The sequence below is a fragment of the Acinetobacter sp. YH16032 genome (assembly GCF_013417345.1).
Taxonomy (GTDB): Bacteria; Pseudomonadota; Gammaproteobacteria; order Pseudomonadales; family Moraxellaceae; genus Acinetobacter.
Genome location: NZ_VPEE01000012.1, coordinates 57,672 through 99,919, shown reverse-complemented (window position 1 = coordinate 99,919; position 42,248 = coordinate 57,672). Strand labels below are relative to the sequence as shown.

Below are 42,248 nucleotides of genomic sequence, written 5' to 3'. Positions count from 1 at the left end.
TTAAGTTCTTTATCCGACATAGACACCAACATATCAAACCGTCCGCTAAGAAAATTGCAAAAGTGCATATTCTAAAAGCGGACATTTTTACTTTGGAGAAACCGGACATTTCTACTTTGGGCTTACATTTTGATTTCGCATAACGCCCATTATGTTAAATGAGGCGGATTTATTTAATCCGCTTACCATTTTTATCGATGATTATTTCACCATCTTCTTTAGTAAAAGCACCTATTTGAGGTGCAGATAAAATATCTAAAACGAGTTCAGATGGTCTACAAAGTTTTACACCGATCTCAGTTACTACGAATGGACGATTAATCAAAATTGGATACTCAAGCATAAAATTAATGAGCTGTTCATCTGTCCAGTGTGGCTGATCCAATTTATGAGTTTCAAAAGGTTCTACATTTTTACGAATAGCTTCATGTACAGAAAGACCTGATTTTTCAATTAAATTAATCAGTTCTCTCTTGCTCGGAGGGTTGAGAAGATACTCAATAATTTCAGGTTCCTCTCCGGTATTTCGAATTAAAGCCAGTGTATTTCTTGATGTTCCGCAAGCAGGGTTGTGATAGATCTTAACTTTTGATGACATTGGATTAACTCAAAGCTTAGTAATATTGCATTTATATATGGATATGCGTATATTCGCAATAGCATATATTGGAGTGTAGATGATGGATCAAGCAGATTTCTTTAAATGCCTATCTGACCCGACACGTCTAGATATTTTAAAAATTATTTTAGCAAGACAAAATGTATGTGTTTGTGAAATCACAGAGATATTACAACTGAGCCAACCCAAAATTTCTCGTCACTTGGCTTTACTCCGTAACCTCTCAATTTTGCTAGATGAGCGCAAGGGACAATGGGTGTATTACCGATTAAATCCTGATTTACCAGAATGGGTAAATGCAGTGCTCAATGTCTTAAATGATGAAGTACTGAATAAACCTGCAAGCAACTTATCTATCTCTATGCAATGCGAGTAATTCAATGTCCGGATCAAAGCTCTCATTCTTAGATCGAAATCTAACGCTATGGATTTTTATTGCCATGGCATTAGGAGTAGGTATTGGTGTATTTTTTCCTCAAGCATCTGTGGTACTCGATCAATTAAGCATTAATTCAGTGAATATCCCTATCGCAATAGGGCTTATTTTGATGATGTATCCACCACTTGCCAAAGTAGACTATGCGACTTTGCCTAAAGTCTTTGAGGACAAGCGAACCCTTACATTATCTCTCGTTCAAAACTGGCTAATAGCACCTTGCTTAATGTTTGGTTTGGCAATCATTTTTTTACATGCCTATCCTGAATACATGACTGGCCTAATTCTCATAGGCTTAGCCCGATGTATTGCGATGGTCCTCGTCTGGAACGATCTGGCATGTGGGGATAATCAATATGTCGCTGCCTTAGTCGCGTTTAACAGTATCTTCCAGATCTTATTCTTTAGTACTTATGCCTGGTTATTCTTAACCTTCTTACCACCATTCTTTGGGGTAGAAGCACAAATCATTAATGTGAGCTTTTGGACAATTACCCATGCTGTTCTTATTTATCTAGGTATTCCGTTCTTACTTGGGTGTTTAACCCGACTGATTTTGGTTAAAAAGAATGGTTTGGCTTGGTATCAGGATAAATTTATCCCAAAGATTAGCCCAATCAGCCTTATTGCCCTTTTATTCACGATTGTAGCCATGTTCAGTCTTAAAGGTGGTGAAGTGATTAGCCTTCCTCTAGACGTGCTTAGAATCGCTATTCCTTTGACAATTTACTTTGTTGCGATGTTCTTCATCAGCTTCTTTATGAGTAAGTGGATGGGCAATGATTACCCTAAAACGACTGCTATTTCCTTTACTGCGGCAGGCAACAATTTTGAATTAGCACTGGCTGTAGCGATTGCCACTTTTGGATTAGCTTCACCTGTAGCTTTCACAACCGTGATTGGTCCGCTTGTTGAAGTTCCTGTATTGATTGCTTTAGTGACAGTGTCGCTATGGCTTAGAAAAAAAGTGTTTAAAGAGGCATGAGTCGAATGAACCTACCAAATATTGATCCTAGTCTTTTAGAAAAACCGACTTTAGAAAAAGTTCAGGCAAAGAACCTTAAACATCCACCAAGAATACTGCTTTTGTATGGCTCAAATCGTGATAGATCATATAGCCGTTTAGCTGTTCAGGAAGCTGGTCGAATTCTTGAATATTTTGGTGCGGAAGTGAAAATCTTCCATCCAAAAGGGCTACCCCTCCCTGAAGATGGTGATATGCAACATACAAAGGTTAAGGAACTCCATGAACTCTTAGCATGGTCAGAAGGCATGGTGTGGTGCTCTCCTGAGCGTCATGGCTCAATGAGTTCGATATTGAAAGCTCAAATTGATTGGATTCCATTAGCAGCGGGTGCAATCCGTGCAACGCAAGGTAAAACCTTAGCTGTAATGCAAGTGTGTGGAGGTTCGCAATCCTTTAATGCTGTAAATCAATTACGTATTTTAGGGCGTTGGATGCGTATGATCACGATACCAAATCAGTCCTCAGTCCCTAAAGCATTTCTAGAGTTTGAAGAGGATGGTCGTATGAAGCCTTCTTCTTATTACATGAGGATTGTCGATGTGATGGAAGAACTTTATAAATTTACGCTTTTAACCAGGGGACAGTCCTCATATCTCACAGACCGTTACTCTGAACGTGTAGAAAGTGCAGAAGAGCTTTCAAAGCGTGTGAATCAAAAGAGTATCTAGATTTCCTAAAATTAACATAATACACCTTATGCGAAATGATTTTTTATTAAATACAAATCAATAACTTATATCAATATAAAAAACCCAGACCTATAGATCTGGGCTTTTTTATAGATTCTTCAAGTTCCACGCTTATTTATTAAGCAATGTTTCACATTAATATTAAGTAGAACTTTATAAGACTTAGATTCCGTACTTCACACGGTACGCTTCCATTTTCGCTAAAGCATCTTTGTCGCCTTTAGCATCTAAGTAATCCATTAAATCTTTCATTGTGATAAGCGCATGCACAGGAATTTCAAGCTCTTTTTGAACTTCTTGAATCGCAGACAATTCACCCTGACCTTTTTCTTGACGGTCAAGCGCAACCAATACACCCGCTATTTGCGCGCCTGCATTTTTTAAAATGGTCACAACTTCACGAATGGCTGTACCCGCAGTGATTACATCATCAATGATCCATACCTTTTTACCTTCAACTGAAGCACCAACTAAAACCCCCCCCTCACCGTGATCTTTAACTTCTTTACGGTTGAAGCCCCAAGGTACACTTACACCGTGGTTTTGTGACAATGCCACAGCCGTTGCAGCGACAAATGGAATACCTTTATACGCAGGGCCAAAAATCACTTCAACATTATCACATTCAGTTAATTTTGCTGCATAGCCAGAAGCCAAGCCAGTTAAGGCTTCACCGTCATTTAACAAACCGGCGTTGAAAAAATAAGGACTCACACGACCTGATTTTAAAGTAAACTCACCAAATTTAAGCACACCACGTGATAATGCCAGTTCGATAAAAGCTTGTGGATTAAATGCCGCTTGCGCTGTCATGAGGTGCTCCATTTATTAAATTGAGGTTAAACTCGAGCATGATACCAAAGAGTAGCTATCCTAGTGATCAAAAAATTTTACGTGTCGTATCAATCAACGTAAATGGTCTTCGTTCTGCAGAAAAAAAAGGAATTTTTGACTGGATGGCAACTTCAGATGCCGATGTCATTTGCATGCAAGAATCCCGTATTACACACGAACAATGGACAGATAAATTTAAGCCAGAAGGTTGGTATACACACCTATTCCCAGCTGAGCGTCCTGGCTATGCTGGTACCGCAATCTATAGTCGTTTGCCGTTTATCTCAGTTACCGATGGTCTGGGTTTTGAATTGGCTGATTCACAAGGTCGTTTTATCTCAGCAGAATTTGATCTAGGCTTAGAGAAAACAGCTCATATTTGCTCACTCTATTTACCATCAGGTTCTTCTGGTGAAGAAGCACAAGCACGTAAAGATCACTTCCTAAATGAATACAAGCAGATCTTGAAACAATGGCGTGATGAAGGTAAATCTGTGATTGTTTGCGGTGACTACAATATCGTACATAAACGCATTGATATTAAGAACTGGTCAGGCAATCAAAAAGCTTCAGGTTGTTTACCACATGAACGTGCATGGCTCGATCATATTTATGATGATTTAGGCTATGTCGATACCTTCCGTGAAGTGCGTAAAGAAGCAGAACTTTATTCATGGTGGTCAAACCGAGGACAAGCCCGTGCCAAGAACGTGGGTTGGCGGATTGACTATCAAGCTTGCTCACCAGATTGGAAAGATCGTACTGTGAATGCATGGGTATATAAAGAAACGTGGTTTAGCGATCATGCCCCTGTCATTATCGATTATAAAATTTAGTGCCGTGCAAACTGAGTGAACAACTGTTTACTAAATGTACGCTAATTGCTCACAAATCTTGTCGTGTTAACGTATTTTTATTCCGACTAATTCAGTGCATTATTGTCGCACGGCACAGGGACATGTCAGGATGACAATAGGGATTGGAAGCCGTAGGATGAAAAGAAAATAAATTTCGGTTTATTTTCCAAGGATGAAGACATTGGACGTTGAATTGAGACCCGCATGATCAGGATGATTTAATGCGGGTTTTCTCTATTTAAAAGATCAATACAAATTTTAAGATAAGAAATTTTCCACCATTTTATTGATAACCACCATGAAGCCACACTGTAGATTTCAAACCTATTTAAAATATTCTGATCACATTTATGTTTTTGCGTAAATTTTGCTAAGCTCTAGACTGATCACAATGAATAAGACTGTTAGAGATGATTAAAGTTTACGGCATTAAAAATTGCAACTCGATGAAAAAAGCATTCGATTTACTCAATGAGTTGGGGCTTAGTTATGAGTTCCACGATTATAAGAAACAAGGTATTGATGCTGAAACAGTACAAAAATGGCTAAAGGATCTTGGTGCTGAACTTGTCCTCAATAAAAAGGGAACGACTTGGCGTAAATTGTCTGAGGAAGATCAACAAATTGCCCTTGCATCTGAACAGGGTTTGATTGAAGCACTGACTACACATACGAGCCTTATTAAAAGACCAGTGATCACTACTGAATCAGGCTATGTAGTAGGTTTTGATGAGAATGCGATAAAAGCATTAAAGAAATAAGAAATAAAAAAAGCCGAGCAACTACTCGGCTTTTTTATGAATCTTAAATTAGTTCACGCGTACCCAAGTTTGGTTACGACCAAGCGCTGATACGCCGATGAAACCACGAAGTTCGAGCTTTTGACCACCGTCTTTCAATGAACCCTTCAATTTGTAAGTTTTTCCAGATTGTGGGTCTAAGATTGAACCACCATCGTAATTCGTTCCACCTACATTTTTAAGACCCTTCACAATGGTTAAACCTTTTAAAGATTTCTTGTGATAGGGACCTTCACAGTTCGTACATGAATTTTCTTGACCCGGTGTGACAACACTCTGAATCGTTGCATTCAATGTTCCGTTTGGCTGTTCAGTGAATTTTACAAAAGCTTTAGCTTTTTTAGTTTTCTCATCAATCGTATTCCACACGGTACCATTGAGTGGATCTGCAGCATTTGCAAATACTGCTGAAGCGAGTAATCCTAACGCTAGTGCAATTTTTTTCATTGTTTTTTGTTTCCCTTGCTGAATTGACTTTAATATTATTAAAAATTGATAACATTTAAGCAATTTTTGAATGTGACTATTTAGTGTACCATTGTAATGCTGTGTGCTGATAATAAACATAATTTCATTAATATGGAAAAACAATGAAGATCAATCCGGTTTTGAAACAATACATAACAGAGTCTTTTTTAAAAACGAGTCTTCGCTTTCCGAGTCGCTTTAATCTTCCCCCCACCGTACTTCGTGTTGCCTTAGAGCAGATGACGCGTGTTTTTCCACAGTCCAAAGATGTCAGTATTCGCAAACTAAGAATCGCAGGTATTCGTGCCGAAGAAATTTTGCCTCAACCTGAAACGACTCAGCTCATTTTTCACATTCATGGTGGCGCATTCTTTTTAGGATCGTTAAATACACATCGCGCATTGATGACTGAAATGGCACTTCGGACTCAAATGCAAGTGCTACATATCGATTACCCTCTTTCACCTGAACAACGTTTCCCCGATCTCGGAGAAGCAATCTATGATGTGTACCAATTATTGGTAGAGCAAGGTGCTCAACCGAAAGATATTATTTTATCTGGCGATTCTTGTGGTGCCAATTTAGCACTTGCACTGGCTTTACGTTTAAAAGAAGAAAATCCAAAACTTCTTCCAAGTGGCTTGATTTTAATGTCACCCTTTCTTGACTTAACTTTGACCAGTGAATCTCTACGCTACAATCAAAAGCATGATGCTTTATTGTCAATTGAAGCTTTAGAAGCAGGCATAAATCATTATGTTCCTAAAGGTGTAGATGTCTCAATTCCCGAAATTTCCCCAATTTTTGGAGATCTCAAAGGATTGCCACCGACATTGGTTCAGGTGGGTTCAAAAGAAATTTTGTTAGACGACTCTACGCGATTTGAAGAAAAGGCTAAAGCAGCTGGAGTAGATGTTGAGTTTAAGTTATACACCGGTATGTGGCATAACTTCCAAATGTTTAGCGCTTGGTTTGATGAAGCAAAGCAAGCTTTGACCGATATCGCAGAGTTTGCCCATCGTTTGGATAAAGACTGATTGAATCAAAACTGAAGTAAACATAAAAAAGAGTAGCGTAAGCTACTCCTTTTTTATTCATTTAGAATAAGTATGAGACACCAAATCCACCATGATAACTTCGATCGGATCCACTTAGGTCTAGACCGATGCTTGCATCTAACTGCGCACGATCATTCAAGGCATAGATTAAACCAGATGCCAGTCCATACTCTCGCTCTTGGCTTTCTTTCTTGGTAAATACTGCTTCAGAATAGCCCGATAAATTACCCACGATTTTATAGCCAATTGTCGGGACAGCAGTCACAGACCAATCACTATTTTGAGCTGAATAGAACATTCCTATTCCTGTCGTTACAGTATCGTTATATTGATACTCAACAGATGAGCCCAAGGTATAAATATCATCAACATAAGTAAAACGATCATTTCCTGTTGCGATTTTAGCTTGCGCCAAAATAGCCATTTTCAGTTGATCATCTTGTAAGTCAACGTGATGCTTAATCCCAACAGAAACATCACCTAAACCATCATGGTCATCAGTTCGATTTTGGATTCGGGTCCGCTCCCACGCTGGGCCATCCCAACCCAATTGAAGCTCAGTATTCTTACTCAATCCCGTACGCAACAGGACATCAGCATTGAGTCGCAATGATTTATTTTTAAAACCATTTTCAGTACTTTCAACATACTGTGCAGTTGGAAGTCCCTGCTCCCATGCCAATTGACCTACGGGCGTAATGCCTGTGCTGAAACTCGTACCAGGTCGATCGAAGGCAAAATCTGCAGCCATCGCACTTACACTCGCAGTTGAGCAAAGTATCAAGCTCAGTTGTTTTAATTTTGTCATGGGGCACCCAAATTAATTTAATTCTTTCGTCATTTTTGCGCCACGGCTACGTAATAACTCGAGTGTCTCACGTTCTTCCGGTAAAGCCTGTGACCAATCAATGGTATCAAAATCGCAGTCGAAAAATAAATCACTAATTGAACTCAGAATGGTATTCCCCTCTTCATCTTTGGTATTAGGATCAACTTGATGATCAAGTAAGCGTTGAACTGCAGGCACACATGCAGCACTCGCAGCATCCCAAAGTGGGCCGTAACATTCCTCTGCATCCCATAAATGGAAATTAGCTTTCGCTGCAATCAGTGCATCTAGAATATCAAGATGTACTTGTAATTTCTGTTGTTTTTCTTCTGTTGAAAGCGCATTTCCTTGCTCATACGCTTCACAAATTTCTTCCCACCATTGAAATAAAGTGTCTGACCACACAGAAACCGCAGGGCCTTTCTCTCCTGCGATAAAGTTTGGATCTAAACCTTCTGCTAACAGGCGCTGTACCTGTGCTAGGTCTAATTCTTCTAAGGCCTGTAAAAACACTTGTTGATGTGCTGTTAGCATTTACTTTCTCTACTATTTATCTATAACGACATTATGCCTAATAATGCAGATCATTATTCAATTAAATAAATCAAAACTGTTCATTCAAAATTTTATTCAAAAAAAAAAGCCCCGAAGGGCTTTTTGCTATTCCACATCCACTTCATCTTCTTTCAGTTGGATGGGCGCTCCACGAGGGTTCTCTTTTTTCTCGAATACATGTTCAAGACTACGCTTTAATCGGTCAATCGCACCATGAATCGCTGTGTCGATATTATGACCTCTGTGATTGACCACAACTGGTTTTAGTCCAGCTGGGCGAGCTTCGATCATACATTGAATATCGTCTGCACCGCCTTTATGGGCATTTTCATCACTTAAATGAACCGAAAAATGGGTAATTCTTTCACTATGGCGTTGAAACTCTGTATTTAGTTCTGCACGTACATAATCAATTAATCGCTCACTGTTTTGAATATTCTTATCTGTACGGATTTCTATGTTCATAAATATCATCCTCACTCTTCTTCTGAATCATTTTTGTGCAAAACTTTTTATCTTGGCACGTTTGTAGCTTGCAATCTAATTGCATCGAACATCTTCAATTACTGTTTGGAATACGTCCCTCCACATTGAATGATGAACACTTTTTGAGTCTGCAGAACCGTGTCCTTATACTTTGAATATCGGGCCTAACTCAAAAATATGCAAGTGGTATTTTAAAAAATTAATAAAAGGATTACTCATTGTGACAAGTACTTACTTACGCGGACAGGCGCTTATTGATTCGATTCAAAATGCACCTTATTCCAGAGACTTAAGAGGTTATGGGGCGAATCCACCTCATCCTCATTGGCCTAATCAAGCGCGTATCGCAGTGCAATTTGTCTTAAATTATGAAGAAGGTGGTGAAAACCACATTGAGCACGGTGATCAAGGTTCAGAGCAATTTTTATCTGAAATCGTTGGTGCTGCCAGTTTTAATGCTAAGCATATGTCAATGGATTCTATGTATGAGTATGGGTCAAGAGTCGGTTTTTGGCGTATTCATAATGAGTTCAAGAAACGTCAATTACCCATGACTATTTTTGGTGTGGGAATGGCTTTGGCACGTCATCCAGATGTGGTCGAAGCAATTAAATCTGCGGATTACGATGTGGTATCTCATGGTCAACGTTGGTTGCATTATCAGAATATGGATATTGAGACCGAAAGGCAGCATATGGATCAAGCCATTTGTGTACTTGAAACGCTATTCGGACAAGCCCCAATCGGTTGGTACACAGGTCGAGATAGTCCCAACACACGTCAACTTTTAACTGAATTTCCTCAAATCAAATACGACTGCGATTATTACGGCGATGATTTACCTTTTTGGACACAGCTCACCCATCCCAATGGCGAGCAGCATCCGCATTTAATTATTCCTTATACCCTGGACACCAACGACATGAAGTTTAGTTCAGCAGGTGGCTTCAATCATGGTGAACAGTTTTATCAATATCTAAAGGATGCCTTTGATGTCTTGTATGCCGAAGGGGAAACTGCACCAAAAATGATGTCTATTGGGATGCACTGCCGTCTTTTAGGACGCCCAGGACGCTTCAAGGCACTACAACAGTTCTTAGACTATGTTCAATCTCATGAACATGTTTGGATTTGTCGTCGTGGAGATATTGCGCAACATTGGATCGATCATTTCGCACCATAATTTCACATTCACGAGAAAAAGAGTGCTTTATAAGGTGCTCTTTTGATCTTTTTTCAGTCACTTTTTCCACCAAATCTACGTTGGCATTGTTATTGCAATTTAAGCCTAAAGTTTCAATGTATAGGTTTGAATTGTGTTGCTTTCAGAATTTAATCAAACATCTGTTGAACATCAGAAAGCATTTTTATTGCAATGTGTTCATATCCCACGATGGGGCGAGGAAATCATTCATTACGGTCCTTTTGACACACGAGAAGGACTATTAAAGTATGCTGAACAACATGCCATTACATGGACATGGGATGAAATTTTAGCAGCCCTAAATACACACCCAAGGATTGGCGAAAGAAAAGCAAAACTTGAATTATCAGAACAAGAACAAACTTTTTCAAGGCGTGAACAAGCACGCATCACACATGATCAAGAAATTCTAGATGCGTTATATAAAGGCAACTTGGCCTATGAAAAAAAATTCGGTTTTATTTTTCTGATTAAAGCTTCTGGTTTGAATAGTGAAGAGATTCTGACAGCATTGGAATACCGCTTGCTAAACGATTTTGAGACTGAAAAAAGAATCGTCCATCGCCAACTTTTAGAAATTGCTTTACTGCGCCTCTCACAGGAAATTCAAGCATGATCAGCTCACATATTTTAGATACCCACCTTGGACGTCCTGCAAGTAATGTTGAAGTTAAGCTTTTTTCTGCATCTGGAGAGTTATTAGCGATAGCCAAAACCAATTCTGATGGACGTGTGACAGCAGCAGATTTTGGACTCGATCAAATTGATGTCGCTGAATACAGCATCGAATTTATGACACAAGCTTATTTCTCAGCGCAGAACATCCCAACTTTTTTTCCTAAAGCCGTCATTCATTTTTCAGTAAACGATGCTCACCAACATTACCACATTCCCTTGCTCATTAGCCCTTATGCCTACTCCACCTATCGTGGCAGCTGAGCACTCGCAAATTTAAAATATAGAGGGATTTATTATGACTGCACACGAACAACAACAATCACCCGAACATGAATATCTTGGTGCTGGTAAAAGTGCTGCTTATGGCTTACAACATGTTTTAACCATGTATGGTGGCATTATAGCGCCTCCTCTGATCGTGGGTACGGCTGCAGGCTTATCAGGTATGGAAATTGGGCTACTCATCGCTGCTGCTTTATTTGTCGGTGGCTTAGCGACAATTTTACAAACCATAGGCGTTAAACATATTGGCGCACAATTGCCCTTGGTTCAGGGTGTCTCTTTTGCTGGTGTAGCCACAATGGTCGCAATTGTCACCACAGGTGGCGGATTACAGGCAGTCTATGGTGCCGTCATTGTGGCATCCCTTTTAGGTTTTTTCTTAGCGCCCTACTTCTCTAAAATTATTCGATTTTTTCCCCCAGTTGTTACAGGCTGTGTAATTACAATCATAGGCTTATCACTCCTGCCAGTTGCTGTGCGTTGGATGATGGGCGGCAATAAAAGTGCACCTGATTGGGGAAGTGCTGAAAATATTTGTTTAGCGTTAGCGACGCTTGCAATTGTCATAATATTGAATATGGCTGGCAGTGCCACAATTCGACGCCTTTCAATTTTACTGGCAATTATTCTTGGCACTGTCTTAGCATTTATGTTTGGCTTTGGTAATTTTAGCAAAGTTGGGGAAGGTCATTGGTTACAGGTTCCTAGCTTCTTTGCATTTGGTATGCCGACCTTTGAGTTTACAGCAATACTTTCCATGATCATTGTTACCCTCGTGATTATGACTGAGACTACAGCTGATATTATTGCAGTCGGTGAAATTATCGGTACCGATGTAGATTCAAAACGTATTTCAGATGGTCTACGCGCAGATATGTTATCAAGTGCAGCAGCACCGATCTTTGGTTCATTTATGCAAAGTGCGTTTGCGCAAAACGTTGGTTTAGTTGCAATAACAGGGATTAAAAGTCGCTATGTTGTCGCTGCTGGCGGGATAATTCTGGTCGTACTTGGATTACTCCCAGTGATGGGGCGTTTTATTGCAGCGATTCCTGTGCCTGTACTTGGGGGTGCTGGCCTTGTTTTATTTGGTACAGTAGCCGCGAGTGGTATCCGTACACTGGCAAAAATTGATTATAACGATCAGAAAAACTTAATTATTGTCGCGACTTCCATTGCTGCAGGAATGGTACCCATTATTGACCATTCGTTCTATTCCGACTTCCCAAAATGGGTCCAAACCTTGTTCCATTCGGGTATTAGCTCAACCTGCTTAATGGCGATAATCCTCAATATATTATTTAATCACTTAAAATTATTTGGACCGAAAATTAGTATTAAAAGTAAACAAATAATTGATTCTCATCATTAATTTAAACCATCTTTGTATCAATGCCTGCATACGTGGGCATTAATTTTTCCTTTCATCCACTTTTGGCTTTATTTTTGCAAAAGAATCGTTATTCTGTTACCGCTTTCTCTGGGGATTCTTTTATGAAACTTAATCAAATCGCAGCACTTTGCGCATTAGCTTCTACAGCAGCGTTTACTCAAGCAAGTCCAATTGTTTGGCAAGATTTCAGCCTAACTGGTCTTTATGGCGATAACTACCTAAACCCTTTCTCTCAACAAGAAGGTGAACGCTATACCATCACTGCTGAATATGCTGCAAAGCTTAAGTACTCGGATGTTTTCTTTTTCGTCGATCAACAATGGGGCGGAAAGGATGGTGATTCAACTTATCTTGAATTAGCTCCACGATTAAGTTTAAGTGAAGTTTCTGGCCAAAAACTAAGCGTTGGTCCAATCAAAGATGTATTGATTGCAACGACTTGGGAACACAACGCTGGTTATAACAACAATACTGAGTTCAATAACTTCTTGTATGGCGTAGGCTTTGCTTTAGATATTCCTTACACGCAATATGCAAATATTAACTTCTATCGAGTTGACAATGACTTGACTGAAGATGACTACCAAATGACGATCACTTACGCTGTTCCATTCAAGCTAGGCAATGAAGAATTCTTGGCAGATGCATTCCTTGATTGGTCTACAAATGAAGGTCCTGGTCATGCGAGTGAATTGAACTGGACAAGCCAATATAAATGGAATGTTGGTAAACATATCTCTCCAAAAACCAAATTGTATGTAGGTGTTGAACACTCTGTCTGGAACAATAAATTCGGTCAAAAAGGTCAAGACCAAAACGATGTAAGTGCATTGGTTAAATATCATTTCTAATTGATATTTATAATAAAAAAGCAAGACTAGTGTCTTGCTTTTTTTATGCTCAATAATCAAAATAAAGTTATAAATACTGACGATTAGAATAAAAAATGTCTTTTAAAATTCGTTTCGCAACTGAACAGGATTTAACTCAAATCCAAGATATTTACAACGATGAAATTCTGAATGGTTTTGCAACATGGAATGAGCAAGATCAAGACATTTATTATTATCAGAATTGGTATCGTCAGCATCTAATAGATCATTTCCCTATTTTTGTGGTTGAAAACGAACTCACCCAACAAATTGCAGGTTATGCTGAATATAGTACATTTAGAGCGATCAGTGGTTTTAGACAAACTGTCGAACACTCTGTGTATATTCATCCCAATTTTACACGTTTGGGTTTAGGTAAAGCTTTACTCCAACATTTAATTCAACACGCAAGCCAACATAAAATTCATGTCATGATCGCTGCTATAGATCATGAAAATTTTGCATCCATCAAATTACATGAATACTTTGGCTTTAAACAAACAGGCTATTTACCAGAAGTCGGACAAAAATTTGGATCTTGGCGCAATCTCGTCTTATTCCAACTGAATCTAAATACTTAAAAAGGGCATTTAGCCCTTTTAGTTAAAATCTTTAATCCAAAGGATTTCCAACAATATTACTGATTATACCTTTCATAATATGAGGTCCTTGTTCTTTTCTTAAGTCCTCATACCATTCACGAGTAATCGATTCGTCTTTCATATGCGTCACATCACAACGTTTACGCGCTCTCAATACCATTTCAGCAGTGCGTTCATTACGTTTGTTTTGATAACGTCTTAACGCATCCTGAATTCCCAATGTATTAATCTGTAATGCCCGAGCCAAATAAATGGCATCTTCCATCGCTTGGCAACCGCCCTGCCCAATATCAGGTGTTGTACTATGTGCTGCATCGCCAACAATCACAACTCGCCCTTTATAGAAATCTGCAAATGGTTCTATATCATGGATTTCAACACGATTGGTTCGCTGTTCATCAATAGAATCAATCAAAGTTTGTACTGGCGGACACCAACCGTCAAAATATTGTTTCAATAATTTTTTATATTGAGTACGATCATTTTCCAAACCTAATTCAAGTGGTACATCAAAGAAGAAATAAAAACGATTACCTGCGACTGGCATTAAAGAAGCTCGCTTCCCTTCTCCCACAAAGGTGGTCCACTGATCAGCAGGTGCCAGCGACTCAGAAATTTCGACCAACCCATTCCAATTCACATAACCGGCATAACGACGCTCAACTTGCTCACCTAAAACATAGGCACGCGTGATCGAATGAGTGCCATCCGCGCCGACCAATAAATCCGTGGTGATTTCTGTTCCGTCAGCAAAATGGATTTTGACGTCATCACCTTGATCCTCAAGTCCGATCATTTTTTTTGCAAGATGAATATCTTCACGCCCAAACTCATCCATCAACATATTTTGTAATTCAGCGCGAGAAACTGGATAAGGTCGCTGCCCAACTTCTTCAATCAACGGATATAAATTAAATTGCGTCATGACATCACCCGTGAGCCCATCGACATAAGCAAGGTGATCCATTTTCCCACCAAGTTGAGCGACTTGATCCGTGAGTCCTAGATAGTTCAAACATTTCACACCATTTGACCACAATGAAATCGCAGCACCCACGGGTAAAATTTTTTCAGTTTGTTCATATATTGAAACTTGATGACCAAATTTCTTCAGCGCAATTCCGGTCGTTAATCCTGCCATTCCGGCACCAATAATGGTGATATTCATTTTTACTTCCACAATTTTTTTTTGCTTTAACCCACTGCTTAAAGCGAAAAACGTGCCATTTCCACCAATAGAGCGCTACATAAGTGCAAGGTTGGCACATGCTGTGCATTCTTTTTAAAGCCCTTAAGCAGATGCGACATAACAACGCATTACGATTCAAAGAATGCATTCTTTTGATAAGAATCAAGTTTTAAAGCAATAATGGAAGATGACATGGCAACACTATTGGCACCGGAATTTGAAATCCCTACTCCTTTACAGCAACTTACTAACCTTGCAGATGCCCGAATTGGTGCAAAAGTCACAACATGTTCTGATGATTTTTTTGCTGAAGCTCAACGTATGCTTCAGTTTGATGCGCCTATCTTTGTAGAAGGTAAATTTGATGATCATGGCAAGTGGATGGATGGATGGGAAACCCGTCGTAAACGTCACAGTGGTTATGATTGGGCGATTGTTCAGTTAGGTGTTGCAGGTAAAATTAAAGCACTCGATATTGATACCACTTTTTTTAGTGGTAATTATCCCGCTTCTGCTTCAGTAGAAGGGTGTTATGCACCAAATGAAAACTTAGATGATGCTGAATGGCACCAAATTTTACCAAATAGTATATTGGGACCAAGTCAGCACCATGTCTTTGAAGTTTCAATGAATCAGATCTTTACCCATCTTCGTTTAAATATTTTTCCAGATGGGGGTATCGCACGATTCCGCGTATATGGTGAAGTCAGCGTTCGAATCCAGGATCAAAGCCAAACCCTCGACCTGCTTGCACTTGAAAATGGTGGACGTGTTATTGCCTATAGTGATGCACACTTCGGACATCCACGTAATCTGATCAATCCAGGACGTGGGATTAATATGGGTGATGGTTGGGAAACCGCACGCCGTCGTGCACCCGGTTTCGACTGGTGTATTTTAGCTTTAGGGCAAGCTGGTCACATTGAAAAGATCGAGATTGATACAGCCCACTTTAAAGGAAATTATCCTGCTGAAGTGTCCATTCAAGCCATTTATATAGAAGATGCAACGGATCCTCAATTGATTCCACAAAGTATGTTTTGGCCTTTCTTATTAGATGCTCAACCAATGCAAATGGATCACATTCATAACTTTGTAAATGAAGTATTGGGACACGAAAAAATTTCTCATATTCGGGTGAATATGATTCCTGATGGAGGGATTAGCCGTATACGCCTCTGGGGTAAAGTAAATCCTTAGTTGAGCATTTGTTACTTTTAAAGTGATCTTATTTTGACTGCATTTTCGACACAATTCTAAATTGAAAATGCAGTATCTTTTTAGCGAATTTTATGATGCATACCATTACCCTACAACCTTTAACCTCCGAAAATTTTGCACCTTTTGGTGACGTCATTGCTTGCCAAGGAAATGATTATTTTCATATTAACGATGCGCATACAGAGCGCTATCATGCTTTAGTGACCACTGAAATTATTGGCGATGCCAAAGCCGGGATTAGTATTTTTCGAAATATTCAAAGTACCAATATTCCGTTCAAAATTTCGATGCTTGAACGTCATCCTCATGGATCACAAGCTTTTATCCCGATGCAGGGACAAAAGTTTTTAGTAGTGGTTGCACCAAACTTAAATGCGGATCAGCCCGATATTTCAAACCTACAAGCTTTTATAACCAATGGCTCTCAAGGTGTAAACTATCGGGCAGGGACTTGGCATCATCCACTTTTAACATTGGAAAGCCCGAGTGATTTTGCGGTGGTGGATCGGATTGGCAGTGGATCTAATTGTGACGTGTTTAAGTTTGATCAAATTGAAATATCACATTGAATCTGGTGCTTATGCATCTCAGTTATGCAGATCATGAGACCATCTAATTTTATGTCCATCTTTGACTATTATTTTACAACCAGGTAATCATTGTCATTCACCGATGTCGCATATTCTTCCATTCTTGAAATTAGTCCATTTTCAATGGTGTACTCTTGTACCCATTTTTGCTCAAATTCACCATCTTGACCATCAATCGTAAATTTTTCGCGTCCAAAAACCACCACTTTGTTACCTTCTTTGACCATACGTAAAATATCAAAGTATGCGACATGCATGGTTGTGAAATTGGTATTGAAGAACTGTTCTACACCCGTTTTTCCTTCAAATCGAATTGAAGGCAGTTTTTGTGAGCCATGGTGAATCCATACCGTATCCTCAGTTACTGTTGCAACAGCAGCCTGTAAATCTTGAGACCTAAATGCCTCAAACATTTGGTCTATGATTTGAAGTGAATTGATCATACTCATTTTATTTACTCTTTTTATCTTAGGATAAAAAGAGGTTAATGAAGGGAGAGTGAAAGATCACTATCAGCTGGTATAGCGATTTAAAGATTTTGCTAGAAACGATGAGTTCTATACGACTGCTTGATTTTGACAAGCTGACATCACATGTAACACCGCAGCAGTTCTCGTTTCCACAAACAGCTTCTCAAAAACGTGCTCTAAATGTTTATTGACGGTGCGTGGACTCAACTCCAAAATTTCTGCAATATCTCGGTTGGTTTTGCCAAGCGTTACCCAATGCATAACTTCAGCTTCACGTGGTGTTAAATTCGGACAAGCTTGAGCGATCTCTTCAACACTTGGCATGTGTGTTTGCTCTTTGATCTGAACCAAAACATGTTTAGGTAATTGTCCTTCTTTCAGCTTGGTCAATAAATTTAATTGTAATTGCTGATGCCCATGACCATATTGACCATGTAACATTTCTTCTTGATACGATTGCTGGAAAAGTGCTTTTAACCAATGATTTATACTCTTTCTAAAATGAGTAATATCAATTCCATGTTGCGTTAATAAACCTTGCACTACAGGTGTCTGCCAAATAATTTCCCCATCCATATTCATCGACAAAATTGCACTGCCTGTTGCATCGAGCATTTGTTTCTGTTGGTGCATTAAACGGGCTTGCAGTAAATGCGTTTTGACACGTGCTTGTACTTCATCGATATTCAGTGGCTTTGTCACATAATCTACGCCCCCGACTTGAAAGCCTTTTACAATATGTTCGGTTTCCGTCAAACCCGTCATAAATATGACAGGGATGTGCTCAGTCATTGGACTCGCTTTAAGCTGGATACAGGTTTCAAAACCATCAATCTCAGGCATACTCCCATCCAATAAAATCATATCTGGCTGTGAACGGTGCGCAATTTCAATAGCAGTAAAACCATTGGTGGCAACTAAGACCTGATAGCCTGCTTGATCAAGACTCTCATGTAATAAACTTAGATTTTCAGGAATATCATCCACAATTAAAATGCTTTCTAACATAGCTTAACTCCCTTCCAAATCAGATCTGATATCAGATAGGTGCTCGTGTAATCGTTGTAATGCACGTTGGGTATCGAAGCGTTGAATATCAAATTCTATGTGTTGCCATATAGAAGGATCACAGACATTGCGTTTCTTGCAAATTTCGAGCATCTCTTTGGCTCCACGGATATAACCAATACTCAAATAATCTTCTAGTTTGATTAGCGCTTGTTCTGGTGCTACATCATCCTCATCAATCACGCTGACAGATAAAGCGTTACTATCATAGTGTAAGGGTTCAACCTGTTTTTGAGGTTCTTCTGCGACTTGAGTTGGCTCATTCTGATGAACCCAGTTCAAGCCTAATTTATCTCCAATTTTGTTCATTAGCAGATTTAAGTCCACTGGTTTGACCAGAAAGTCTTCATTCAATACATCGGTTTCAGGGTTCTGCATTCGTTCATTGGCATCTGCGGAAATAATGATGATGGGAACATTGGTCATTTTATTATTTCTCAATAATTTCGCAGTTTCCCACCCTCCCATCAAAGGCATACTCAAATCCATTAAAATTAAATCTGGTCGAAATTCAGGGACTTTTCTCAGACATTGCAATCCCGATTCTGCTTCTTCAAGAATAAAGCCGAGAGGTTTAAGGAAATTTAAAACTAGTCCACGATCAGTTGCTTCATTGTCTACGACCAATATTTTACGGCGATGTCCCGTATAGCCAAATACCGTATTCGATGCGACATCAGCAATCGGATGAATGACCGACTTTGAAGGTAAATATAGTTTTATTTTAAAAATAGAACCGTTTTTTAACGTACTGCTTACCTTTAACTCCCCACCGAGAATATCCACCAATAGTTTAACAATTGGTAAACCCAAACCTGTTCCAGCAAAGCTACCTTGTACGACATTTTGTCCGCGCTCAAAAGGCTGGAATATTCGCTCTAGATCTGCTTCAGCAATTCCGCATCCCGTATCATGAATTTCAAAATATGCCGTCTGAAAGCGATAATTCACTCGAAATTTCACCTCTCCTTCGAGGGTAAATTTCAAAGCATTTCCCATTAAATTGATAAGGATCTGTTCAAGTCTTTTTTTATCTATACGTACGTATTGTGGTATTTTTTCACTAATTTCGACCGTAAATTTCAGTTGTTTTTGTTGGAATTGTGGCTCAAACATATTCACGATTTGTTGGAGAAACTTCGGAAATTCAATATTCGACATTTCTAAAGAAATTTTACCTGTTTCAATCCTTGCAAGATCAAGTAAACCATCAATCAAGGACGTTAAATGCTGCCCACTACGACGAATCACGCCCAGCGCAGCTTTTCCTTGTTCAGAGAGTTGTTCTTGTTTATTGAGTAACTGGCTATATCCTAAAATACTATTTAGAGGTGTTCTCAGTTCATGACTAATTCCAACAACATAACGACTTTTGGCCTCATTGGCTTTTTCAGCTTGAGTTCGTGCATCTTGTAATTGCCGATCTGTAATTTTATGCGCTTCAATTTCGTCCATGAGCAGTTGTGTTTGCATATTACTTTCAAGCTGAGCTTGTCGGCGACTTTCATCATTGAGCACCAACCACCATGCTGCAACACATAACAGTAAAAATAATACGGCATAAATTTTCACAAATAGCATCAGCAACTCATGCTGTTGAGTTGATCCAAATACTGTGCCGAATTTACTCAGTTCTTGTAAATAAACCAGACTTAAACTGACTGCCAATACCACACTCAGAACAAAGATCATCAAAATATAAAGACTCAATCTAGTATTGATGTATCTCAACCATTGGCGCGGTAGAAACCAAACTGCAAAATGCTTAAGTTGTGCAGACCACCGTGCATGAGGCTTACATAAATCATGGCAACGAGCTTCTAAGGTACAGCATAAAGAACAAATCATATTGTTATAAGCAGGACAAATCGCCATGTCAGCCATTTCATACTCATGCTCACAAACCACACATCGTTGTGTCTCTATTGGTTTTAATGATTTATCTTCATGACGTGCGATGTAGTATTTGCCACGAGTAAAATAAGCAAGCATTGGGACACAGACGATAGCTGAACCTAAAGCAATAAATCCTGCTAAGGATTTTGCGATATCACCAAATAATCCCCAGTAGCATAAAATCGACAACAAGGATGCAATACATAAACTGCCAACACCGACTGGATTAATGTCATAGAGATAGGCACGCCTAAACTCAATTCCTTTCGGGCTCAGCCCCAATGGCTTACAAATGATGAGATCAGCAACGATGGCTCCCACCCATGCCAAGGCCACATTACTATAAAGCCCCAATACACGCTCCACCGCATGGATGACACCTAGCTCCATCAACAATAGCGCAATAAAAATATTGAACACTAACCAAACCACACGTCCGGGATGACTGTGTGTTAAGCGTGCAAAGAAATTAGACCATGCCAATGAGCCAGCATAAGCGTTGGTTACGTTGATCTTTAACTGTGCGATACACACAAACATGACTGTAAGAAATAATGCAGCACCAGGATGCTCAATCACTTGTTGGTAGGCGATCCAATATAGATAATTCGGATTGCTTAACTCATGATTCGGTACCATAAATTTAAGGGCGAGTACCATTAAAATCATGCCCATAAAAATTTTAATGAATCCCACCAATATCCATGCAGGACCGCCTAAAAATACCGCCCAATTCCATTTCTTTTGAGCATTTTTTTTGTCTGGCAAAAATCTTAAATAATCAGCTTGTTCACCAATCTGCGTAATCAGCGCAAACAAAACAGTGCAAGATGCGCCAAAAAAAGCCAAATTGAATCCTGCACTTTGACTTTGCGCGCCTTCTATTAGGGCAACTTCAGAGAGCAGAGTCGGATGCTTCACCAAAACAAAGCACCATGGTAGTAATAATAAAAAAATCCATAATGGTTGGGTAAACGCTTGTACTTTATTAATAAATCCTATGCCTTTGATCACTAGGGGCAGAATAATAAGCGCAGAAATTAAATAACCTAGACTCAGCGGCACACCTAAACCAAGCTCAAGCGCCAAAGCCATGATAGCGGCTTCAAAAGCAAAGAAGATGAAAGTAAAACTGGCGTAAATGACTGAAGTTATAGATGAGCCGATATAGCCAAAGCCTGCGCCCCGTGTAAGTAGGTCAATATCAACATTGTATTTGGCCGCGTAATATCCAATAGGCCAACTGGTCAAAAAGATAATGATTGAAACGACCACTAAGGCCCAGAATGCATTGCTAAAGCCGTATTGCCATAACATGGTTGCACCAAGCGCTTCCATCGCTAGAAAACTGACTGCTGCAAGCGCTGTATTGGTCACCGTCCAAAGGGACCACCGTCTTACTGACCTCGGTGCGTAGCGTAGTGCATAGTCTTCAATACTCTCATCAACCACCCAAGTATTGTATTTACGGCGTGTATGAATCACCCGTTGCGGTGCTTGAGGAGTATTGCTAGATGAAACCATAAAGCTAGGCAATTTAAATAGACCCTTACAGTTAGCAAAATCTATGCCCAGCTTAACTTTCATCAAAAAACATTTTGAGGAACATCGATATACGTAAAGTGACGTATATGCTCATTTTTTAACACCCCTTAGGCTTAAGTCCATAGCAAGCGCAAACAATAAATCGCGCAATGGCCTTATCAACTTCATCAGGGGAACACCAATGACCTTAAAATGTAAAGTTAAAACATCTGGCTTACTCGCAGGACTACTCGCTGTTCCTTTTTTACTGGCACCTGTCTTGACCACTGCGAGTGCTCCAGCGACAGCAAAAGTAAATACAACCAAACTTAACGTAAATGATAAATTCGTCTATGTCGGTCAGCTTCATTCAGCGACGGGAACGATGGCAATCTCTGAAACAGGGGCCATCCAAGCAGAACGCTTAGCCATTGAGCAGATCAACAAACAAGGTGGTGTATTAGGTCGTCAGATTAAAATTGTTCAAGAAGATGGTGCATCTGACTGGCCAACTTTCGCTGAGAAAGCCCGAAAATTAACTGAAAAGGATCGTGTTGCAGCAATTTTTGGTTGCTGGACTTCAGCTTCTCGTAAAGCCGTATTACCTATTATTGAACGAAATAATTCGCTTCTGTATTACCCAACATTCTATGAAGGTCTAGAACAATCTAAAAATGTGATTTATACCGGTCAAGAAGCTACACAACAGGTGCTTGAGTCTCTGAATTGGCTTGCACGTGAGAAAAAAGCCAAAACATTCTATTTAATCGGTTCTGACTATATTTGGCCACGTACCACCATGAAAATTGCCCGTACACACATTGAAAAAGTGTTGAAAGGTAAAGTCGTCGGTGAAGAATACTACCCGCTTGGCCATACGCAATTTGGTTCTTTAATTAACAAAACCAAACTTCGTAAACCAGATGCAATTGTCGCTGCCGTGGTAGGTGGATCAAACGTTTCATTCTACAAGCAAATGAAAGCTGCAGGCGTGACTGGCGATAAGCAAACACTGCTCACCTTCTCTGTGACAGAAGATGAATTACTGGGTATTGGTGGCGAAAATATGAAGGGCTTCTACTCTTCAATGAAATATTTCCAAAGTCTAAATAATCCAAGTAACGCAGCTTTCGTAAAAGCATTTAAAGCGAAATACGGTCCTAAAGCAGTAATTGGTGATGTGACTCAAGCCGCTTATCTTGGTCCGTGGTTATGGAAAGCCGCAGTTGAAAAAGCTGGTAGTTTTGATGTTGCCAAAGTTACCAAAGCCTCTCCAGGCATCGAAATGAAAAATGCGCCTGAAGGTTACGTGAAAATTGATGCCAATCATCATTTATGGAGCAAATCACGTATTGCACAAGTGCAAACCAATGGTCAATTCAAAGTGGTCTACGAATCAAAAGGTTTAATCAAGCCTAATCCATTCCCTAAAGGCTACTAATCGACAGCACATGATCAGGAGAGACCTCTCCTGATCTTTTCATTTCAAACCTATTATTTAAAGCTTGGAGGATGAGGCGATGGATTTATCTTTAGCTGACTTCGGTGCAATATTTGCGATGCAAGGCTTTAATGGTCTTTCTGTTTTCTGTGTGCTGTTGTTAATGGCACTGGGCCTTGCAATTATTTTTGGGCAAATGGGTGTCATCAATATGGCACATGGTGAATTCCTCACAATAGGCGCGTATACCACATTTGTCATTTCAACCCTGACTGAAAGCTATTTTCCTCAATTGCTTCCCTATTATTTTATTGTAGCGATTGTGGCAGCTTTTCTGACAGCAGGCATTATCGGCTATATGGTCGAACGGCTCATGATTAGTCGGCTTTATCAGCGGCCACTCGATACTTTGCTTGCAACTTGGGGCTTGAGCTTAATCATGCAACAAGTGTTTCGCTCTACATTTGGTCCCAAAGAAGTGAGTCCAACACTACCTGATTGGCTTATGGGCTCTTATCAACCGACAGAGACGATTGATATTCCTATTAATGGCTTATTCCTTGTCGGTGTCACACTCACCGTGACCGCTTTCGTATATTTCCTCATCTATCGTTCTCGCTGGGGCTTACAGCTTCGTGCGACAAACCAAAACCGTTTCATGAGTGGTGCCGTTGGTATTAATACAAAGCGTGTGGACAGTCTAACATTCGCATTAGGTTGTGGTTTGGCCGGTATTGCTGGTGCGGCATTTACAACAATTGGCTCAACTGGTCCAACTGCAGGCTCTCTCTATATCGTAGACACGTTCTTGGTTGTGGTGTTTGGTGGAGCTGCAAGTCTATTAGGCACTATCGCTTCGGCTTTCAGTATTGCACAAGCCCAGTCAGTCCTAGAATTCTTCCTTTCAGGCTCTGTTGCCAAAGTCATTACCTTAGCGACGGTCATCATCATTTTGATGTTACGTCCTCAAGGTTTGTTCTCAATCAAAGTTCGTAAATAGGTATTCAGGAGAGATTGATATGAGTAATCCAATGAATGCCTTGTTAGGCGGTAAAGAAGGTACGATTGGACTGGCTATATTGGCAGTACTGATCCTATTTGTAATGCCCATGTTTTTAGATGTTTTCCGTCTCAATTTAATGGGTAAATATCTTACGTTTGCTTTTGTCGCGATTGGTTTAGTGCTGTGCTGGGGTTACGGCGGCATTTTAAGTTTAGGTCAGGGTATTTTCTTTGGGATCGGTGGCTACTGTATGGCCATGTTCCTCAAACTTGAAGCTTCTGACATGCAATCCACAGCAGCTCAAACCACACCCGGTATTCCTGATTTTATGGACTGGAACCAAATTACCAGCCTACCAATGTTCTGGGAACCATTCCATAGTTTCACATTTACCCTATTCGCGATTGTAATTATTCCAATTTTATTGGCTTTTATTATTGGTTTTGCAATGTTTACTCGTCGTGTAGGAGACGTGTATTTCTCTATCATCATGCAAGCGATTGTGGCGATTTTGACAATTTTGATTATTGGTCAACAAGGCTTTACTGGTGGTATCAACGGTATTACTGATCTCAAAACATTACATGGCTGGGACATCCGTACGGATGAAGCAAAGTACGTTTTGTATTACATCAATGCATTGTTACTCATCGCAGTCATCATGATCAGTCGCTTTGTTCTCAGCTCAAAGTTAGGTCGCTTACTTTCTGCAATGCGTGAAAAAGAAGAACGTGTACGTTTTTCTGGCTATGACGTTTCAATGTACAAAGTCTTTATCTTCTGCTTTGCGGCAGTCGTTTCTTCCGTCGGTGGGGCAATGTTTACGCTGCAAGTCGGCTTCATGTCACCTACGATTATTGGCATCGTCCCATCTATTGAAATGGTGATCTTGGCTGCAGTAGGCGGACGTTTATCACTGATTGGAGCTGTATATGGTGCAGTTTTAGTTAACCTTGGTAAAACTTACTTCTCTGAAGCATTCCCTGAAGTATGGTTGTACTTCCTTGGTGCATTGTTCATAGGCGTTGTGATGTTCTTACCGAATGGTTTAGCTGGCCTATATGAAAAATATGTTCGCCGACTTATCTTCAAAGATAAAAAAACAACGGCTTCGCCTATCCCCCATCAACCCACGGAGTCCAAAAAAGATAGCAATATTGAAGTAGAAGGAGGTGTGAAATGAGTAAAGTCGGCGTAGAAATGGCAAAACCTGTACTTGTAATTGAAGATCTCACAGTCTCGTTTGACGGCTTTAAAGCCGTCAGCGATCTCAACTTCTATCTCGATAAAAACGAAGTTCACGTGGTGATCGGCCCTAATGGTGCAGGTAAAACAACAGTGTTAGATTTGATTTGCGGTAAAACTAAAGCAACTTCTGGCACGATCAAATTTAATGATATTGAACTGACTAAGCTTAAAGAGTTCGAAATCGTTCGTAAAGGTGTCGGTCGTAAATTTCAAAATCCCAATATTTACGAAAACCTTTCAGTCTATGACAACCTCGAAATGTCTTTCCCACGTGGTCGTAATGTGTTTGGGGCTTTGTTCTTTAAGCGAACCAAAGATGTCGAAGAGCGTATCCAAGAAGTCGCTTCAAAAATTTTCCTCACTGATTTATTACACACCTCCGCAGGCCTATTGTCTCATGGACAAAAACAATGGCTTGAAATAGGGATGTTGCTTATGCAAGACCCCGAGTTGTTAATGCTGGATGAACCTGTGGCAGGCATGAGTGTTTCTGAGCGCGAACAGACAGCACAACTGCTTCGTGAAATCAGTAAAGGACGCTCAGTCCTCGTGATTGAGCACGATATGGAGTTTGTAAAAACCATTGCAGATAAAGTGACAGTATTGCACCAAGGGAAAATCCTCGCAGCAGGAAAAATGGATGATGTACAAAGTGATCCAAAAGTCATTGAAGTCTATCTCGGACACTAAGGAGGCCTTATGAGCGGATTATTAGAAATTAGTTCTTTGTGTTCAGGTTATAAACAAAGCCAAGTCATTCATGATCTAGAACTTAAAATTCAACCCAAAGAAATTGTGGCGATTATGGGGCGAAATGGGATGGGAAAAACCACACTGTTTAAAACCCTTATCGGTGATATTAAAAATACTCAAGGCGAAATCAAGCTCGATGGTAAAAACTTAGAAAAGCTTGACCCGTATCAACGTGTGGAAAATGGTGTTGCTTATGTTCCTCAAGGTCGTATGATTTTCTCAACCATGTCTGTTCTAGAGAATATTCAAACAGGTCTCCCTGCGTCTGCCCATGGCAAAGTACCTGACGATCTGTATGAGCTTTTCCCTGTACTTTGGGATATGCGTAAACGCAAAGGGGGAAATTTATCTGGTGGACAACAGCAACAATTGGCAATTGCACGTGCACTCGCCACCAATCCCAAAGTATTGCTGCTCGATGAACCTACCGAGGGAATCCAGCCCTCGATTATTAAAGATATTGCGAAAACGCTAAAAGAAATTCGCGATCAACGAGACCTCACTATCGTGGTCTCCGAGCAAGTACTGAGCTTTACTATGGCGATGGCAGATCGCTTCTTGGTCATCGATAAAGGCCGTTTTGCTTATGAAGATGTCAGAGCGAATGTCGATGAAGCGACCATTAGCAAATATCTTTCAGTTTAAAGCACGTCATCTCATCAATTCTTAATTTGGCATCTCCCTCGATTTTTCGGGGGATTTTTTTTGACCATTTGTTGGAGTGGTATTGTTATTTCGATCTAAAGACTCATTCAAAATATCGCTTCATATACGCAATTCACCGTATTTTGCATCGATCAATTTCACGAGAAACTCCTTACATAGATTTTAATTTTAAAGATATGGGGAGTAAGTTGAATGCGTCACGGTGATATCTCAAGTAGTCCAAATACAGTAGGTGTAGCAGTAGTGAACTATAAAATTCCACGCTTGCACACCAAAGCAGAAGTACTTGAGAATGCAAAAAAAATTGCTGAAATGTTGAAAGGAATTAAACAAGGTATTCCAGGTATGGATCTCATTGTTTTTCCTGAATACAGCACCATGGGCATTATGTATGATCATGATGAAATGATGGCAACGGCAGCCACAATCCCAGGTGATGAAACGGCAATTTTCTCTCAAGCTTGTATTGAAGCAAATGTTTGGGGCGTATTCTCAATTACTGGGGAACAGCACGAAGAACACCCGCATAAAGTGCCATATAACACCTTAGTGCTCATCAATAACAAAGGTGAAATCGTTCAAAAATATCGCAAGATTATTCCATGGTGCCCAATTGAAGGCTGGTGCCCTGGAGATACGACTTATGTGACAGAAGGCCCTAAGGGCATCAAGATGTCACTCATTATCTGTGACGACGGCAATTACCCTGAAATTTGGCGCGACTGTGCGATGAAAGGTGCTGAACTTGTGGTGCGATGCCAAGGTTATATGTACCCGGCTGATGAACAGCAAATCAATATGGCCAAATGTATGGCTTGGGCAAATAACGTTTATGTCGCTGTTGCCAATTGTACTGGATTTGATGGGGTGTATACCTACTTTGGACATTCGGCAGTGGTCGGCTTTGACGGACGTACATTAGGTGAATGTGGTACGGAAGAAAATGGTATCCAATACGCACAGTTATCACTCACAGAAATACGTGATGCACGTAAATACGATCAATCACAAAACCACTTGTTCAAGCTGCTACACCGTGGTTACACAGGCGTATACAACAATGGTGATGGTGATAAAGGGGTTGCCGATTGTCCATTCGACTTCTACAAAACATGGGTCTTAGACGCACAAAAAGCACAGGAAAATGTTGAGCAGTTTACGCGTTCAACCATTGGCGTTGCAGAGTGCCCAATTGGCAACTTACCTCACGAAGGGTTAGAGAAAGAAGCTTCTTAAAGAAGCTTCGTCCGACTTGATTTCAGGAGGTTTCGAACATGACATTTGCCAGTGACCGTATACATGCCAATCAGGAAAGTTTGGCAAAACAACGCTATGACATGCAAAGCAAGGAATGTATAGCACGTACTTCCCGATTCAGTTTTGAACCAGATGCCGTGATGACCCATCTACGTGAACATATTATTGGACAAGAAGCCGCACTTGATGAAATTGAAAATATGCTCACCACAGTGAAAGCAGATTTTAACGCAGCTCATCGTCCTTTAAGTGTCACACTGATGTTAGGTCCTACCGGTGTAGGAAAAACGGAAACAGTCCGCCTCATTGCTGAAGCGATACACGGTAAAGCTGATGCATTCTGCCGAATTGATATGAATACATTGGCACAAGAGCATTATGCAGCCGCCCTGACAGGTGCCCCACCAGGCTATGTCGGCTCTAAAGAAGGAAATACTTTATTCGATGAAGCCCTGATTCAAGGGAGTTTCTCCAAACCTGGCATTGTTCTCTTTGATGAAATTGAAAAAGCCAGTACTGAAGTCATTCGAGGGCTACTCAATGTGCTTGAAACAGGAACTTTAAAATTAACTGCGGGTACAAAGGTTTTAGACTTTAAAAACTGCATGATTTTTATGACCAGTAATGTAGGTGCCAAAGATGCTCAAAAGCGTCTGAAACAACTCAGTCAATTACCAAAACCACTCCAGAATTTAGCCAAGCATTTGAAATTAGATGACAGTGAAATCACGACAAAAGCACTCGATAAAAAGTTTGATCCTGAGTTTCTAAATCGAATTGAGCGAATCTTACATTATCAGCCAGTTGAATCTGATTTTGCTGCAACCTTAGTCCAACTCGAAATTGACAAAATGAACCAACGTCTAAAAAAGCAAAGTCGAACCATTGCTTTGACCGATGCTGCCATTCGATTCCTGAGTTCAGGACATGATGTTCGATTTGGTGCTCGGGGTTTAAGCCGTCGTTTTAAAGTGTTAGTTGAACCTGCACTCGCGAAAGCTTTTCTAAACAACAAGCACATTAGTGAATTCATCATCGATTACGACAATACGAAGCTTCAAATTCAGATGATTGAGCCAGCAGTGAAACAACTTGATCCGTTACTGATACACGAAGCATCACAACAACACTGAGACCTAAACTTTATTTGACCTCAATACAGGGGATACATTATGCAACATATTAAAATCAAACCAGGAGTTCCACTTGCGGAGCAAGCCGAAATTGGTCACAACCGTTGGCACCCAGACTTACCTTTTCTGACATCAGTAAAACCTGGTGAAGAAATTCTGATTGAAAGTTTGGATTTCCTTGACGCACAAATTAAAGATACTGACGATATTTCTGATGTTAAAAATGTGGATTTAACACGTGCTCATCCTTTAACAGGGCCATTCTATGTTGAAGGTGCAGAACCAGGTGATTTGTTGGTCATTGATCTACTAGACATTCAACCGATTTCTGATGTGGGTTTTTCGGGTGTTTTTGCCAAGGAAAATGGTGGTGGCTTCTTGGCGGACTATTTCCCAGAGGCAGATAAAGCCATTTGGGATTTGAAAGGTTTATTTGCAACTTCACGTCATATCCCTGGTGTACGTATTGCAGGTTTAAAACATCCTGGCTTGATGGGAACCCTACCATCACATGATTTACTGAAAGAATGGAATCGCCGTGAAGCATTGCTCGTTCCTAAAGGTCAAGCAAACCCTCCTGATCCACGTACAGCCGTTCTGCGTGGTGTGAAAGGTCCAGAATTTGATCGTATGGCGGCTGAAGCTGCACGCACAGTTCCTCCACGTGAACATGGGGGTAACACAGACATTAAAGACCTTGCTGCAGGAAGCCGTATTTACTTCCCTGTTTATCAAAAAGGTGCTGGCTTCTCAATGGGCGATCTCCACTTCTCACAAGGTGATGGTGAAATTGGTTTCTGTGGTGCGATTGAAATGGATGGCGTTACACGTGTCGGTTTCGATTTAATCAAAGGTGGGATGGAAAAATACAATATTGATTCACCCATCTTTGTTCCAAGCAATGTACGTCCAAATTATGATCAATGGCTGACTTTCGAAGGGATCAGTGTTGAAGATGGTGTAAATCACTATCTCGATGCGACAGTGGCTTACCGCCAAGCATGTTTAAAAGCCATCAAGTATCTTGAAAACTTTGGCTTTACTGGGTCACAAGCCTACATGTTACTTACCGCTGCACCAGTTGAAGGTCGTATCGGAGGTATTGTAGATATTCCAAACTGTGCATGTACCGTCTCACTCCCAACCTCCATTTTTGAACAAAATATCTTGCCGCAAGGTCCTTTAAATGACGATAAATTTTGGGGGCATAAACGCTAATTAGCGCATTATTGCTGTTACAGGTTTCACCATTTTACGGGGTAGCTTGAGTAAGCATGCGAGCTACCTCCTTTTTAACTTTTAAACATGCGCATGCTTAAAAATAAGTAGGAGCACGACCATGCCATTATACGATTTCCGCTGTGAGCACTGCGAAGGAATTTTTGAACAACGTGTGCCTATTTCTAGGATTGCAACTGACACCATCGAATGCAAATACTGCCAACAACCCACCTTAGCGAAACCGATGATTACTGGCAGACAACAAATCAACATGAAGACCAAATGGCGCCCAGGATCAGGTGCAGAACAACTTGCAGGACCTTTAGTGGGCGGTCCAGGTACCAATAAAAATAGTGCACGCAGTTCAGTGCTACACAACTGTCGTGGTGTGAATTGTTCACTCTGTGAAGTATAAAAAAGCCCGCATCTGCGGGCTTTAATGCTCGTGTCTGCAGAAAATTAAACGACTAATTCAGCTAAGTTGCCTTTTTGTTCCAACCATTCTTTACGATCACTTGCGCGTTTCTTGGCTAATAATTTATCTAATAAACCTGAAGTAAAATGCACATCATCCAAATCTAGTTGCACCAAACGACGAGTATTGGGATCCAATGTTGTTTCACGGAGCTGACTTGCATTCATCTCACCCAAACCTTTAAATCGTGTGATTTGTGGGGATTTAGTTTTGGCTTTTTTCAATATGCCTTCTAATTCTACTTCGTCAAGCGCGTAATGCACATCTTTACCGTCATCAATACGGAATAAAGGTGGCATCGCAACAAATAAGTGCCCTGCTTCAACTAGACTTGGGAAGTGCTTCACAAATAATGCACATAGCAAAGTCGCAATATGTAATCCATCTGAGTCTGCATCGGCAAGAATACAGATCTTGCCATAGCGAAGTTCAGACAAATCATCAGAACCCGGATCGACTCCTATTGCGATTGCAATATTATGAACCTCTTGAGAAGCAAGTACTTCATCTGAAGAGACTTCCCAAGTGTTTAAAATTTTTCCGCGGATCGGCATAATCGCTTGGAAATTCTTATCACGCGCCTGTTTGGCAGATCCTCCAGCAGAATCACCTTCCACAATAAATAGTTCTGACTCTTCCAAACTATGTCCCACACAATCAGATAATTTGCCTGGTAAAGTTGGACCTGAAACGATTTTTTTGCGCTCAACTTTCTTTGCAGCTTTTAAACGACGTCCCGCTTTTGAAATCGCCATTTCAGCCAATTGCATTGCAATTTCTGAATTTTGATTCAACCATAAGGCAAAAGCATCTTTTGCGATGTTCTGCACAATCCCAGAGGCTTCACGACTTGAAAGACGCTCTTTGGTTTGACCTGAAAATTGTGGCTCTTGAAATTTCAAAGATAGAATATAGTTCACGCCATCCCACACATCTTCCGCTGAAAGTTTCATATTACGTGGTAAGAGATTACGTAACTCACAGAACTCACGGATCGCATCCGTCACACCTGAACGAAGACCATTCACATGTGTGCCACCTTGCGCCGTTGGAATCAAGTTCACATAAGATTCTTGAATGCTCTCTCCGCCTTCAACATTCCAACAAATCGCAAACTCCGCACTGGCACGTTCCGCGTCACCTGTAGCGACAAATGCAGGCATAGGGATGATTTCACGATCTTCCAACTCATCCATCAAATAATCGACGAGACCATTTTCAAACTGCCAAGTGATCTTTTCGTCGTTAATTTCATCAACATAATTGATTTGTAAGCCAGCAGCTAATACCGCCTTCGCTTTTAAATTGTGTTTAAGTGCCTTTAATGCAAATTTAGGTGAATCAAAATATTTCGCTTCAGGCCAAAAGTGAACTGAGGTACCCGATGCACGTTTAGGTGCTTTACCTTCCAGAACTTCAAGTGGTGCCGTTGCTTCACCTTGCTCAAAGGCCATTTTGTACAAATTACCTTGGCGCTGAACTTGGACTTCCACACGTGTGGAAAGCGCATTTACAACAGAAATACCAACCCCGTGCAAACCACCAGAGAATTGATAATTATCTGTGCTGAATTTCCCGCCTGCATGCAGTTTAGTCAGAATAATTTCAATGCCGCTTTGACCATATTCAGGATGAATATCAACTGGCATACCACGCCCGTTATCTTCTACTGACAATGAACCATCTTTATACACAGTCACTGTAATTTTATTCGCGTGTCCTGCCAATGCTTCATCGACCGCATTATCAATGACCTCTTGCGCCAAATGGTTTGGACGTGTGGTATCGGTATACATGCCTGGACGACGGCGTACAGGATCTAAACCAGATAAGACTTCAAGGGATTGGGCCGTATATTGAGACACGTTGAATTGTTTCCTTATTTTAAGCTGTCAGCTAAAAACTGATATACCAAGGGTATTTTATCCGCGAAATCATCCATCGCGTGATTGCCATATGTTTCCGTAATGAGGAACGCTTGATGACCATCGCAATTATAATAACGTTCCGCTTCACGATAATCCAAAACTTCATCACCTTGTTGTAACAAGACCAAGATTTTGTCTGCATCTTGCACAAACGGAACTGCCATATGCTCCAATTGATCAAGCTGAGCTTCATCTAACGACCAATTCGCAGTGACTGGATAAGGAAACTGCGCCGTTGAAAACAAGTTTCTAAATAATTTCCATGGTTGCATAGCGGGATTAATCAGTACAGCTGCGACTCCATGTTTCGCGGCAAGCTGCGTCGCATAAAATCCACCTAAACTGCTCCCAATCAAAACGACATTTGACATAGACTCGATGAGTGTCGAAATCGAAGTAATGACCTGATCAGGCGGCATATTTAAATCGGGTAAATGCACTTGTACATGTTCATGTCTTTCAAAATACTGACCAATCAGTTGCCCTTTAATCGAAAAAGGACTACTTTGAAATCCATGTAGATAGATAATATTCATGAACTGATTAATTGCATTTTCCTCAAAATTGTTCTAATTTTTATTGTGAATCAGATCACATATTTGTTTCTCTTTTGTACGATAACAAATATTGTCAGACAAAAAAATTAGAGCCGATCTGAAATCAAAGTTATCTTAAAAATTGTTCGGGATGAACAACATAAGATAAATACAAGGAATTTTATACAGTGATCATTGCTAAAAATAAAGTGTCTTTAGATGATCATGCACTATCAGGATAAGACTAGATGCCGAGTTTAACGCCACTACATGAAACCTATTGTAAATGGGATCGATCTCCTCCAAGTCAGGCCGATGTGCTTGAAGGTTTGGCACAACTGGTCAGCACTCCAATTAACCTTGCTGTTCAAAATCTCATTCAATCACTTCAACGTGAAGTGCTCTTAACCGTATTTGGTTTAAGTAAAAAAACATCAAAAGAATTTCAAAAGAAAACCTACGTTCGAAAGTTATATCAATTTTCATATGACACGCTTCTAAATTACGGAAATTATTTGGTCGCACCAGCCCTGCGCAAAATCATTGATCAATTTCCGAAACTCCATGATAAACCCCTCACGCCAAAAATGATTTTTTTGGTCAGTGCTCTTAATGGCGTGATTGGCGACTATTTACTCAAAAATCAAAATCCGTTGGCGATTACAAGTAATCTGTATGATCACTATGGAGAGTTACAACAGGGTGACCTGTCAGGTCGTGTCGTGATCTTTTGCCATGGTCTGTGCATGAATCATCTTGATTGGACCAATCGCAACTATGGCGGTATTGGTGAAAAACTGCTTGCACAACGCGACAACAACACCATGCTTTATTTGCATTACAACACTGGTCGCAGAATTTCAGCGAATGGTCGTTCGTTGGCCAATATGCTTGAAGACTTGGTAAAGCGCAATCCACGTATCACCAGCCTTGATTTAATCGGTCACAGTATGGGTGGTTTGGTTTCTAGAAGTGCTTTGTTTTATGGTAAACAAAATCTCCATCAATGGTTTCACATGGCAGAGAATTTGGTCTGCTTAGGTTCTCCACATCATGGTGCGGTTCTAGAACGTATTGGCTTTGCCGTTCAAGAAAAAATTGGACACTTTCCCGTCATCAAGTTAGCCAGCCACATTGTGAATATTCGCAGTGATGGTATTTTGGATTTACGCCATGGTAGTGTCCGTGATGATGACTGGGAACACAATCACGCTCGTATTGGCATGATGGATGATAATCGTAAACCTGCACCGCTGCCTTCACATATCAATACATTCTTAGTAGCTGGAACAATTGAGTTTGAAAATCGTAAAAATCGTACACTCAAAGTCATTGGCGATTACTTAGTGAGTGTGCAAAGTGCTTTGGGTGAGCATCCAAATCCGCGATTCCAACTGAAATTGCCAGAATCACACAAAGCTGTGTTCTACGGGCTCAATCATATGGAGATTCAATACCATTCCAGTGTTGCTGAGCAAATCGTTAAATGGTTCTATCCACATCACGATGAATTAGCTGAAGAGCAAATCCGTAAATATTTAATCAAATTAGAAAGCATGGAAGGAATCGTAGAAACCTGACCATCTTCAATAAAAAAGCCAACTATTAGTTGGCTTTTTTATTTTAAGCAGGATACTTTCTGAATAACTGCCAAATCGAGATGATCAGCAAAATACTAAAAAATACCAAAGACCATACAGGTAAAGACTGGCCTAGGAAAGTCCAGTCTACTACCGCACATTCGCCTGATCCTGACAGCACTTGTTGAAGCACTGTTTTAAGCGGCAAAGCATCTACCAAATAATCTAAACCAGGCCCACAACTTGGCACTTTATCTGGAGGTAAACTCTGCAGCCAGACATGACGTGCAGCAACACCCGCTGACCATAAAATCGATAATGTCCCTAGGAAAGCATATGCTCGTTTTAAACCATTACGGACGGGATTGTGTAGAACCGCAATAAAAGAAATCAGTCCCAGTCCGATCAGACCTAACCGTTGAAATACACACAATGGACAAGGCTCAAGTCCTTGGACATGTTCGAGATACAACGCGAAGGCCATTCCAATCACGCTGGCTACAAACAACAGACCACTCACCATGCGATAATTTTGCCACTGCATATACTTTCCTCAATATTTTTATCGATATGCTTTTAAATATTCTTTAAAGCTTAGACTACACTCTGCTTCCAACTGTTGTTGCTGTTCAAGTGATTGCACTGTGAGTTGTTCAAAATAGGTGACTTTATCCTGAGATAACACATAATTTTGATAATGATCAGCATGTTGATGCGCGAGCACACTGCCTAAGCTCCAAGTACCACTATGTTTTACAGTATCTTCTACTATTTTCGCAGAGAAGGTTTCATCCACCTCATCTACACGTGATTGCATGATTTGCATTGCATCAGAATACAACGAGGTCAAGTGAACTTGATCTAACGTTTCTGCTAAAGGCTGCATCTGTTTGAGATATTGATTTGCCCATGTCTCAATTTCAATTGATTGACCATTTTCAACAATGGCAGCATTTGGCGCACGTCCACGATTCACAACTTCTTGCTGGTTTTGTTCAATCACTTCAAGTTCATCATCTAGCAGCTCAGGACTGTCTTTTAATAAACAATAAAGCGCTAATACCTCTAAGAAGCCTGCAGTATCTTCATTAATACCAATAGGGCTGTATGGATTCACATCTACTGCGCGCAATTCTACATACCCTACACCACGGTTTGCTAATGCATCAGATGGTGTTTCACCAGACTGTGGTACTTGTTTAGGGCGTACAAGACTGTAGTACTCATTTTCAATTTGCAGTACGTGATCATTAATTTGGATCGGTTCGCCCGCTTCGTCATCTAATCCCAAACGACTGAAAGCAGCATAAGACGTTTTCACCGCCTTTTGTAAGCCTGCTAAATATCCTTTCAAATCATTGTAATGAATACCTAACTCTTTCTGCGCTGAGTTTTGATATCCAAAGCGCCCCATACGCAATGCAGTGGCATATGGCAAATACAATGTTCCCTTAATTAAAGGCAATAAATGATGTTCACGACCCGTCATAAAACAACGACAGACCGATGGGCTTGCACCTATCAAAAACATAACCAATGGGGTTAAACGAATGAAATTTCGAATTAAAGCGAAATATCGATGGCTGCGATAATCCTGCAAACTGAGCTGTTTTAAAGCTTCATCTTGCTCGTTTGCTTGCAACTGCTCAAACAACGCATCAGGGAATGAAACATTGTAATGTACACCTGAAATCGTCTGCATACGACGACCATAACGTACACCTAAACCACGACGGTATAAGGTTTTGAATTTACCAATATTGGACGAGCCATATTGCGCAAGACGAATACTTTCTTCTTCATCATCCAACATACATGGCATCGACATTGGCCATAGCTTTTCACCATCTTCTAGATGTCGATGAGTGAAAGCATGAATATCTTCTAAGTAGCTTAATGCTTCAGGAATTGAAGATTGAGGAGGCGTAATAAACTCAAGTAAGGCTTCAGAATAATCTGTCGTAATATGAGGATGAGTTAACGCAGAGCCTAAACCCTTAGGATGATCTTTCTGGGAGATAAAGCCATCACTTTGCATCCTTAAGCTTTCGCGCTCAATGCCTCGTAACATACCTTTAAACACCGACGAATCCACCCAATTTGGTAAAATTGTTTCAGAGAGCGCTTCGGGTTGACTCATTACTTACTCGCTTATCTAGAAGAACGACTGAGATAAAAAATTATTGATTTATATCAAGTATACCGTGATTTATATTCCCAAATGCAGTTTGCATATACATTTCAGTTGGATAAACCTTTTATTTTGGCAAATTTTTAACACAATCTTAGTCTTTAAGACATCTGAAATTTGTGATTTTATTGCAGAATAAATGCTAACAAACTGTAAAGAATATGAATTATCACAACGTTATAGATTTTTGGTTCAGTGCTGAAACTCAACCACATTGGTTTGCGAAAAGCGATGCTTTCGATCAACTTATTCAAGCGCAAATTGGTCACACCATCCAACAAGCTGCCGCAGGCGAACTATGGACATGGCGGGAAACTGCTTTAGGACGCTTAGCAGAAATCATTGTCTTGGATCAATTTTCTCGTAATGTTTATCGTGGCAAAGCTGAATCTTTTGCCCAAGATCCATTAGCACTTGGGCTAGCTCAAGAAGCGGTTCGTCTTGGTTTAGATCTCGAACTGGAACCTGAACAACGTAGCTTCTTATATATGCCTTTCATGCATAGCGAATCAAAAATCATTCACACTCAAGCGCTTCGTTTGTTTGAGGCATTAGGCAACCCTGTAAATTTAGACTTTGAGAAAAAGCATCAAGTCATCATTGAACGTTTCGGCCGCTATCCTCATCGTAATGAAATTTTAAATCGTCTCTCTACGCCTGAGGAAATAGAATTCTTAAAACAGCCAAACAGTAGCTTCTAAATTGATATTGACACAACAGACTTCAGGAGAGCGAAATGAAAAACTTATGCATGATTTTGGGATTATCTGGCATGCTCCTGCTGTCTGGTTGTGTCACGACGCCAAGTAAACCGCGTACATTTGATCAGCTTGGGCAATTCGCAACTATTCCCTTGAACCAATCAACGTATCGTATTAGTTTTCAAGGCTCATCTAACATGAGCTATGGTACAGCTGAAGAAATAACCTTACTTAAAGCTGCACAAACAACAGTCAAACAGGGCTTTCATTTTTTTAAAGTCCAAGATGATCCAAGCAATCGCACACAACAACCACCTCGTCAAGCTGTGGTTTATTCCAATCCTTACCCGTATGGTTATGGATATCGTAGACATCCTATGTTCTTTGATCCTTTTTATGATGTGCCACAGGTGGTCAGTTTAGAGCCAGTTCAAGTAGCCTATACCATCACCTGTTTTAAAGATCAAAAAACAGCACCTCAAGATGCTTTTGATGCACGTTTAATTTTACAGGCCTTAGGGTCTAAATATGGTTTAAGTGCTACAGGCGACATACTGCCTGTACAAACACAGCCTTCTCAATCACAATAAAATAATATTAATACAACAGCTTACATAGGAATTATGCATGAGTGTATCACCAACAATGACTACCCCTAGTCTGGATCGAAGCAAACGGTTTGCCATGATCGCACTGGTTGTCGCTGTATTGGCTTGGATATCGCTCATGGTGGCTGCCAAAATTTTTCCAGAATATGTTTGGCTTATTCATATTTTAATGTTGTCTGCTGAAGCAGGTGTGGTTGGTGGTTTAGCAGATTGGTATGCCATTACGGTTTTGTTTCGGAACCCATTCGGCCGTATCCCTATTCCTAAGTTTTTAAAAGATCACACCGAAATTATTCCACGTAACAAAGCGCGTATTGCAGAATCCATGGGACGTTTTGTTCAAGAAAACTTCCTATCGCCACAGATTGTGGCAAAAAGCTTGAGTCAAACAGATGTGAGTTTGGCAGTAGGACAATGGCTAGCCAATCCAGATAACAATCGTCAAGTGACTCAAGTGATTCAACAGACAGTGCCTAAAGTTTTTGAGTTTGTTGGACAAGAACAAGTCGGTAGGTTTATTCAAACTAACAGTGTGCAATGGGTAAAGAACACTCAAATCAATACCCTGGCCAGTGAAATGATTCGTGCCGTATTAGAAAATGACTTCCACCAAGATGTTTTACAACGTGGTCTCGATGTTGCGCACGGTTGGGTGACTTCACATCCTGAACAAACTCGGGAGCTAACCCGCACCCTATTTAAAGAACTCGGAGTGTGGCGTTTAGCCAAAGGCGCAAGTTGGATCGGTATCGATGTTCAACAAAGAACGATTGACTCTTTAATAGAGCGTGTCGAGTCAATGTTGGCAGATCCAGAGCATCCATGGCGTCAAAAAATTGAGAGTATTGCACAGCATTTAATGACTGAACTCGCAAATCCTGAAAGTCAGGCGAGTCTTAAATTAAATGAAACTAAAAATGCATTGTTAGATAGTCCTCAAGTTTTAAATTTTATTACTGGTGCCGTCGTCATTCTGTGCAATGCCATTCGTGAAGATTTGGAGAAAGCAGATTCAGGTATAGCTGAAAATTTACGTGTTGCGATTCAGCAAGTCGGTCAAAACATCATTTCCAATCCTGCATTACGCCAAGTATTAAATGAAAAAATGAGTTCAATGGCAGTCAATCTCAGTGATCAATACAGCGAAAAAGTCATTTTATTTATCAGTGAACGCATTCACGAATGGGACTCACGAGAAATGATCGATAAAATTGAAAATGAAGTCGGTGGTGACTTACATATGATTCGCGTCAACGGTGTTGTCGTTGGTGCATTTATCGGTTTAGTGTTAGGGATCATCCGAGCAGCAGTTGAATTTTTGATTTAACTTAGAAATGAAATTTAAATTTGGTCGCTGACTAAAATTGAATTCATTGTGAATTGACGTCATCAAAAAGCCCATTTCTGCATGAATGGGCTGTATTTATTATTCTTAATCCATTTAAAGAACTAAGCTATCACTAGAGTCATTCCTATCTGCTTCATCTTATATAAACCATAATAATATTATAAGGTTACATAATTTTTTTACGATTTAAATGTGAAATAATATCTTGATAAGAGTCTACTTTACAAAAATAAGCTGGGGAGTTCTTTCTCACGTCTTCTGAGGGTTGAAATAAAAAACCATAATCAACTAAATGCAACATCGAAAAATCATTGAATGCATCACCGATCGCAATACTATTGGTCATTGAAACGTTTTCTTTTTGGAACTTTACAATAATTTCATGTTTCCCTTTATCTCGTGTATACAGAACATTTTCTATAAATCCATCTGGTCCAATTTCTAAGTGATGACAATATGTATTTTTAACAGAAAGATTTAATTTTTCAAAAAAGGGAAATAAAAACTCATAAAAGCAATCTGAAATAATGTTAACTTCAAAATTTTCAGCCTTTTGCAAATATTCTAAAAACTCCTTAGCATCTGGAATGACATCCAGTTCTTTAATGTCATCGATTAATTGTTTTAAAGGAATTTTATTTTCTTTCAGTAAATTAATTCTAAATTCCATCAGAGACTTATAGTCTGCGACTTCTCGAGTTGTAATCGCCAACTCTGGGATATTGTATACATTTGAAAAGTGTTTCCATATTTCAGGGACAAGAACACCTTCCATATCGATAAAAGCCATCTTTTTCATATTGCTACCCTATTATTGAAATTTAGCAAACAGAAGTGCTATCCCTAGCAGACATAATACAGTTCCAATCACTCTGTTAATCTGTACTTGCTTAGCTAACATTTTCTGTCTTAAAACAATCGATGAAAAAAGCAAAGCCACCAATCCAAACCATAAAAAATGAGCAAAAGACATAAATAGCCCATAACCGACCAGAATCGCTTTCGGCGTACTCACACTGATGATCTGAGTGTATGTACTAATCACAAATAAAGTCGTTTTAGGATTAAGTGCATTGGTGAAAAAGCCATATTTCACTGCTTGAAAAGGATTAATTGCAGCAGTTGATGACGTCTCGACAACCGGACTTTGTACAAAAGTTTTATAACCGATATAGATGAGATAGATGGCTCCAATATACTTCACAATATTTAGAATTTGAGGTGTATACGCCATGACAAATGCGACAGCAATGAGCGTATAAGTAACATGAATCAACACACCTAAAGAAATTCCCAGTGAAGTGAGAACACCTATCCTTCTACCATATAAGTAACTGTTTTTTGTCACGATAGCGAAATCAGCACCAGGACTCACAACAGCGAGTATGGTGATGAGAATAACTGCTATAAACTCACCCATTCATTATGCCTTTTTAAACGTGATCACTAATACATCTCTTAATCCAATATCACCCAACGTAAAATCATTGACTTTGATTTCCGTTACGCTGTGATAGACCTGATGATCATCCACAAGTGCGATATCTAAAAAATTTTCAAGCATAAATTCTGCTTTCAAATTCTTATTTAAGTCATAAATTCGGGTCATTCCACCCTGAACATTTTGACGGTTGATCATGGCCATTAAAACGAAATCCACCCCATCGCGATGTATCCCCTCAGGGGTTGGCTTACCACTATCGTTAAATTTTGCTTCAATGCGAAATTGATGCGCTTCGATAAACCAATTTTCAGTTTCAATTTCTGAAAAGGTGAGATATGCGAATTGTAGTAAATTTCTAAAAATTGGATTTTCAATTGTATTTTTATCAATCTCTGAAAAATATCTCGCAATTCCACCATTCAAAGTGTTGTATTCAATCGTCTGAAAATGAGGAATATAAGAATTTTTCAGTAAAATTTTATGCTTATCATTAATAGTAAAGTTGCATGTTTTCTTGTTCGATATTTACCTTTATCCGACATAAATTGATCTAAATCTAGAGCGTTCCAACTGTCTATAAAATCACTGACATCTTGCTCATTAACATCGTGAAAATTATTATTTTTCTGTATTTCTTGGAATGTATTTAAATCAATAAACGCATAACCCTTGTTGATTATCTCTTTTGAATATGTGTATTCATCGAGATGCTGCTTGTTAAATGGACTGAATTTTAATATATTTTCCATTGTATTAGCTTTATTTTGCTTTTGGTAATCTTCATTTTGAACAAAAGTTAAAAAAATAAAATCAATAAAATCGACTAAAAATACATGAGTTTTTGGAATGATAGAAAAAATATCTTTGAATTCACTGAAGTTTTTTTATTTTGTCGCTAAATACAGCAGTGTCACGATTGCAGCAAAGAAATTATTTGTTACGCAAAGTGCCGTCAGTAAGCAAATTTACAATCTCGAAGAAATATTAAATATCACATTATTTGAACGACGAAATAAAACCTTGATACTCACCAAAGAAGGAGAAACTCTTTTTCATTGCGCTCAGAAT

The 42,248-nt window shown here is 39.8% G+C and carries 46 protein-coding genes (1 of these 46 only partly in view); 28 read left to right on the top strand and 18 right to left on the bottom strand.

Annotated features, from left to right (window positions below; all coding sequences use genetic code 11):
* Positions 1–169 precede the first annotated feature (169 nt).
* Complete coding sequence (arsC, locus tag FTV32_RS08545) at positions 170–598, bottom strand: arsenate reductase (glutaredoxin) (RefSeq protein WP_035264681.1); 429 nt, start codon at positions 596–598, stop codon at positions 170–172.
* Between the two features lie 82 nt (positions 599–680).
* Between arsC and FTV32_RS08540 the strand changes: the two genes are divergently transcribed.
* From FTV32_RS08540 to arsH, 3 genes are read left to right on the top strand one after another with little or no spacing between them, the layout of a single operon-like run.
* The gene (locus FTV32_RS08540) at positions 681–995 is read left to right on the top strand and encodes a metalloregulator ArsR/SmtB family transcription factor (RefSeq protein ID WP_035264683.1); all 315 of its coding nucleotides are present in this window, start codon (positions 681–683) and stop codon (positions 993–995) included.
* Between the two features lie 4 nt (positions 996–999).
* Positions 1,000–2,040, top strand: coding sequence for an ACR3 family arsenite efflux transporter (arsB, locus tag FTV32_RS08535; protein ID WP_035264685.1), 1,041 nt, complete (start codon positions 1,000–1,002; stop codon positions 2,038–2,040).
* A gap of 5 nt (positions 2,041–2,045) precedes the next feature.
* The gene (gene arsH / locus FTV32_RS08530) at positions 2,046–2,750 is read left to right on the top strand and encodes an arsenical resistance protein ArsH (protein ID WP_035264925.1); all 705 of its coding nucleotides are present in this window, start codon (positions 2,046–2,048) and stop codon (positions 2,748–2,750) included.
* Between the two features lie 183 nt (positions 2,751–2,933).
* Here the strand turns inward: arsH and pyrE are convergent, their stop codons facing one another.
* Positions 2,934–3,584, bottom strand: coding sequence for an orotate phosphoribosyltransferase (gene pyrE, locus FTV32_RS08525; protein WP_035264688.1), 651 nt, complete (start codon positions 3,582–3,584; stop codon positions 2,934–2,936).
* Positions 3,585–3,622: 38 nt separating this feature from the next.
* Between pyrE and FTV32_RS08520 the strand changes: the two genes are divergently transcribed.
* Both FTV32_RS08520 and FTV32_RS08515 read left to right on the top strand, forming a co-directional pair.
* Positions 3,623–4,441: an exodeoxyribonuclease III gene (locus FTV32_RS08520; protein ID WP_092766525.1), complete on the top strand. Its 819-nt coding sequence runs from the start codon at positions 3,623–3,625 to the stop codon at positions 4,439–4,441.
* A 431-nt stretch (positions 4,442–4,872) separates the two neighbouring features.
* Complete coding sequence (locus tag FTV32_RS08515) at positions 4,873–5,223, top strand: Spx/MgsR family RNA polymerase-binding regulatory protein (protein ID WP_035264692.1); 351 nt, start codon at positions 4,873–4,875, stop codon at positions 5,221–5,223.
* Positions 5,224–5,271: 48 nt separating this feature from the next.
* Here the strand turns inward: FTV32_RS08515 and FTV32_RS08510 are convergent, their stop codons facing one another.
* A complete protein-coding gene (locus tag FTV32_RS08510; protein ID WP_035264927.1) occupies positions 5,272–5,709 on the bottom strand; it encodes a DUF2147 domain-containing protein in 438 nt (145 codons plus the stop codon).
* A gap of 143 nt (positions 5,710–5,852) precedes the next feature.
* Between FTV32_RS08510 and FTV32_RS08505 the strand changes: the two genes are divergently transcribed.
* Positions 5,853–6,767, top strand: a complete 915-nt coding sequence (locus tag FTV32_RS08505; RefSeq protein ID WP_035264694.1) for an alpha/beta hydrolase — start codon at positions 5,853–5,855, stop codon at positions 6,765–6,767.
* Positions 6,768–6,828: 61 nt separating this feature from the next.
* On the opposite strand, the gene FTV32_RS08500 is transcribed toward FTV32_RS08505, so the two are convergent.
* The 3 genes from FTV32_RS08500 to FTV32_RS08490 form a co-directional block, all read right to left on the bottom strand.
* Positions 6,829–7,596, bottom strand: a complete 768-nt coding sequence (locus FTV32_RS08500) for a transporter (protein ID WP_180028401.1) — start codon at positions 7,594–7,596, stop codon at positions 6,829–6,831.
* A 12-nt stretch (positions 7,597–7,608) separates the two neighbouring features.
* Positions 7,609–8,151, bottom strand: a complete 543-nt coding sequence (locus tag FTV32_RS08495) for an ankyrin repeat domain-containing protein (protein WP_035264700.1) — start codon at positions 8,149–8,151, stop codon at positions 7,609–7,611.
* 126 nt (positions 8,152–8,277) lie between these two features.
* The gene (locus FTV32_RS08490; protein ID WP_035264715.1) at positions 8,278–8,637 is read right to left on the bottom strand and encodes an HPF/RaiA family ribosome-associated protein; all 360 of its coding nucleotides are present in this window, start codon (positions 8,635–8,637) and stop codon (positions 8,278–8,280) included.
* A 241-nt stretch (positions 8,638–8,878) separates the two neighbouring features.
* Between FTV32_RS08490 and puuE the strand changes: the two genes are divergently transcribed.
* The 6 genes from puuE to FTV32_RS08460 all read left to right on the top strand — a co-directional run bounded on the left by puuE (position 8,879) and on the right by FTV32_RS08460 (position 13,668).
* Positions 8,879–9,841 carry an allantoinase PuuE gene (gene puuE / locus FTV32_RS08485; protein ID WP_035264719.1) on the top strand — a complete coding sequence of 321 codons (963 nt, stop codon included), beginning with the start codon at positions 8,879–8,881 and terminating at the stop codon, positions 9,839–9,841.
* A 133-nt stretch (positions 9,842–9,974) separates the two neighbouring features.
* Positions 9,975–10,478: a 2-oxo-4-hydroxy-4-carboxy-5-ureidoimidazoline decarboxylase gene (gene uraD, locus FTV32_RS08480; RefSeq protein WP_180028400.1), complete on the top strand. Its 504-nt coding sequence runs from the start codon at positions 9,975–9,977 to the stop codon at positions 10,476–10,478.
* Positions 10,475–10,801, top strand: a complete 327-nt coding sequence (gene uraH, locus FTV32_RS08475; RefSeq protein ID WP_035264724.1) for a hydroxyisourate hydrolase — start codon at positions 10,475–10,477, stop codon at positions 10,799–10,801. The genes uraD and uraH overlap by 4 nt, the downstream gene beginning before the upstream one ends.
* 34 nt (positions 10,802–10,835) lie before the next feature.
* Positions 10,836–12,194 (top strand): nucleobase:cation symporter-2 family protein, encoded by a 1,359-nt coding sequence (locus FTV32_RS08470; RefSeq protein ID WP_180028399.1) that lies wholly within the window; start codon positions 10,836–10,838, stop codon positions 12,192–12,194.
* 122 nt (positions 12,195–12,316) lie between these two features.
* Positions 12,317–13,066: an outer membrane protein OmpK gene (locus FTV32_RS08465; protein ID WP_092766621.1), complete on the top strand. Its 750-nt coding sequence runs from the start codon at positions 12,317–12,319 to the stop codon at positions 13,064–13,066.
* A 95-nt stretch (positions 13,067–13,161) separates the two neighbouring features.
* On the top strand, positions 13,162–13,668 hold the full coding sequence (locus tag FTV32_RS08460) for a GNAT family N-acetyltransferase (protein ID WP_179999697.1): 507 nt from the start codon (positions 13,162–13,164) through the stop codon (positions 13,666–13,668).
* A 31-nt stretch (positions 13,669–13,699) separates the two neighbouring features.
* Here FTV32_RS08460 and hpxO read toward each other — a convergent pair whose 3' ends face one another.
* Complete coding sequence (gene hpxO, locus FTV32_RS08455; protein WP_180028398.1) at positions 13,700–14,857, bottom strand: FAD-dependent urate hydroxylase HpxO; 1,158 nt, start codon at positions 14,855–14,857, stop codon at positions 13,700–13,702.
* Between the two features lie 213 nt (positions 14,858–15,070).
* On the opposite strand from hpxO, the gene alc reads away from it, so the two are divergent.
* Both alc and FTV32_RS08445 read left to right on the top strand, forming a co-directional pair.
* Complete coding sequence (gene alc / locus FTV32_RS08450; protein WP_180028397.1) at positions 15,071–16,078, top strand: allantoicase; 1,008 nt, start codon at positions 15,071–15,073, stop codon at positions 16,076–16,078.
* Positions 16,079–16,170: 92 nt separating this feature from the next.
* Positions 16,171–16,668: an ureidoglycolate lyase gene (locus FTV32_RS08445; protein WP_180028396.1), complete on the top strand. Its 498-nt coding sequence runs from the start codon at positions 16,171–16,173 to the stop codon at positions 16,666–16,668.
* 68 nt (positions 16,669–16,736) lie between these two features.
* On the opposite strand, the gene FTV32_RS08440 is transcribed toward FTV32_RS08445, so the two are convergent.
* From FTV32_RS08440 to FTV32_RS08430, 3 genes are all read right to left on the bottom strand, one after another.
* Positions 16,737–17,138 carry a nuclear transport factor 2 family protein gene (locus tag FTV32_RS08440; RefSeq protein WP_218945362.1) on the bottom strand — a complete coding sequence of 134 codons (402 nt, stop codon included), beginning with the start codon at positions 17,136–17,138 and terminating at the stop codon, positions 16,737–16,739.
* A 108-nt stretch (positions 17,139–17,246) separates the two neighbouring features.
* Complete coding sequence (locus tag FTV32_RS08435) at positions 17,247–18,167, bottom strand: response regulator transcription factor (RefSeq protein ID WP_180028395.1); 921 nt, start codon at positions 18,165–18,167, stop codon at positions 17,247–17,249.
* 3 nt (positions 18,168–18,170) lie between these two features.
* Positions 18,171–21,647, bottom strand: coding sequence for an ATP-binding protein (locus FTV32_RS08430; protein WP_180028403.1), 3,477 nt, complete (start codon positions 21,645–21,647; stop codon positions 18,171–18,173).
* Positions 21,648–21,849: 202 nt separating this feature from the next.
* Between FTV32_RS08430 and urtA the strand changes: the two genes are divergently transcribed.
* The 9 genes from urtA to FTV32_RS08385 all read left to right on the top strand — a co-directional run bounded on the left by urtA (position 21,850) and on the right by FTV32_RS08385 (position 30,784).
* Complete coding sequence (urtA, locus tag FTV32_RS08425) at positions 21,850–23,088, top strand: urea ABC transporter substrate-binding protein (protein WP_180028394.1); 1,239 nt, start codon at positions 21,850–21,852, stop codon at positions 23,086–23,088.
* A 79-nt stretch (positions 23,089–23,167) separates the two neighbouring features.
* Positions 23,168–24,088: an urea ABC transporter permease subunit UrtB gene (gene urtB / locus FTV32_RS08420; RefSeq protein WP_092766536.1), complete on the top strand. Its 921-nt coding sequence runs from the start codon at positions 23,168–23,170 to the stop codon at positions 24,086–24,088.
* Positions 24,089–24,107: 19 nt separating this feature from the next.
* Positions 24,108–25,274 (top strand): urea ABC transporter permease subunit UrtC, encoded by a 1,167-nt coding sequence (gene urtC / locus FTV32_RS08415; protein ID WP_180028393.1) that lies wholly within the window; start codon positions 24,108–24,110, stop codon positions 25,272–25,274.
* On the top strand, positions 25,271–26,029 hold the full coding sequence (gene urtD, locus FTV32_RS08410) for an urea ABC transporter ATP-binding protein UrtD (RefSeq protein WP_092766538.1): 759 nt from the start codon (positions 25,271–25,273) through the stop codon (positions 26,027–26,029). The genes urtC and urtD overlap by 4 nt, the downstream gene beginning before the upstream one ends.
* A gap of 9 nt (positions 26,030–26,038) precedes the next feature.
* A complete protein-coding gene (gene urtE, locus FTV32_RS08405; RefSeq protein ID WP_035264750.1) occupies positions 26,039–26,737 on the top strand; it encodes an urea ABC transporter ATP-binding subunit UrtE in 699 nt (232 codons plus the stop codon).
* 213 nt (positions 26,738–26,950) lie between these two features.
* Positions 26,951–27,994: an aliphatic amidase gene (locus FTV32_RS08400; RefSeq protein ID WP_035264753.1), complete on the top strand. Its 1,044-nt coding sequence runs from the start codon at positions 26,951–26,953 to the stop codon at positions 27,992–27,994.
* Positions 27,995–28,032: 38 nt separating this feature from the next.
* Positions 28,033–29,148: an AAA family ATPase gene (locus FTV32_RS08395; RefSeq protein ID WP_051586508.1), complete on the top strand. Its 1,116-nt coding sequence runs from the start codon at positions 28,033–28,035 to the stop codon at positions 29,146–29,148.
* Positions 29,149–29,187: 39 nt separating this feature from the next.
* Positions 29,188–30,366: a formamidase gene (gene fmdA, locus FTV32_RS08390; protein ID WP_180028392.1), complete on the top strand. Its 1,179-nt coding sequence runs from the start codon at positions 29,188–29,190 to the stop codon at positions 30,364–30,366.
* Between the two features lie 121 nt (positions 30,367–30,487).
* Positions 30,488–30,784 carry an FmdB family zinc ribbon protein gene (locus tag FTV32_RS08385; protein ID WP_035264759.1) on the top strand — a complete coding sequence of 99 codons (297 nt, stop codon included), beginning with the start codon at positions 30,488–30,490 and terminating at the stop codon, positions 30,782–30,784.
* A 44-nt stretch (positions 30,785–30,828) separates the two neighbouring features.
* Here FTV32_RS08385 and parE read toward each other — a convergent pair whose 3' ends face one another.
* Both parE and FTV32_RS08375 read right to left on the bottom strand, forming a co-directional pair.
* Positions 30,829–32,709, bottom strand: a complete 1,881-nt coding sequence (gene parE, locus FTV32_RS08380) for a DNA topoisomerase IV subunit B (protein WP_180028391.1) — start codon at positions 32,707–32,709, stop codon at positions 30,829–30,831.
* Positions 32,710–32,723: 14 nt separating this feature from the next.
* Positions 32,724–33,308: a YqiA/YcfP family alpha/beta fold hydrolase gene (locus FTV32_RS08375; protein WP_180028390.1), complete on the bottom strand. Its 585-nt coding sequence runs from the start codon at positions 33,306–33,308 to the stop codon at positions 32,724–32,726.
* A gap of 248 nt (positions 33,309–33,556) precedes the next feature.
* On the opposite strand from FTV32_RS08375, the gene FTV32_RS08370 reads away from it, so the two are divergent.
* Positions 33,557–34,888 carry a hypothetical protein gene (locus tag FTV32_RS08370; protein WP_180028389.1) on the top strand — a complete coding sequence of 444 codons (1,332 nt, stop codon included), beginning with the start codon at positions 33,557–33,559 and terminating at the stop codon, positions 34,886–34,888.
* A gap of 43 nt (positions 34,889–34,931) precedes the next feature.
* On the opposite strand, the gene FTV32_RS08365 is transcribed toward FTV32_RS08370, so the two are convergent.
* Together FTV32_RS08365 and gshA are read right to left on the bottom strand one after the other, a co-directional pair.
* A complete protein-coding gene (locus tag FTV32_RS08365; protein WP_180028388.1) occupies positions 34,932–35,432 on the bottom strand; it encodes a disulfide bond formation protein B in 501 nt (166 codons plus the stop codon).
* Between the two features lie 18 nt (positions 35,433–35,450).
* Positions 35,451–37,028, bottom strand: a complete 1,578-nt coding sequence (gene gshA / locus FTV32_RS08360; protein WP_180028387.1) for a glutamate--cysteine ligase — start codon at positions 37,026–37,028, stop codon at positions 35,451–35,453.
* 212 nt (positions 37,029–37,240) lie between these two features.
* Here gshA and FTV32_RS08355 point away from each other — a divergent pair, with 212 nt between their 5' ends.
* From FTV32_RS08355 to FTV32_RS08345, 3 genes are read left to right on the top strand one after another with little or no spacing between them, the layout of a single operon-like run.
* A complete protein-coding gene (locus FTV32_RS08355) occupies positions 37,241–37,780 on the top strand; it encodes a DUF924 family protein (protein ID WP_180028386.1) in 540 nt (179 codons plus the stop codon).
* A 35-nt stretch (positions 37,781–37,815) separates the two neighbouring features.
* Positions 37,816–38,370, top strand: a complete 555-nt coding sequence (locus tag FTV32_RS08350) for a hypothetical protein (protein WP_180028385.1) — start codon at positions 37,816–37,818, stop codon at positions 38,368–38,370.
* Between the two features lie 37 nt (positions 38,371–38,407).
* Complete coding sequence (locus tag FTV32_RS08345; RefSeq protein ID WP_180028384.1) at positions 38,408–39,715, top strand: DUF445 domain-containing protein; 1,308 nt, start codon at positions 38,408–38,410, stop codon at positions 39,713–39,715.
* Between the two features lie 187 nt (positions 39,716–39,902).
* Here the strand turns inward: FTV32_RS08345 and thrH are convergent, their stop codons facing one another.
* From thrH to FTV32_RS08325, 4 genes are read right to left on the bottom strand one after another with little or no spacing between them, the layout of a single operon-like run.
* Positions 39,903–40,535, bottom strand: a complete 633-nt coding sequence (thrH, locus tag FTV32_RS08340; RefSeq protein WP_180028383.1) for a bifunctional phosphoserine phosphatase/homoserine phosphotransferase ThrH — start codon at positions 40,533–40,535, stop codon at positions 39,903–39,905.
* A 12-nt stretch (positions 40,536–40,547) separates the two neighbouring features.
* Positions 40,548–41,156, bottom strand: coding sequence for a LysE family translocator (locus FTV32_RS08335; protein WP_035264787.1), 609 nt, complete (start codon positions 41,154–41,156; stop codon positions 40,548–40,550).
* A gap of 3 nt (positions 41,157–41,159) precedes the next feature.
* Positions 41,160–41,636, bottom strand: coding sequence for a 2OG-Fe dioxygenase family protein (locus FTV32_RS08330; RefSeq protein ID WP_265734070.1), 477 nt, complete (start codon positions 41,634–41,636; stop codon positions 41,160–41,162).
* 11 nt (positions 41,637–41,647) lie between these two features.
* Entirely contained in the window at positions 41,648–41,929 is a 282-nt protein-coding gene (locus FTV32_RS08325) for a hypothetical protein (RefSeq protein WP_092766551.1), read from the bottom strand.
* A gap of 97 nt (positions 41,930–42,026) precedes the next feature.
* On the opposite strand from FTV32_RS08325, the gene FTV32_RS08320 reads away from it, so the two are divergent.
* A protein-coding gene (locus FTV32_RS08320; RefSeq protein ID WP_180028382.1) for a LysR family transcriptional regulator crosses the window boundary here: on the top strand, positions 42,027–42,248 show its start. 651 nt of this gene lie beyond the right edge of the window; only the first 222 of its 873 coding nucleotides appear in the window; its start codon is at positions 42,027–42,029; the stop codon falls past the right edge of the window.

Bases quoted from the DNA above. Each gene is read 5' to 3' on its own strand.
- arsH (WP_035264925.1), top strand. From the start codon at position 2,046: ATGAACCTACCAAATATTGATCCTAGTCTTTTAGAAAAACCGACTTTA.
- FTV32_RS08460 (WP_179999697.1), top strand. From the start codon at position 13,162: ATGTCTTTTAAAATTCGTTTCGCAACTGAACAGGATTTAACTCAAATC.
- FTV32_RS08345 (WP_180028384.1), top strand. From the start codon at position 38,408: ATGAGTGTATCACCAACAATGACTACCCCTAGTCTGGATCGAAGCAAA.
- FTV32_RS08335 (WP_035264787.1), bottom strand. From the start codon at position 41,156: ATGGGTGAGTTTATAGCAGTTATTCTCATCACCATACTCGCTGTTGTG.
- uraH (WP_035264724.1), top strand. From the start codon at position 10,475: ATGATCAGCTCACATATTTTAGATACCCACCTTGGACGTCCTGCAAGT.
- urtE (WP_035264750.1), top strand. From the start codon at position 26,039: ATGAGCGGATTATTAGAAATTAGTTCTTTGTGTTCAGGTTATAAACAA.
- FTV32_RS08510 (WP_035264927.1), bottom strand. From the start codon at position 5,709: ATGAAAAAAATTGCACTAGCGTTAGGATTACTCGCTTCAGCAGTATTT.
- FTV32_RS08470 (WP_180028399.1), top strand. From the start codon at position 10,836: ATGACTGCACACGAACAACAACAATCACCCGAACATGAATATCTTGGT.
- urtD (WP_092766538.1), top strand. From the start codon at position 25,271: ATGAGTAAAGTCGGCGTAGAAATGGCAAAACCTGTACTTGTAATTGAA.
- urtB (WP_092766536.1), top strand. From the start codon at position 23,168: ATGGATTTATCTTTAGCTGACTTCGGTGCAATATTTGCGATGCAAGGC.
- urtA (WP_180028394.1), top strand. From the start codon at position 21,850: ATGACCTTAAAATGTAAAGTTAAAACATCTGGCTTACTCGCAGGACTA.
- alc (WP_180028397.1), top strand. From the start codon at position 15,071: ATGGCAACACTATTGGCACCGGAATTTGAAATCCCTACTCCTTTACAG.
- FTV32_RS08370 (WP_180028389.1), top strand. From the start codon at position 33,557: ATGCCGAGTTTAACGCCACTACATGAAACCTATTGTAAATGGGATCGA.
- FTV32_RS08465 (WP_092766621.1), top strand. From the start codon at position 12,317: ATGAAACTTAATCAAATCGCAGCACTTTGCGCATTAGCTTCTACAGCA.
- FTV32_RS08440 (WP_218945362.1), bottom strand. From the start codon at position 17,138: ATGAGTATGATCAATTCACTTCAAATCATAGACCAAATGTTTGAGGCA.
- FTV32_RS08350 (WP_180028385.1), top strand. From the start codon at position 37,816: ATGAAAAACTTATGCATGATTTTGGGATTATCTGGCATGCTCCTGCTG.
- urtC (WP_180028393.1), top strand. From the start codon at position 24,108: ATGAGTAATCCAATGAATGCCTTGTTAGGCGGTAAAGAAGGTACGATT.
- FTV32_RS08395 (WP_051586508.1), top strand. From the start codon at position 28,033: ATGACATTTGCCAGTGACCGTATACATGCCAATCAGGAAAGTTTGGCA.
- arsB (WP_035264685.1), top strand. From the start codon at position 1,000: ATGTCCGGATCAAAGCTCTCATTCTTAGATCGAAATCTAACGCTATGG.
- FTV32_RS08495 (WP_035264700.1), bottom strand. From the start codon at position 8,151: ATGCTAACAGCACATCAACAAGTGTTTTTACAGGCCTTAGAAGAATTA.
- fmdA (WP_180028392.1), top strand. From the start codon at position 29,188: ATGCAACATATTAAAATCAAACCAGGAGTTCCACTTGCGGAGCAAGCC.
- FTV32_RS08500 (WP_180028401.1), bottom strand. From the start codon at position 7,596: ATGACAAAATTAAAACAACTGAGCTTGATACTTTGCTCAACTGCGAGT.
- FTV32_RS08520 (WP_092766525.1), top strand. From the start codon at position 3,623: ATGATACCAAAGAGTAGCTATCCTAGTGATCAAAAAATTTTACGTGTC.
- FTV32_RS08430 (WP_180028403.1), bottom strand. From the start codon at position 21,647: ATGGTTTCATCTAGCAATACTCCTCAAGCACCGCAACGGGTGATTCAT.
- FTV32_RS08375 (WP_180028390.1), bottom strand. From the start codon at position 33,308: ATGAATATTATCTATCTACATGGATTTCAAAGTAGTCCTTTTTCGATT.
- pyrE (WP_035264688.1), bottom strand. From the start codon at position 3,584: ATGACAGCGCAAGCGGCATTTAATCCACAAGCTTTTATCGAACTGGCA.
- FTV32_RS08445 (WP_180028396.1), top strand. From the start codon at position 16,171: ATGATGCATACCATTACCCTACAACCTTTAACCTCCGAAAATTTTGCA.
- FTV32_RS08400 (WP_035264753.1), top strand. From the start codon at position 26,951: ATGCGTCACGGTGATATCTCAAGTAGTCCAAATACAGTAGGTGTAGCA.
- arsC (WP_035264681.1), bottom strand. From the start codon at position 598: ATGTCATCAAAAGTTAAGATCTATCACAACCCTGCTTGCGGAACATCA.
- FTV32_RS08515 (WP_035264692.1), top strand. From the start codon at position 4,873: ATGATTAAAGTTTACGGCATTAAAAATTGCAACTCGATGAAAAAAGCA.
- FTV32_RS08540 (WP_035264683.1), top strand. From the start codon at position 681: ATGGATCAAGCAGATTTCTTTAAATGCCTATCTGACCCGACACGTCTA.
- FTV32_RS08435 (WP_180028395.1), bottom strand. From the start codon at position 18,167: ATGTTAGAAAGCATTTTAATTGTGGATGATATTCCTGAAAATCTAAGT.
- hpxO (WP_180028398.1), bottom strand. From the start codon at position 14,857: ATGAATATCACCATTATTGGTGCCGGAATGGCAGGATTAACGACCGGA.
- FTV32_RS08385 (WP_035264759.1), top strand. From the start codon at position 30,488: ATGCCATTATACGATTTCCGCTGTGAGCACTGCGAAGGAATTTTTGAA.
- gshA (WP_180028387.1), bottom strand. From the start codon at position 37,028: ATGAGTCAACCCGAAGCGCTCTCTGAAACAATTTTACCAAATTGGGTG.
- FTV32_RS08355 (WP_180028386.1), top strand. From the start codon at position 37,241: ATGAATTATCACAACGTTATAGATTTTTGGTTCAGTGCTGAAACTCAA.
- FTV32_RS08365 (WP_180028388.1), bottom strand. From the start codon at position 35,432: ATGCAGTGGCAAAATTATCGCATGGTGAGTGGTCTGTTGTTTGTAGCC.
- FTV32_RS08490 (WP_035264715.1), bottom strand. From the start codon at position 8,637: ATGAACATAGAAATCCGTACAGATAAGAATATTCAAAACAGTGAGCGA.
- thrH (WP_180028383.1), bottom strand. From the start codon at position 40,535: ATGAAAAAGATGGCTTTTATCGATATGGAAGGTGTTCTTGTCCCTGAA.
- FTV32_RS08505 (WP_035264694.1), top strand. From the start codon at position 5,853: ATGAAGATCAATCCGGTTTTGAAACAATACATAACAGAGTCTTTTTTA.
- FTV32_RS08325 (WP_092766551.1), bottom strand. From the start codon at position 41,929: ATGGAAAATATATTAAAATTCAGTCCATTTAACAAGCAGCATCTCGAT.